The organism is Azospirillum agricola (assembly GCF_017876095.1).
In the GTDB taxonomy this organism is placed as follows: Bacteria; Pseudomonadota; Alphaproteobacteria; order Azospirillales; family Azospirillaceae; genus Azospirillum; species Azospirillum agricola.
The window spans coordinates 55,148-111,495 of record NZ_JAGINM010000001.1 but is presented as its reverse complement, the minus strand read 5'-3'; the positions used below and the strand labels follow the sequence as shown (position 1 = coordinate 111,495).

Genomic DNA, 56,348 nt, shown 5'->3' with positions numbered 1-56,348 from the left:
TGCGCCAGAAGATCGACAAGGATTTCCCGACGCCGCTGATCCACACCGTGCGCGGCGCCGGCTACAGCCTGCGGGCGCCCGAGTGAGGGCGCCCGGATGAGCGCGGGAGACGCGGCAGCCGCCCCTCCCGCCGAGCCCCACCAGCAGACCCGCCTGGAAGCCTGCGTCGCCGTGGGGACGCGGCTGCTGCGGACCACGGCCTTCCGGCTCGCGGTGCTCTATCTCGGCATGTTCGTGCTGTCGGTCGGGGTCATCCTGCTGGTGGTCTACCGCACCACCGCCGGCTTCCTGGAGCAGGAGATCGGCGAGACCATCGCGCTGGAGGTGTCCAGCCTCCAGGACCACTACCGCGGCTACGGCCTGTCGGGGCTGATCGAGGTGGTGCGCGGCCGCAGCGCCGTGGCTGGCAACAACTCCATCTATCTGCTGACGACGCCGCAGGGGGTCATCCTGGCCGGCAACCTCTCGGGCTGGCCGGGGGCCGTGCCGAGCGCCAGCGGCTGGACCCATTTCAAGGTCGCCGACTACGGCGGCGTCACCGACCGCCCCTCCACCGCGCAGGCCGTCACCTTCACGCTGCCGGGGCAGTTCCGCCTGCTGGTCGGCCGCGACATGAGCGAGATCGACCAGCTCCGCGACCGCATGGTGCATTCGCTCGGCTGGATCCTCGGCGTCACCGCCATGCTGGGGCTGGGCGGCGGGCTGCTGCTCAGCCGGGGGGCCATGCGGCGGATCGAGGCGATCAACCGCACCACCCGCCAGATCATGGCCGGCGACCTCAGCGACCGCGTGCCGCGCTTCGGCGGCGGCGACGAGATGGACCGGCTGGCCGGCAACCTCAACGCCATGCTCGACCGCATCGAGCGGCTGATGACCGGCATGCGGCAGGTCACCGACAGCGTCGCCCACGACCTGCGCACGCCGCTGACCCGCCTGCGCTCGCGCATCGAGCTGGCCCTGATCCACGACACCGAGGATCCCGAGGTCTACCGCGGCGTGTTGCAGGACACCATCGCCGAGGCCGACCGGCTGCTCGCCACCTTCACCGCGCTGCTCTCCATCGCCGAGGCCGAATCCGGAGCCAAGCGGCGCGACTTCGTGCCGGTCGATCTGGCCGAGGTGGTGCAGCTCGCCGCCGACCTCTACGAGCCGGTGGCCGAGGAGCGCGGCCAGAGCCTGACCATGGAGATCCACAAGCCGGCGACGGTGCGCGGCAACGGGCAACTGCTGGCGCAGGCGGTGTCGAACCTGCTCGACAACGCGATCAAATACACCCCGGAGGGCGGCCGCATCACGCTGACCCTCGACGGCGCCGGGCCGGGGCAGGCGGGGCGCATCGTCGTGGCCGACGACGGCCCCGGCATTCCGGCCGGGGAGCGCGAGAAGGTGCTGCAACGCTTCGTCCGGCTCGACGCGTCGCGGGCCTCGCCGGGCAACGGGCTGGGGCTCAGTCTGGTGGACGCGGTGGCGACGCTGCACGGCGCCCGGCTGGAGCTGTCCGACAACGGGCCGGGCCTGCGGGTGGCGCTGGTGTTCCCGGCGGAACCCGGCCGGTAAGGGCGGGGTTCCTCTCCGGCGCGAAGACCGGCGCAAAGAAAAACCCTCCGCCCCGAGGGGGCGGAGGGTTTCCGATCGGGCGCGGCCGGACGGCCCCGCTCAGGACTTCGCCATCAGCTGTTCCAGCCAGTGGATGTCGTAGTTGCCGTCGATGAAGGCCTGCTCGGCGATGATGCGCTCGTGCAGCGGCAGCGTCGTCTGGATGCCGCCGATGACATACTCCTCGATGGAGCGGCGCAGACGCATCAGGCACTCGTTGCGGGTGGTGCCGTGGACGACCAGCTTGGCGATCAGGCTGTCGTAGTGCGGCGGCACCCGGTAGCCGTCGTAGAGCGCCGAGTCCACCCGCACGCCGAGGCCGCCCGGCGCGTGGTAGCCGTCGATCTTGCCCGGCGACGGGATGAAGGTCTCCGGATGCTCGGCGTTCACCCGGCATTCGATGGCATGGCCCTCGAAGCGGATGGCGTCCTGCCCGTAGCCCAGCGGCGCGCCGGCGGCGACGCGGATCTGCTCGCGCACCAGATCAATGCCGGTGATCATCTCGCTGATCGTGTGCTCGACCTGGAGGCGGGTGTTCATCTCGATGAAGTAGAACTGCCCGTCCTCGTAGAGGAACTCCATCGTGCCGACGCCGCGGTAGCCGATGGCCGCCGTGGTCTTGGCCGCCAGCTCGCCGATGAAGCGGCGCTGCTCGGCGTTGAGCGCCGGGCTCGGCGCCTCCTCGATGACCTTCTGGTGGCGGCGCTGGACCGAGCAGTCGCGCTCGCCGAAATGCACGCAGTGGCCGTGGGTGTCGGCGAGCAGCTGGATCTCGATGTGGCGGGGCCGCCCGAGATACTTCTCCAGATAGACCTCGTCGTTGCCGAAGGCGGCGCGCGCCTCGGCGCGGGCGAACTGGTAGGCCTCCTTGAGCTGGTCGGGGTTGCGGGCGACCTTCATGCCCTTGCCGCCGCCGCCCGCCGCCGCCTTGATCAGCACCGGATAGCCGACCTCGTGGGCGACCTGCTCGGCCTCCTCCAGCGTCGTCACCGGGCCGTCGGAGCCGGGCACCACCGGCAGCCCCTGCTCCATCACCGTCTTCTTGGCCGTCACCTTGTCGCCCATGATCCGGATGTGCTCCGGGGTGGGGCCGATGAAGGTGAAGCCGTGCTCCTCCACCATCTCCGCGAAGGTGGCGTTCTCGGACAGGAAGCCGATGCCGGGATGGATGGCGTCGGCGTTGGTGATCGACGCCGCCGAGAGGATCGCCGGAATGTTGAGGTAGCTGTCGCGCGCCGACGCGGGTCCGATGCACACGCTCTCGTCCGCGAGGCGGACATGCATGGCGTCGGCGTCGGCGGTGGAGTGCACCGCAACGGTCTGGATCCCCATTTCGCGGCAGGCGCGGTGGATGCGCAGCGCGATCTCACCACGGTTCGCGATCAGGACCTTTTCGAACATCGCCAAGGTTGCCCCGTTACTCGATGATGAGAAGGACTTCGCCGAACTCGACCGGCTGGGCGTCGGAAACCAGCACCTCGGTCACGGTGCCGCCGCGCGGCGCCTTGATCGGGTTCATGACCTTCATCGCCTCGATGATCAGCACGGTCTGGCCGGCCTTGACCACGTCGCCGGGACGCGCGAAGGGAGCGGCGCCCGGTTCCGGCGCGGTGTAGGCGGTGCCGACCATCGGCGAGGTCACCGCGCCCGGATGGTTGCCGGGGCGCGCCGCCGGAGCGGCGGCGGCGGCGGCCGGCGCCGGGACCGCCGCGACGGCCGGAGCGGCGTGGACCGCGACCGCCTGCGGGGCCGTGGGGCGGGTGACGCGGATGCGCTTCTCGCCCTCGGCGAATTCGATCTCGCTCAAGCCCGTCTCACGCAGGAGTTCCGCCAGCTTGCGGACCAGATCGCCGTCGATGTCGAAGCTCGCCATGATGTCAGTCGTTCCCGTTTCCTTAGTCGCGGTCGATGATGTTCGCGATGGCGTCGAGCGCCAGAAGATAGCCTTGCGGCCCGAACCCGCAGATCATGCCACTCGCCACCGGCGAGATGTGGGAATGATGACGGACCGGCTCGCGCTTGAAGATGTTGGACAGGTGAACCTCGACCACCGGCAGCTCCGACAGGATCAGGGCGTCCATGATGGCGACCGAGGTGTGGGTGTAGGCGCCGGCGTTGATGATGATGCCGTCATTCTCCGTCCGCGCCTGCTGGATCCAGGACACCAGCTCGCCCTCGTGGTTCGACTGCCGGAAATCGACGGTCAGGCCGATCTGCTCCGCCCGCTCGTGGCAGGCGGCCTCCAGCTCGTCGATCGTCGTCGAGCCGTAGATTTGCGGCTCGCGCACGCCCAGCATGTTCAGGTTCGGCCCGTTGAGGACCAGAATCGACGCGTCGATGGCCAAGCCCCGCGCCCCTTTCCAAGATCGAAACCGCGCGTTTATAGCACGACGCCACGCGCTGTCCATGGCGACGGGGGGCGCCGGCCACGGAAAACCGCCTGTTGCGGCGCAACGGCCGCATTGGAGGCCGGCGCCTCGACGGAAACGCCGCCGTGGGGCGGGATGTTCAGCCCGGCGTTGAGCGCGGCGCGCCCGCTGCCGGACCAGTCCCTGTTCCGCCCCACGAAGCGTCGTCCTACGACACCGGATCGGCCGGGGCACCCGTCCTCGCGCGGCGCCCGGCGGGGTCGGTGTAGAGGTCGTTGATGCGCTGCACATGCTCGGCCAACGCCTCGCGGATGCCGAAGATCCTTTTCTTCGCCCGTGAGCTCCAGCCGGCGGGACGCTTGGCGAAGATGCTGCGGAAGAAGCGGGTGTTCTTCAGGAAGGCGTGGCGCAGGTTCAGCTCGACGTCGCCGAAGCGCTCGGGCAGCCCGGCCGCGACCCGGCGGGCCAGCAGCGCGCGCAGCCAGAAATGCCCGGCCAGGAACAGCCCGCCGAACAGCACCGCCGCCCCCGCCAGCCGCGCCGGCTGCTCGCCGAACCACAGCGGCCGCGAGGCGGTCAGCCAGTCGGCGAAGCCGCCCACCCCGTCGAACAGCGACACGCCCGCCCCGACGAACAGCACGGCCAGCAATGCCGCCCACAGCCCGTCGCCGATCAGCACGCGGCGGCGCCAGCGGGCCATCGCGGCGCGCAGCGTCGGCACCACCTCGCCCTCCAGCTCCTTCACGAGGCTGTCGATCGAGCCGACGATGCGGTAGGCGCGGGCGACCTCCACCTCGGCGATGCGGGCGTGGATCTCGGCGAGGTCGTGGTCGCGCCGCGCCTCGTAGCGGGCGCGGCGGGCGTCGTCCTCGATGGCGACGGCCGATTTGGAATCGTAGATCGCGTAGAAGCGGCCCGACACCAGCCCGGCCTGGGCGATGGCCCGCTGCCAGGCGCCGAACACCGCCTCCAGATTGTCCTCCTTGGCGGTGGTGTCGACCTGGTTCAGGATGTAGCAGACCTTGCGGGCGTCGGCCCGGTTCACCGTCTTGGCGACCAGATGACGCAGCGTGTCCTGCATCGCCCCCGGCTCCGGGTGGCGGCCATCGAAGAAGACCAGCACCAGATCGGACAGCTCGACGATGTGGTCGACCAGCCGCAGCACCGAGCGCCGCTGGTCGTCGGCGTCGAAGCCGGGCGAATCGATGAAGATCTTGCCCTTGGCGCGCGGCCCGCTCAGCGTCTTGAGCTGGAGGTAGTTGTCGATGCGCTTGCCCTCGCCGGCCGCCACCTTCTCGATCTCGTCGGAGATGCGGTAGAAGGGGAAGCGCGGATCGGCGTTGAGCGCGGTGCCCGGCAGCGCCTCGCGGCGGGACTGCGGGCCGTGGCAGATCACCGTGAACTTGTCGTCGACCGCCTGGTTGCCGGTGTTCTGGAGCGGCTCGCCGAGATAGCCGTTGAGGAAGGTCGACTTGCCGGCCGAGAAGGTGCCGAGCACCGCGACCATCGGCCACCAGGGAATGCGGGTGGTCAGCGAATCGTAGCGGCCGATCAGGCCGAGCCCGGCCAGCAGCCGGTCGAAGGCGCGGAAGGTCGGAAGGACCGGCAGCAGGTTCGGGTTTTCCGCGCGCAGATGCGCGTCCAAAGCCGCGAGGCGCTGCTGAAGGGCTTGCCTGGGGGTCATGGCCGGCGGTCGTCCCACATGGTTCGGGAAAAGGTTCGGCTGAAGGTCGCGCCCTCTCTAGCACGAGCCGCCCGTCCTTCGGGCAGGAATTCGCCAGGCCGGATTCCGCGGAGCCGCCACGGGGCCGGGGAGCAAAGCGCAAGGAGGAGCGTTTCCGCGCCATGACCCGCAAGCCGCCCCCCGCCCCCGACATCGACGATCCCGCGATCGGGAAGGAGCCCGACGACGCGTCGCGGCTGACCGCCGACGAACTGGCCTTCCTGCTGCGCGATCCGGCCGAGCGGGCGCGGCAGGCCGAGCGCGCCGAGCGCGCCAACCTCGCCCGGACCGAACGGCGCCGCAGCGACCCCGCCTACGCCGAGCGGCTGCGGCTGGCCGACCGGGAACGCCAGCGGCGGCGGCGGGCCCGCGCCGCCATCGGCCGCGCCGAGCCGCCCGACGCCCCCGCCGCCGCCCTGCCCGACCTGACCGTCGATGAGGCGGCGCAGCGGCTGGCCGACCACCTCGTCCGGACGGCTTCGCCCCAGGCCGTCCAGCTGCGGCGGCGGCCCGAGCGCATCCGCGCCTACGCCGAAGCCTTCGCGGTCTACCGGACGCTGGCGGAGGATGGCGCGCGGCCGACGCGGGGCGCCATGGCGGCGATGCTGCGGTCGCGTTTCGGCCGGACGCTGACCCCGCCGCAGGTTCAGAAGCTGCGCGACCATGTCGAGGGGTTCGCGGCCCTCGGCGGTCCCTGGCACGATCGGTCCCCCGGCTGACCGCCGGGGAACGCGGCGGGTCATGAAAGGCCGATACAGACCGTCACGCAACCCCGCCGAATCCCGCCGCGACGCCCAGACAACCCCGCCGCGAGGGGGCGGGAGTCATGGTTAATGATTGATTAATGGTGATCGGACGAACGAATCCATCCGTCGATGGCGGGGTGGCCGACGCGTGACACCATATATCGCCCTCTCCCGCTAATGAAAATTACTTACGGGCGGATCGAATATTTGTTTCTCACGAAATGAATTTTAGCGACCCGCAGACACCCGGCGACCGAATCGAACAACGCCCGCATATCTTTTCACAAAGACCAAACTTCAAAGCGGTAACGAATGACGTCACAAGTTGTCGCAAAAAAACTTTCCCTACAAAGGATACGGCCGACATTCCGGACTTGGCAGCCGGCCGGGTGCGGGCAGAATAATTCAATTCTGTAACAGACGAGCGACCACCGAATGTTGCCGTCCTGCCGACACCCTATCGGAATATGACCTTTCGTCGCCAATATTTAAAAGTTTCCTCTTGAAAGGCAACAAAGGACGTGCAAACAATCATTTGACTCTCGTAAAGAGAAGGCGTTTGGTTTCAAAGCATTGGAGACCCCGGAAAATGAGTGGCCCGACGGCGCGCAAGAGAGGGCGACGCGGATCGCCGGAATCCTGGTCTGTGGACGCCCATGTGGGCCAGCGCGTGCGCATGCGGCGCACCCTGCTGGGCATGAGCCAGGAGAAGCTGGGTGAAGCGATCGGCCTGACCTTTCAGCAGGTCCAGAAATACGAACGGGGCTCCAACCGGATTTCCGCCGGCACGCTGTACCGGCTTGGGCAGGTTCTCGACGTTCCGGTCAGCTTCTTCTTCGATTGCTACGGGGATCCGAACGCACCAGCCCAAGGCGCGCGCGCCGACGACGCATCGGCGACGGCCGGCAGCCAGATCAGCCGGCGCGAAGCCCGCCTGCTGCGCCTGTGGCGCGCCGCGCCGCCCCATGTTTCGGATGAACTGCTGTCCCTGCTGTCGTCGCTGTCCCCCGCCCTGCACGAAACGCTCGACGGATCGGCGGACGGATCGGACGAGCAGCCCGACGATGAAATGGATGGGCACTGGAACGGAGAGGAACCGGCATCGGAAAGCAACGGCCAAGCCGTCGGCGGCCAAGCCATCGGCGAAAGCGCGCCCCGCGTCGTTCCCCGTCAAAGCCGCGGCGAGACAATGCCGCGCGTCAAGCCGCTGAAGGATGGCGGTGGCGGCTCCAAGCCCCGGCGTCGGCATGGCGCGGTCTGGGATCCGACCGACATCGCGCGCGCCACGAAGACTCCGTCGCGCGAGGGGTGAATTCAACGGGACCGTCCGCGCCGGCCCGGCCGGCGCGGGCCAACCGCCGCCGGCGCAGGCCAACCGCCAACGGGTGCGCGATCACCCGTTCCGCGTCACCAGCTCCGCACCGGTCCGACGTCGAGATGGACGAAGCCGCTGCGCGGGTAGTAGCCGACCCCGCCGACATGCATCGCCTTGGCCGTCTCCGCGATGCCGCGCAGTTGGGCGTCGGGCAGCCGGATGTCGATGGCCATGCCGCGGGTGTGATAGCTCTCCTTGGCCACGCCGCGCGAGCGGCGGCGCGCCATCGCGTTGGTGCGGCGGGAACGGAAACCGCAGATCACCTCGAACGGATCGTCGGAGCCGACGCTCTGGTGGACCCTCGCCAGCAGATCGAACAGGCGCGGGTCGTAACGGCAGACCTGCTTGGCGCGATGATCACGCAACAGGACGTCCAGCTTGCGCAGCGCGTCGGCCTTGTAGTTGCCGTCCGCCCAATAGACGCCGTCGAACCGCTCGTTGGTGTTGATGTTGTGGAGCGCGATCCGGCGAATCGGACCGGCGAGAGGCGCCGCTTCCGCCGCTGACGACCCCAGCAGGACCGGAGCCGCCGTCACCGCCCCCGTAACCACGGGCACCGCCGCCGAAAGAGCCGCCGCGGCAAAACCCAGGAACCCGCGCCGCCCCATCGCCGGAGCGGCACGCTCATCATCCCCCAAAAGCATCCCCGAACCTCTTGTTCTGCGTTTTGGCGAGCTGTATGGCGTTCGTGCCGGCCGTGGAGGCCAACCGCCAAACGTTGGTCCGGAGCGTTCCTATTTTGCGAATCTTCGCCGGACGGATAACCGTATAGGGAAGGGTTAGGCCCCAGGCAATCGAAAAATTTTCCGACTGTGTTCGAATTGCATAGGCACTCATAGGCGGACTGGCAGGAAGGTCACACAAGACGAATGTTTGCGGCCCTTTCGCGTTGCGCGTCTCGCCATCGCGAGGTTCGATGCATAAATTGTGTGAACGGAAAAGTTATCCGGGTTTTCGCAACCGGAAGCCCTGACGATGAGGACCATCCGCATGACCGCCAGTGCCCCCGCCAACCGCTTCCGCCTCGCCGCCCTTCTGCTCGCGGCAGCCGCCTTTGCGGGAACGGCCCACGCCCTGGCCGGCCCGGCGGAGGCTGCCCCCTACCGCGACACCCTGACCCAATGGGCCGAGCGGCTCGACGCAGCGGCGGCGCAACTGGACACGATCGCTCCTCCCCTGTCGCCGCGGATCGGCGAGGGGGCGCTGCTGAAACGGGGCGGTTCGGGCGAACGCGTCGGGCGGCTGGCCCAGCGGCTGATCGAGTTGGGCCTGCTGGCGCCGGAGCAGGCGACCGACCAGTTCACCGAGGCGGTGGACACCGCCGTGCGCGCCTTCCAGATCAGCCAGCGGATGAAGCCGGACGGGCTGGTCGGCGGCGGCACCCGCGCGGCGCTCGACCGCACCCCGGCGGAAGCCGCGGCGCAGATGCGCCACAGCGCCGCCGCGATGCGCGGATTCCGCGACACCGCCCCCGACACCGTGCTGCTGGTCAATCTGCCGAACCAGACCACCACCCTGGTGCGCTCGGGCGAGGAGGCGCTGACCATGCGCGCCATCGTCGGCCGTCCGTCGCGCGAGACGCCGCTCCTCCAGGACCAGATCACCCATGTGATCGTCAATCCGACCTGGACCGTGCCGCCGACCATCCTGAAGGAGGACAAGCTCCCGCTGCTGCGGACCAAGGGCACGCCCGGCATCCAGAATGCGGTGGTCTATCTCGACGGGGCGGAGGTGGCGCCGGAAACCGTCGACTGGAACGGCGTGACGCCCGGCCGGGTGCGCATCGTCCAGCAGCCTGGCGACCACAACGCGCTGGGGCGCTTCCGTTTCAACCTGACCAACCCCTACAACATCTATCTGCACGGCACCAACGAGCCGCGCCTGTTCGACCGCGAGGTGCGGACGATCAGCTCCGGCTGCGTGCGGTTGCAGGATGCCCGCCAGATGGCGGAGGTGCTGCTGGCGGATGCCCACGTCACGCCGGAACGCATCACCCGCATGCTCGACAGGCCGGAACCGCAATGGGTCAAGCTGGCGCGGCCGGTGCCGGTCCAGTTCGTCTACTGGACGGCGACGGTCGAGGAGGACGGCGCCGTCCGCCTGCACCCGGACGTGTATGACCGCGGCGACGAAACCGTCGCCGCGACCAGCGGGTCGCGCGCCTGAGGCCCGGCCAGTTCGTCGGGCGCCCGGCCGCTCCTGGGTGATCCGCCCTCGGGGGCGGACAGGCTCACCGGCAGGCGGATCCGATTGACAGGCGGACTCAACGCCGGGCACGCCGGGCGCGGGCCGGCGGCGGGGTCGCGGCGGCGGTCGCCTCGGCCGGCTCCGGCCAGGGATCCTGGTCGGCGGCGCCGGGGATGCGGAAATCATCGCCCTGATCGGTCAGGCCCGGCTGCTCCCCCTGATTCGCCACGCTGAGCGCCGGCTCGACCGGCTCCGTCCGGTCGGCCGTGTCGTCGGGACCGCGCGACGGGTTGGGCTTCAGCGTGTCGCGGTAATTGTCCTCGATCGCGATCTCCTCGCTGGCCAGTTCCCAGTGGGCCGCCTCGCGGCCCTCGGGACGGCCTTCCCGCTCCCAGATCGCGTGGGCGCGCGCGCGGATGCGGCTTTCCAAATCATCGGCCATCCGGTTCGTCTCCTCGGTTGCGGCGGCGGGCAGTGCCCGTCCGGCCTCGTCCGCTCAACCGGCGGCGTGGCGCTTGGTTCCCCCGATCACAATGCGCCGGCAGCGTTTCACAAAGGCAACGCCCGTCCGGGAAATCGCCGCCCGCGCCCTCTTTTGCCCCTTGTCATTTGAATTAGTACCAATGGGGTGATATTGCAGCGAAACCTTATGAGCGGCCCTGCGGCTAGTGGCTGGGCGAGCAAACGGGACACGATATGTTGAGTATTTCCCTCCTGCCCGCCCCGATTCCCGGGTTTCCCTCCGGCCGGGCCGCGCTGTGGCGTACGGTCGCGGCCACGGTGCTGGGAAGCCTGCTCGTCCTGCCCACCCTGCCCGCCGCCGCGCAGACGCGCGAAACCGACAGGAAGCAGGCCCAGGTCCAGCCGCCCGCGAAGCCGGCGGCCACCAAGACCGCCGACCGGAAGGCGGCCGACACGAAGACGGCCGCCGCCAAGCCCCCTGCCGGCGACGTGAAGGGACCGGCCCTTCAGCTCGGCCTGTTCCCGCGCGAGAGCGACGCGCGCTGGGCCTGGGAAACCCTGCAACGCCGCCAGCCGGAGCTGACCAAGGGCCTGAACGCCACCGTGTCCTTCCTGGACGGCAAGACCGAGGCCGGCGGCGCCGTGCTGCGCGCCACCGTCACCGACGGAAGCGACGCGCAGCGCCTGTGCCGGCGCATCGTCGGCGCCGGTTTCGGCTGCCTGCTCATCGATCAGCCGCCCGCCACGGCCAGCGCTCCGGCCGCCACCGCTGCGGCCACCGCCTCCATCGCCGCCTCCATCGCCCAGGACGGCGTTCAAGCCAAGCCGCCGGTCGTCACGGCCGCCCCGGCCACGCCCGCCGCGGCGCCCCTGACCACGGTCACCGTTCCCGTCGCCCCGCCGCCGGCTCCGGCCGTCGCCGCCGTTCCCGCTGCGGATCCGGCGCCCTCCTCCGTCCTGACCCCCATCGCGTCGGCGGCGGCCGCGCCGCTGGTGCCGCCCGCGTCGGTCGCCAGGGCGGTGGCGCCGACCGAGGGCACGGTGATCTACACCGAGGAGGACGCCCGCACGATGGCCGACATCGAGCAGCACAGCCGCCGCAAGGGCCGCCTGCGCTCGGTGATGCCCGATTCGCGGCTGGACGTGATGCCGGCGACGCTGAAGCTGGAGGCCTGGAACCTCTGCGCCCTGACCTTCGACGACGGCCCGCACCGCACCGTCACCCGGCAGGTGCTGGAGGTGCTGAACCGCGAGGGCGTGCGCGCCACCTATTTCCCGGTCGGCAAGATCGCCCAGAACCAGGGCGACCTGATCCGCGACTTCATCGCCGGCGGGCATGAGATCGGCAACCACAGCCTGACCCATTCCGACCTGCGCGCCATGGATGCCGAAGGCCAGCGCTACGAGATCGCCGAGACCAACCGAATCCTGCGCGAGTTCGGCGCCAACCCGGTGCTGTTCCGCCCGCCCTACGGCCGCTACTCCGACGATCTGCTAGCGATCGCCCGCGACGAGCGGATGGGATCGGTCCTGTGGACGGTCGACACACGCGACTGGAAGGTGCGCAACGCCGACAAGATCGTCCAGCACATCAAGACGGCGGGCGGCACCGGCAACGTCTTCCTGATGCACTCGACCTACCCGACCACCGCGCAGGCGCTGCCCCGCGTGATCGCCGAGTTGCGCGCCAAGGGCTGCGAGTTCGTCACCCTGTCGGAATGGCTGGAGCGCATGCGCACCCTGGCTCTGCCGAAGATCGTCAACGCCGGCATGCCGACGCCGGCTCCCGCGCAGGCCGCGCCGCCGCCCGCCACGCCGGTCGCCGTCACGCGGAACTGAACCGCAAGCCGGGGCGGGGCGGCCTTATTTTCCCCCGGCCTGCTTGCCGCGGATCTGGGCGTATTTCCGAATCACCTCATCGACCTCGGTCGGCAGCATGGTCCAGGTGCCGACCAGCTTTGAGCCGGCCGTGTCGGCCACGGTGATCGTCGCGGAAAAGGTGAACTTGCCGGCGGCGTCGTCCACCCGCACGGTGACCCGGGCGTTCTGGCCCGGGATCAGGGAGCCGTCGAAGCTCTTGGTGACGAAGCCCTTGGTCGTCAGCGCGGCGAGCGGAAAGCTGCGGCCGTCGAATTCGACGATGCTGACGGAAAGGCGTGAGGGGGCCTTGGCCGGCTTCTTGGCCGGCACCGTGATCTTCAGGAAATCGAAAAGGCCCATTCGTCCGCTCCAGCGCTGCGCCATCGCCGTCGGCAAGGCGCCGGCCGGCCCGCGGATTAAACCCGCAAGCCACCGTGGGGAGCAACCGTTTCGATCCGCCGCCCCGCCCGTTTCGCCCGGAGGATTTCGCCTATGGAATCCGGGCGGGCGCCCGTGGCGGCGGCGCAGCATGCCAGACGGCGGACCACGCCCGCTGCGCGCGGCAGGCCCACAGCAGGGTGAAGGGCATCAGCGTGACCAGGACCGCCGCCATGCCGGCCAGAAGCGACAGCACCCCGAGCGGATCGGCGTCCGGAAGGCGGAAGACCAGTTCGGCCAGCAGATGAAGCGTCAGGGCGGCCGCCACGACCGCCGCCAGGGCCGGTCCGGCGAACGCCACGGCCCCCACCGCGTGGCGGCCACCGGTCGCGCCGGCGCGCGGCCGGCGGTCGCGGCCCGGCGCGCATCCCATGCCTGCGACGTTCTGCATCGGCACCTCCATGCGGGCACCTCCGTTGCGGCGACCTCGGGAGAGGGCGGGACGGAACGCCCTGCGGCGTCCACCCTGCGGCCACCCCCGTCGACCCTGGCGAATTATAGGATGCTTTTCCGCGTTGATCCAAAATCCAAACCGTTTACCCCGATGGGCACAACCCTAGGCCCAAGGGCCTGCCACCATCGGCATGACGCGTCGCGGCGGAACACTCTCCACAGAGTCTGTGGATAAGTGTGTTGAAAAGACCCGGCCATGTCCGATTCGACACAGGCGATTCAACGGTCGCGGAAGGTTTGCCTGTTTTATAGGCAAATATTGCAAACCACTGATATTGCTTGAGAAAGGCGTTTTTCGCCTGCCCCGGCCCATCCGGACGTGTCAATTGGAATCTGTGACACGGGACGGTTCGTGACGATTCGGCGACAGGCTGTGCCCTGTTGACAACTGTGGGCGAACGGCATGCCACCAACGGCGCGGATTCGCGGGGTCCGCCGAGCCCAGCTATGCCGTTCGGCCATAGGCCGCCGGATCAGCCGGGCTCGGTCGCCACCCAGCCGCGCAGAACCTCCGCCACGCTCCAGGCCTGGGAGATGCAGCCGCGCGGCTGGAACGGCGCTTCGGCGTCGAAGATCTCGCTGATGGTGCCGATGCCGGCCTCGTCGAGATGGGGCAGGAAGCCTTCCAGGAAGCGCCGTGCCCCCGCCTTGTCCTCCGGGTGCAGCTTCAGCCAGGAATCGACGAAGGGACCGATCAGCCAGGCCCACACCGTCCCCTGGTGATAGGCGGCGTCGCGCGCCCTGAGATCGCCGAAATACTTCGCCTTGTAGTCCCGGCAGCCGGGCGCCAGCGACCGCAGGCCGAGCGGCGTCAGCAGGCGCGTGCGCACCGTCTCGACCACCGGTTCCCAGCGTTCACGCATCAGCACCGGGTTGTCGAGCGACACCGCGAAGATCTGGTTGGGCCGGCAGGCGATGTCGTTGCCGTGCTCGCCGTCGATCACGTCGAAGAGATGACCGGCGGACGCGCACCAGAAGCGGGCGTTGAAGGAGGCCTCCGCCTGATCGGCCATCTGGTCGAGCGGGCGGGCGGCGGGCTCGCCGTCCTCCACCCGCAGCCAGCCGGCCATCAGCCGCAGGGCGTTGTACCAGAGGGCGTTGATCTCCACCGCCTTGCCCCGGCGCGGGGTGACCACCCAGTCGTCCACCTTGGCGTCCATCCAGGTGAGCTGGTAGCCCTCCTGCCCCTGGCGCAGCAGCCCGTCCTTCGGATCGACGCCGATGCCGAAGCGGGTGCCGCGCCGGTGGTGCTCGACCACCTCCATCAGCCGGGGCAGCAGCAGCCGCAGGGTGTCGCGGTCGTTGGTGACGCGCAGATAGCGGTTCAGCGCGTGGAAGAACCACAGCGTCGCGTCGGCGGTGTGGTAGAGTCCCTTGTCCTTGCCGTCGGGGAACATGTTGGGGATCAGACCGTCGCGGATGTAATGGGCGAAGGTCCGCAGGATCCAGCCGGCCTCGTCGTGGCGGCCGGTCGACAGCGTCAGCCCCTCCAGCGCGATCATCGTGTCGCGCCCCCAGTCGGTGAACCAATGGTAGCCGGCGATGACGGTGCGCACCTCGTCGCCTTCCGCCCGCGCGCGCATCTGGTCGGCGACGCGGCCGGCGGGCACGAACAGGAAGCTGTCGGCGGACAGCACCAGTTCGGCCATCGGCCCATGGCGCAGCGCGGGGTGGGCGTTGCGGGCGATGCGGCGGCGGCGCTCCGTCTCGAAGCCCAGCACGTCGGCGGGCGGCAGCGCCTCCAGCCGCCACCACTCCTCGGTCGCGGCGGCGAAGGTGATGCTCTGGCCGGCGGCCAGCTCGCCGCTGAAATAGCCGGGGGTCCACAGCGACCCGTGCGAGGCGTAGCCGCGCTCGGCCTCGACGCTGTAATACACCTCGCGCCGGATGCCGCCATCCAGCGTCATCGGGAAATCCGCCCCCTCGATGATCATGCGCAGCACCGGCAGGTCGGGACCGGCGGACACCTCGTAGCGCTGGCCGGCGGCGCTGACGCGGTAGTCGCGGGCGAGCGGATGGTCGACCGCCGCCTCCAGCGCGCGGAAGGCCAGCACCGGGCGCAGCCGCAACTGGACCGGCCTGGCCGCCTCGATCACCCGGTAGGTGACGTGGACGATGTTCTGGCCGTGCGGCAGCACGACCTGCTTCTCGATCACCGCCCCGTCGGCGCGGAACCGCCAGACCGGCAGGCCCGATTCCATGCGGAACTCCAGCAGCGCCGCCGGCTTCTCCTGGGCGCGCGGGTCGGGGCCGGAATCCTGCCCGCTGAGCCAGTATTCGCTGCCGTCGGCCTCGACCACGATCTCGCTCAGCTGGCTGAGCATCAGCACGCGGCCGAGCGGGGCCGGCAGCGCCGCGACGAGCAGCCCGTGGTAGCGCCGCGTCACCGCCCCCGACACGGCGCCGGAGGCGTAACCGCCCAGGCCGTTGGCGACCAGCCATTCGCGGCTCTGCGCCGCGTCGGCATCGGATGTCAGGACGGTGCGCGTCAGGGTGCGAACGAAATCAGCCATGATGGTCCTGCGGATTGGTGGACGGCGTGGCGGCGGGGTCATCGGGAGCGGCGGCGGGCGCCAGCACCAGGGCGGCGTGGCCGGGCAGGCGCCAGCCCCCCTCTCCCGATCCGATCCCCGGTCCCGCCCCCGGCAGTCCCGCCCCCGGCCCGGCCGCATCCTCCAGCGGGGCGACGCCGCACCCGCCATAGCGTGGGTCCTCGCTGGACCACAGCGGGGACCAGCGCCGTCCAAGCGGCGGCGCAAGCAGCGGTTCGGGCAGCACCCGCAAGGTCAGATCGCGACCGAGATTGACCAGCAACAGCCGATCGTCCCCTTCATTCCCGAAAAAGCGCAGGACGAACGCCTCCTCGCCCAGCACGGCCCCATCGACCCCGCCCTCTCCCTGCGTGGCGAAGACCGCGTCCTCGCGCCGCAGGCGCAGGAGATCCCGGTGCAGCGCCCAGACCTCGGCGTGGGCGTCGCGCTCGCCATGGTCGAGCGTGCAGCGGCGAAAGCTGTCCCCGGCGTGCGGCGCGGCCAGCTCCGCCCGCATCGCCGGATCGGCGAGGCTGGGAAACTGGGACAGGAACTCCGCCCGCCCCTTCGCGACCAGGACCGCCAGCTCCGCCTTGTGGTCGGCGAAGTAGAGGAAGGGAGCGCTCGCCGCGAACTCCTGGCCCTGGAACAGCATCGGCGTGCCCGGGCCGAGCAGCAGCAGCGCCGTCATCGCCCGCAGCCGCCCCGGCGCGGTCAGCGCGTGCAGGCGCAGCCCCCGCCCCGAATTGGCGATCTGGTCATGGTTCTGGAGGAAGGTGACGAAGACCGGCCGGGGCAGCCCGAAGGCCGGCATGCCGCGCCGCTGCCTCTGCCAGGAATACCACTGCCCCTGGTAGAGGAAGCCATGCTTCACGGCCGACACGATCTCCTGCGGCGTGCCCCGGTAATCCGAATAGTAGGCCTCGCTCCGCCCGGTCAGGGCGACCATCGCGGAATGATGGAAATCGTCGTTCCACAGGGCGTCGAGGCCATGGCCGCCCCGCTCCGCCGGTCGGACCATGGTGGCGTGCTGCGGTTCGTTCTCCGCGACCAGGATGGTCGCGCGGCCGCCGGCCGCCTCCCGGACGGCGCGGGCGATCCCGGTCAGGATGTGCGGGGTGCCGCTGTCGAAGATCTGCTGCGTCGCGTCCAGCCGCAGCCCGTCGAGGTGATACTCGTCGATCCAGAAGGCGGCGTTGGCGAGGAAGAATTCGCGCACCGGGCCGGAGTCGGGGCCGTCGAAGTTGATCGCCTCGCCCCACTCGTTCTCGTAGCGGTCGGAGAAGTAGGCGTCGGCGAAGCAGGTCAGATAATTGCCGTCCGGTCCGAGATGGTTGTAGACGACGTCCAGGATGACGGCCAACCCAAGCCCGTGCGCCGTGTCGACGAAGCGGCGCATCGCGTCGGGATCGCCGTAGAGCCGCGTCGGCGCGAACAGGTTGACCCCGTCGTACCCCCAGCCGAATCGGCCGGGGAAGTCGGCCACCGGCATCAGCTCCAGCACCGTCACGCCCAGCTCGGCCAGCGCCGGCAGCTCGCGCCGGGCGGCGTCCCACGTCCCCTCCGGCGTGAAGGTGCCGATGTGCATTTCGTAGACAACCTGCCCGGCGATGGAGCGGCCCGGCCAGCCGCCGTCGCTCCAGGCGAAGGCTTCCGGATCGACCAGCCGCGAGGGACCGTGCGGCCCGTCCGGCTGGAAGCGCGAGGCCGGATCGGGATGCAGCCGGTCCGCGTCCTGCTCCCCGCCGTCGAGGCGGAAACGGTACAGCCCGCCCACCGCCAAGCCGGCGACCGGACCGGAAAAATAGCCGTCCCCCTCGCCCGTCAGCGCGACGGCGTGCCCGTCCGGCTCGACCACCAGATCGACGCGGCCGGCCTTCGGCGCCCAGACCCGCGCATGAACGGTTCCACAAGGAAGGATTTCGACGCCGACGGGCCGGCGACGGGCCGCCGGCCGGGCCATGCCGGAAAGGGAGGGGGATGCGGGGGAAAGCGCCACGGGATGGGACCTTGCGTTCGGGGGAACCGGCTGCGGCCGAACCGCTCGGCCCCGGCCCCCCGACAACAGGCGCCATCCGCGCCGGTCCCCCCTCCCTCCCGAATTTCCCTGCAACATCCGTCCGATAGCGGATATCGGCGGAGCCGCCCAACCGCCCGGTCAGGCGGCGCGGATGCGGGCGACGAAGCCGTCCAGTTCGGCGCTCAGCCGCTCGGCGTCGCGGCTCAGGCTGTCGGCGGCGGTCAGCACGTCCGAGGAGGCGGAGCCGGCGTCCTCCGCCGCGCGGCTGACCCCGGTGATGTTGTTGGCCACCTCCTGGGTGCCCTGCGCCGCCTGCTGGACGCTGCGGCCGATCTCCCGCGTCGCGCCGGCCTGCTGCTCGACCGCCGTGGCGATCGAGTTGGCGATGCCGTTGACGCGGACGATGGTCTGGCCGATGCCGCGGATCGCCCCGACCGCCCCGCCGGTGGCCGCCTGGATGCCCGACACCTGGCTGGCGATCTCCTCGGTGGCCTTGGCGGTCTGGCCGGCCAGCGCCTTGACCTCGTTGGCGACCACCGCGAAGCCCTTGCCGGCGTCCCCGGCGCGGGCCGCCTCGATGGTGGCGTTGAGCGCCAGCAGATTGGTCTGCGCGGCTATGTTCTGGATCAGGCTGACCACGTCGCCGATGCGCTGGGCGGCGGCGGCCAGCCCCTCCACCGTGCTGTTGGTCTGCTCGACCTCCTGCACCGCCCCTTGCGAGATGCGCGAGGATTCGGAGACCTGACGGCTGATCTCGGTGATCGAGCAGCTCATCTGCTCCGACGCGGCGGCGACGGTCTGCACGCTGGCCGAGGCCTGCTCGGTCGCGCTGGCGACGGCGGAGGACTGGCGGGCGGTTTCCTCGGCGGTCGCCGACAGCGATTCCGCGTTGGCCTGGAGCTGGGTCGCCGCCGCCGAGACGGTGCCGGCGATGCTCTTGATGCTCGCCTCGAACTCGTCGGCCAGCGTCGTCATCAGGTGGCGCCGGTCGGCCTCGTTGCGGCGGGCGGTCTCGGCGGCCTCGGCCTCGAGCTGGCGGTTGCGCTCCAGATTCTCCTTGAAGATGAGCATGGCGCCGGCGATGGCGCCGACCTCGTCCCGGCGCCCGGCCCCGTAGACCGCCACCGAGCCGTCCCCCGACACCAGCCGGCGCAGGCAGTCGACCGAGGCGGCCATCGGCTTGGCGATGGCGAAGCGGGCGATCAGCCAGCCCATCACGGCGCCGCCCAGCACGCCCAGCGCGGCGACCATCACCATCAGGCGGAAGGTGCTCCGGGCGGTGGTCTGGGCGGCGGCGGCGGCGGCGTCGCTGGCCTTGTCGGCCATGTCGGTGTAGGCCCGCATCGCCTTCACCAGCTCGTTGGCGAGCAGCCGGCTGCGCATCGCCGCCTCGCGGATCGTCTTCTGCGCCTCGTTGCTCACCACCTGCCCGCCGAGCTGGCGGCTGACCCGCAACGTCTCCTCCAGCGCCGGCATGTAGGCGCCGTACGCGGTCTCCAGCGCGGCGATCTGCGCGAGCTTCGCCGAGTCGGCGGTCGCCTTCAGCTCAGCGATGCGGTCGGTCGCCTGCTTGCGCTGGTCGTCGATCACCTTCTGCACCTCGACGACCTGCTCGGGCGTCGGGTCGAGGGCGAGGCGGAACTCGTTGCGGCTGAGGGAAAGGATGTTCTGGCTGATCCGGGCGCCCAGGAACGCCTCGCCCCCGGCCGAGTTGATCTCCTCGGTTGCGTCGCCGAGCCGTTCCACGCCATTCAGCCCGACCGCGCTGACCAAAGCGATCACCGCCGTGAAAACACCAACAAGAAGATACAATTTCTGCGCAATGGACCAGTTGGTGATCGTCATGACGTCCTCCGCTGAATGCCAGCGTATGCAGGCGCGTCCTGCCGAATTTCTTCGGGTGTACGGCGGGGCGCGTCAGGAATGAGTAGTGACGACGCAATCATTCCCACCAATTCTTTCGAAAAAGTTACCCCCTTTCGTTGCATGATCGGAAAATTTCCCGACACGCTGCAAAAAATTGCCGCGAGACAGGAAGCGAACTCGCGCAATCCATATATTTTTCAAGGGTATTCAAAGGGCAGGAACAACCGGAATTTCCGCGACTCCGGCTCCCTGGGAGAAACCCCTACAACTTTCGGACGATGCGCTTTTCCCCCCACCGCGCCGCTCCCGCGCGGACGCCCCCATGCGCTACACCCGCTCGCCGAAGCTGCGGGCGGCGGCGTCGATCACCAGCGGGTGCGCCCGCAGCGCGTCGAGCGCCGCCTCGGCGCGGTCGTCGCGCACCTCCAGCGTGACGAACACGTCGGTGCGACCGCCGCGCTCGGCGTCGCGCTTCTCCCGGCCGGTCTGGGCGACGGCGCCGAAACGGTCGCGCAGGCCGCCGACGATCTCGGCCTCGACGCCCCGGCCCTTCTCGGCCGGGTAGGCGTAGATCAGATCCATGGCTTTGCCCTCCCTCACGAATGCGGCGCGAAGACCACGCGCAGGCAGTCGTCGGCCTTCTCCTTGAACATGCGGTAGCCCCGCGGCCCGTCGTCGAGCGACCAGCGGTGCGTCATCAGGTAGGACGGGTCGAGTTCGCCCCTGGCGATGTGCCCGAACAGGCGCTCGGCGTAGCGCTGGCCGTTCTGCTGGCCCATGCGGAAGGTCAGCCCCTTGTTCATCGCCGCGCCCATCGGGAATTTGTCGATGACGCCGCCATAGACCCCGACGATCGACAGGGTGCCGCCCTTGCGGCAGCTCTCGATCATCTGGCGCAGCACGGCGGGCCGGTCGGTCTGCAAGCCGACCGCCTGCTTGGCGCGGTCGTACAGATCCTCCAGCGCGTTGGAGGGGCTGTCGGCCTCCATGCCCACCGCGTCGATGCAGACGTCGGGGCCGCGCCCGCCGGTCATCGCCTGGAGCGCGTCGAAGACGTCGGTCCGCGTGTAGTCCAGCGTCTCCGCCCCGGCCTTCATCTGGGCGGCGCGCAGCCGGTCGGGAACGCGGTCGATGCCGATCACCCGCTCGGCGCCCAGCAGATAGGCGCTGCGCATCGCCATCTGGCCAACGCCGCCGCAGCCCCACACCGCCACCACGTCGCCCGGCCTGATGCCGGCCATGTCGGCGGCCATGTAGCCGGTCGGCACCGCGTCGGACACGAAGACCGCCTGCTCGTCGCTCACCCCCTCCGGCACGCGGAAGCCGTTGAAGTCGGCGTAGGGGACGCGGATGTATTCGGCGTGGCTGCCGGCATAGCCGCCGAAGGCGTGGCTGTAGCCGAAGATGCCGGCGCCGCAATGGCCGTAGGCGGCGCGGGCGTAATCCGGCTTCGGGTTGGAGTTGTCGCACAGCGAGGAGTCGCCGTGCCGGCAATGGCCGCACTGGCCGCAGCCGATGATCGACACGGTGACGATGCGGTCGCCCCGGTTGAGGTGGCGGACCTCCGGCCCCTTCTCGACGATCTCGCCGAGGAACTCATGGCCGATGATGTCGCCGGGCTGCATGGTCGGCACATAGCCGCCCAGCAGATGCAGGTCGGAGCCGCAGACCGAGGACAGCGACACCTTGACGATCACGTCGTGCGGGTTGACCAGCACGGGATCGGGCACGCGCTCCACCCGCAGGTCGTTCACCCCGTTCCAGCACAGCGCCCTCATCGCGTGCCCTCCTCCCGGCCGGCGGGGCCGAGCCCGCGTTCGCCGTGCGGCTGGCGCTCCAGGGTGGACAGCTCGCCGGTCTCGATGCGCTGCTTCAGGCGGCGCAACGCCTCCTCGCCCTGGCGGTCGGGGGCGAGACCCAGCAGCTGGGCGACGTCGCTCGGCGGGTGGCGGTGGACCAGGGTCAGCCGCACCTCGGTCCCACGGTCGCCCGGCGCCGGCTTCAGCATCAGCGAGGCGCGGTGCGGCAGCGGAGTCTCGCCCGCCGTGTGCCAGGTCAGCAGCGCGTTCTCGTCGTCGCGGTCGAGCACGGCGCGCCAGCGCAGCGGCTCGCCGTCGACGCCCCTGGCGATCCAGTGGCTTTCCGTCGCCGACAGCACGTCGACACGGTCGAGCCACGGCATCAGCTTCGGCAGGTTCGCGAAGTTGCGCCAGAAGCGGTACACGGTCTCCGCCGGGGCGGCGATGGTGACGACGGCCTGGGTGCGCTCCGGCGTGCGGTGCGGGCGCCGGCGGGCCGGGGCGCCGCCCCGCCGCATCGCCGCGAGCCCCGCCTCCAGCGGTCGGCCGGCGGCGACGGCCCCAACGGCACCGGCCCCAACGGCACCGGCCAGGAACAGCCCGGCACCGACCGCGCCGAGCGCCATGCCGCCCCAGCCGCCGCGCCGCGCGCCCAGCAGCCCCAGCGCCGTTCCGCCCATCATCGCGGCCCAGCGCCCCGCCATCCCGGCCTGGCCAGTTCCGGGCGGCACCAGCCGGCCGGCCGATCGGTTCCACGCCTCCAGACTGTTCGACGCCATTCCCCTCTCCCTCGTCAAGGACACCCCCAAGGGGCATCCGCGCTTGCGCATCCGGACATGAGAACAGCCGGGCTGCGGCTTCGTTTCCCGGTTCCGGCCGGCTTCGGTGGAACGCCCGAGCCGGCCCGCCGCGAGCCGCATGGCTGACCGGGGCGACGAGCGGTGCAACGCGCCGTGCTGCGGTGCAATAGTCCCACCTTCACGCACAGCCCGACCGAAAGCCCTTTCCGGAGCCCGCCCATGCTTGGAACCCTCACCATCCTGCTGCTCTGCCAGTTGGCGGGGGAGCTGATCGCCCGCCTCCTGCATCTGCCGGTTCCGGGTCCGGTCCTCGGCATGCTGCTCCTCTTCGCCGGGCTGCTGCTGCGCGGCGGCGTTCCGCGCGCGGTGCAGGACACGGCCGGCGGCATCCTGCGCCACCTGTCGCTGCTGTTCATCCCGGCCGGGGTCGGCGTCATGACCCACATGGAGCGGCTGGGTTCCGAGGCGCTGCCCATCGCCGTCGCCCTGTTCGGCAGCACGCTGTTCGGCGTCGCCGTCACCGCCAAGTTGATGGCCGCCCTGCTGCGCCGCGGCACCGACGGGGAGACGCGGCCGTGAACGCCGGGCTGAACGCCGACCTGCGCGAAATCTGGGTCTACCTGTCGGCCAGCCCGCTCGCCGGGCTGACGCTGACGCTGGTCGCCTATCAGGCGGGGCTGTGGGTGTTCGAGCGCTTCGGCCGGCGGCCGGTGCTGAATCCGGTGCTGATCGCCGTGCTGCTGATCACCGGGGCGCTGACCCTGTCGGGGATCGATTACCGCACCTATTTCGACGGCGCGCAGTTCGTGCATTTCCTGTTGGGGCCGGCGACGGTGGCGCTGGCGGTGCCGCTCCACAACCAGTTCAACCAGGTCCGCCGCTCCGCCCTGGCGATGCTGGTGGCGCTGCTGGTCGGGTCCACCGCCTCGGCGCTGAGCGCCGTGGCGCTGGCCTGGGCCTTCGGCGGCTCGATGGCGACGATGCTGTCGATGGCGCCGAAGTCGGTGACCTCCCCCATCGCCATGGGCGTGTCGGAGCAGATCGGCGGCCTGCCCTCGCTGACCGCCGTCTTCGTCATCATCACAGGCATCATCGCCGCCACCTTCGGCACCTGGGTGCTGAACCTCGTGCGGGTGAAGGACTGGCGCGCGCGCGGCTTCGGCATGGGGGTGGCGGCCCACGGCATCGGCACCGCCCGCGCGCTCCAGGTCAACGAGGTGGCCGGCGCCTTCGCCGGGCTGGGCATGGGGCTGAACGGGCTGGCGACGGCGCTGCTGCTGCCGGCGCTGTATCATCTTTTCCGGTGATGGTTGGCGGCGTCCGCAATCCGGCGCTTGACAGCGATGCCGTGCCTACGCACAGTGCGCGCCATGACCTGCATCGACCGCACGACCGCTCTCCTTCTTACGTACCCGGCGCTCTGAAGCGTCCGGGTAAGCGCGTTCGTCCTCCTGCCGTCACTGGTCGAAGTTCCACCACATCATGAGCGATCATCGCACCCGCTCCGCCCGGCCGAGGCCGGGGCTGCGACTTAGCAACGGTCGTTGAGCCACACCCGGCGGCTCGACGGCCGTACCATCGCCGGCCCCCACCTTTTCCGCGAAGACGCCCCGTCGATCCGAACCGCAAGACAGCGATCCGGGGCACCACAGGAGCCAGACGCCATCATGACCGCCACCACCGCCTTCGTTGCCGCGCCCTCCATTCAGGCCAAGTCCGCCGACAAGTACACTCCCTTCCCGCCCGTGCAGCTGACCGACCGCCAATGGCCGTCGCGCGTGCTGGACAAGGCGCCGATGTGGTGCTCGGTCGACCTGCGCGACGGCAACCAGGCGCTGATCGAGCCGATGGGCCCGGACCGCAAGCGCGCCATGTTCGACACGCTGCTGCGCATGGGCTTCAAGGAGATCGAGGTCGGCTTCCCGGCCGCCTCGCAGACCGATTTCGACTTCTGCCGCGAGATCATCGACGGCAACAAGATCCCCGACGGCGTGACCATCCAGGTGCTGACCCAGGCCCGCGAGGAGCTGATCCGCCGCACCTTCGAGGGCATCAAGGGCGCCAAGCGCGCCATCGTCCACCTGTACAACTCGACCTCCGAGCTGCAACGCCGCGTCGTCTTCGGCATGGACCGCCAGGGCATCGTCGACATCGCCGTCCAGGGCGCCAGGCTGATCAAGACGCTGGCCGACGAGACGCCGGAGACCGAGATCGTCCTGCAATACTCGCCGGAAAGCTTCACCGGCACCGAGCTGGACTTCGCGGTCGAGATCTGCGAGGCGGTGATGGAGGTCTGGCAGCCGACGCCCGAGCGCAAGATCATCCTGAATCTGCCCTCGACCGTCGAGATGTCGATGCCGAACGTCCACGCCGACCAGATCGAATGGTTCTGCAAGACGATGAAGAACCGCGAGTGCGCGATCATCTCGCTGCACCCGCACAACGACCGCGGCACCGGCGTCGCGGCGGCCGAGCTGGGCCTGCTGGCCGGCGCCGACCGCGTCGAGGGCACGCTGTTCGGCAACGGCGAGCGCACCGGCAACGTCGACGTGGTGACGCTGGCGCTGAACATGTTCACCCAGGGCGTCGATCCGGGTCTGGCGATCGACGACATCAACGAGATCGTCCGCGTCTCGGAATACTGCACGCAGCTGCCGGTCCACCCGCGCCACCCCTACGCCGGCGAGCTGGTCTTCACCGCCTTCTCCGGCTCGCACCAGGACGCGATCAACAAGGGGCTGAAGGCGCTGTCCAAGTCCAACACCGGCAAGTGGGAAGTCCCCTACCTGCCGATCGACCCGCAGGATCTGGGCCGCAGCTACGAGGCGGTGATCCGCATCAACAGCCAGTCGGGCAAGGGCGGCATCGCCTATGTGCTGGAGAAGGACTACGGGCTGCAAATCCCGCGCCGCCTCCAGATCGAGTTCTCCAAGGTCGTCCAGCGCGTCGCCGACGAGACCGGCAAGGAGCTGTCGCCGACCAACATCCACGCCGCCTTCAAGGCCGAGTATCTGGACGCCGACAAGCCGCTGGCCCTGATCGAGCATTCGACCGAGCCGCGCGGCCCCAACTCCGGCCCGCGCGTGCTGAACGCGGTGGTGGAGCGCGACGGCAAGGTCTCGACCATCAAGGGCTCGGGCAAGGGTCCGATCGACGCCTTCGTCGACGCGCTGCGCCAGGGCTGCGGGCTGGACCTGCATGTGCTGGACTACCGCGAGCACGCCATCGGCGAGGGCGAGGACGCCCAGGCCTGTGCCTATGTCGAGGTCAAGACCGGCGACGACCGCACCCTGTTCGGCGTCGGCATCGACGCCGACATCGTGACGGCCTCGCTGCGGGCGCTGGTCAGCGCGGCCAACCGGTCGGTCCGGTAATCAAGCACACGAGCCCCCATCCCGACCTTCCCCCGCTGGGCGGGGGAAGGGGACAGGAGCCTTGTCGGCGTTCGGCGGCAGTCCCCTCCCCCGCCCAGCGGGGGAGGTAAGGGTGGGGGCACGCGGAGCGACCACTTCCCCACAACCTTGCCCCCACGCCACGCCCCGCCTATAAGTCCGGCAGCGTCAAGCAACAGCGGACAGCGGCATGATCGTGGTCACCGGCGGGGCCGGCTTCATCGGCTCCAACCTCGTCGCGGCGCTGGCGGCGCGCGGCATCGTCGACGTCGCGGTGGTCGACCGCTTCCGCGACGGCGAGAAATGGCAGAACCTCGCCAAGCGCGAGGTCGCCACCCTGGTCGCCCCCGAGAACACGCTGGCCTTCCTCGACCAGCACGCCGCCGAGATCGACACGATCTTCCACCTCGGCGCCATCTCCGCCACCACCGAGCGCGACGTCGACAAGATCGTCGCCAACAACGTCGCGCTGACGCTGGATCTCTGGCGCTGGTGCGCGTGGCGCGGCTGCCGGCTGATCTACGCCTCCTCCGCCGCGACCTACGGCGACGGTTCGGCCGGCTTCGACGACGACGGCTCCAGCGAGGCGCTGGCGAGGCTGCGCCCGCTCAACGCCTATGGCTGGTCCAAGCACCTGATCGACCGGCACGTCGCCCGCGCCGTCGCCAGCGCCGACCTGACGCCGCCGCAATGGGCCGGGCTGAAGTTCTTCAACGTCTACGGCCCGAACGAGGCCCACAAGGGCGACATGATGAGCGTCGTCGCCAAGCTGCATCCCCAGCTTGCCGCCGGCCAGCCCGCGCGCCTGTTCAAGTCGCACAAGGACGGTTTCGAGGACGGCGGCCAACTGCGCGACTTCATCTTCGTCGACGATTGCGTGGCGGTCATGCTGTGGCTGCACGACCACCCGGAGGTCAGCGGCCTGTTCAACGTCGGCACCGGAAAGGCCCGCAGCTTCAAGGATCTGGCGCTGGCGACCTTCGAAGCACTCGGGCAGGCTCCCCGAGTGGAGTACTTCGACATGCCCGAGCATCTGCGCGGCAAATACCAATATTTCACGCAAGCGAAGACGGAGCGTCTGCGCGCCGCCGGGTTCGACCAGCCCTTCACCGAGCTGGAAGAGGGGGTCCGGCGCTACGTGCAGGATTTCCTGTCCCGCCCCGACCCGTACCGCTGAGCGGAGATTTCATGCTGGCCATCCCGTTTCCCGCCATCGACCCGGTCGCCCTCGCCGTCGGGCCGGTCGTCATCCGCTGGTACGCGCTGGCCTATCTGGCCGGCTTCGTGCTGGGCTGGCGCTACTGCCTGCGGCTGGCCCGGCTCGACGCCGACAGCCGGCCGACGCCGGAGGATTTCGACGATTTCCTGACCTGGGCGGTGATCGGCACCATCCTGGGCGGCCGGCTGGGCTACGTGCTGTTCTACAATCTGCCCTACTACGCGGCGAACCCGCTGGACGCGCTCCAGGTCTGGCACGGCGGCATGTCGTTCCACGGCGGCATGATCGGCGTGCTGCTGGCCATCGCGCTGTTCTGCTGGCGGCGGACGATCTCCGCCTTCGTCTTCGGCGACATCGTCGCCGCCTGCGCGCCGATCGGCCTGTTCTTCGGCCGCATCGCCAACTTCATCAACGGCGAGCTGTACGGCCGCCCGGCGCCGGACTTCGCCTGGGCGATGGTGTTCCCGCGCGACCCGCTCCAGGTGCCGCGCCACCCCAGCCAGCTCTACGAGGCGGCGCTGGAAGGGCTGGTCCTCTTCATCATCCTCGCCATCGCCATGCACACGCCGGCCGTCCGCCGCCGTCCCGGCACGGTGGGCGGGCTGTTCTTCATCGGCTACGGCCTGTCGCGCATCATCGTCGAATTCTTCCGCGAGCCCGACCCGCAGTTGGGCTTCCTGTTCGCCGGGGCCACCATGGGCCAGCTGCTGTCGCTGCCGATGGTCGCCATCGGGCTGTGGCTGGTGCTGCGCGGCGGGCGGCGGACGGCGCTGCCGGCATGACCGGGGGCGAAATCGAAGAAAGGGGCGGCGACACGCTCGCCCGGCTGCTGGCCCGCCGCATCGTCGTGGACGGTCCGCTCAGCGTCGGCGCCTTCATGGCCGAGGCGCTGGGCCACCCCCGCTTCGGCTACTACACGCGCCAGGACCCGTTCGGCGCCGGCGGCGATTTCACCACCGCGCCGGAAATCAGCCAGATGTTCGGCGAGCTGGTCGGGCTGTGGTGCGTGGACACATGGGCGCGGCTCGGCGGCCCCACCCCCTTCCATCTGGTCGAGCTGGGTCCCGGACGCGGCACCCTGATGCGCGACGCGCTGCGCGCCGCCGCCGTGGTGCCGGCCTTCGTGGAAGGCGCCATCGTCCATCTGGTCGAGACCAGCCCGACGCTGCGCGCCCGCCAGCGCGAGACGCTGGGCGACTCCGTCGCCGTCCACTGGCACGACCGGCTGGAGGAGGTTCCCGAGGGCCCCACCCTGCTGATCGCCAACGAGTTCTTCGACGCGCTGCCGATCCGTCAGGTGCAGAAGACCAGCCACGGCTGGTTCGAACGCCTGATCGACCTCGATCCGGCGGAAGGCCCGGCCGCGACGCAGGAGGCGCCGCGCTTCCGCTTCGTGCTGGAGGCGTTCGGCAGCTCCGGCAGCCGGCTGGTGCCCGGGCCCCTGCGCGACACCGCCCCGGAGGGCAGCGTCGTCGAGGTCTCCCCCGCCTCGCTCTCCGTCGCCGGGGCCATCGGGGCACGGCTGGCCGCCCACCCCGGCGCGGCGCTGATCGTCGATTACGGCTACGCCCACGGGCCTGCGGTGGGCGACACGCTCCAGGCGCTGCGCCGCCACGCCTACGCCCCGGCGCTCGACGATCCCGGCGAGGCCGACCTGACCGCGCATGTCGATTTCGCCGCGCTCGCCGCCGCCGCCAGGGCCGCCGGGGCCGACGCCTTCGGCACGGTGGACCAGGGGGAATGGCTGGAGCGGCTCGGCATCCGCCAGCGCGCCGCCATGCTCTCCGCCAAGGCCACCCCCGCGCAGGCCGCCGACATCCGCTCCGCGCTCGGCCGCTTGATCGGACCGGAGCAAATGGGCACGCTGTTCAAGGCGCTTGCGCTCACCACGCCCGGAGTCTTCAGCGGGGGCACCGCCCCCGCCGGCTTCGAGCCCGCGCAGGCACAAACCGAGTAAGGGTCCGAACCAATCGGATCCGGGACAGAGACAGGGAAGGACGGCGTTCGTGATCACACTCGGCGCGCTGAACGACATCACCCACATCCGCCACGCCTTTTTCACCCGCAGCGGCGGCGTCTCCACCGGCCTCTACGCCTCGCTGAACTGCGGGCTCGGCTCCTCCGACGCACCGGCCGCCGTGCATGAGAACCGCGCCCGCGCCGCCGCGCGGATGGAGGTGCCGTCCAGCCACCTCGTCACCTGCCACCAGATCCACAGCCCGACCTGCGTCGTGGTCGAGGAGCCGTGGACTCCGGAGACCGCGCCGAAGGCCGACGCCATGGCGACCCGCCAGACGGGGATCGCGCTCGGCATCCTGACCGCCGACTGCGCCCCGGTGCTGCTGGCCGACACCAAGGCCCGCGTCATCGGCGCGGCGCACGCCGGCTGGAAGGGCGCCAAGGGCGGTGTGCTGGAGGCGACCGTCGCCCGCATGATCGAGCTGGGGGCCAAGCCCAACCGCATCGTCGCCTGCATCGGTCCCTGCATCGCCCAGCGTTCCTACGAGGTCGGGCCGGAATTCCCCGCCCCCTTCCTGGAGGAGGACGAGCGCAACCGCGACTATTTCGCCCCGGCCCGCCGCGACGGCCATTTCCTGTTCGACCTGCCGGCCTACGTCACCCGCCGGCTGGGCGACGCCGGGGTCGCGGTGATCCAGCGCTGCCCCAACGACACGGTGGCCGAGGAGGACCGTTTCTTCAGCTACCGCCGCTCCTGCCTGAAGGGCGAGTCGGATTACGGGCGCGGCCTGTCCTCCATCGTCCTCCAGGGCTGAACCCTCCCCCAGGGGTTGATCTTGTCGCCGCCGGCCGCCCGCCGACCGGTGGGTGCTTCGGGCCGCCGATCGTTTATGACGAAAGTCTTCGGCCTTTGACGCGATTGCGGCCGGACGACGTTCGCGCGATGATTCGGTGGCGAAAGGGCGAAAACCGGGAGGCCGTGGCATGCTGGAATGGCGCGACACGATGAGCATCGACCGGGGCGCGCTCGACGACGACCACCACCGGCTGAACGAACTGATCCGCCATTTCGTCGCCCTGCCCGGCGAAGAGGAGCAGCGCCCCCGCGCCATCGCCCTGCTGGAACGGCTGCGCGCCCTCGCCTTCCGCCATTTCGAGCAGGAGGAACGGGTGCAGGCGGCAATCCGCTACCCGCTGCTCGCCGACCACCGGTCGCAGCACCGCCGGCTGGTCCTGCTGCTCGACGACATCATCGCCCAGGTCGACGAACGGGAATCGGCCTTCGCCTTCGGCTACGCCAAGGAAAAGGCCGACCACCTGCTGCCCTTCTGGTTCCTCGACCATTTCACCCGCGGCGACCTGCCGCTGAAGACCCATCTCGCGAAGATTCCAGGACTCGTCTGCGCGCCCGTCCGATGATCCGCCGCGGCAACCGGCGGGCTCCGACGGCCATGCCACCGGCGCAGGTCGGGTTTCCCCATCCGGGTCGGCCCCGGCGTCATGGAACGTTTACATAGGCACGCCCCTTTGTTATGGTCCGCCCCGTTTTCAAGGGGCGACGGCGCGGCAGCGGCGGGCGCACTTGAGCCGTTTCCCTGCAAAGAGAGCCGACTCCGATGAAGGTGCTTGCCGGCAACAGCAACCGTCCGCTGGCCGAGGCGATCTCCACCTGTCTGGGCGTCCCGCTGACCAAGGCCAGCGTGCGTCGCTTCTCCGACATGGAGGTGTTCGTCGAGATCCTGGAGAACGTGCGCGGCGAGGACGTGTTCGTCGTCCAGTCGACCTCGTTCCCGGCCAACGACAACCTGATGGAACTGCTGGTGACGATCGACGCCCTGCGTCGCGGGTCGGCCCGGCGCATCACGGCGGTCATCCCCTACTACGGCTACGCCCGCCAGGATCGCAAGACCGGCCCGCGCACGCCGATCTCCGCCAAGCTGGTCGCCAACCTGATCACCCAGGCCGGCGCCAACCGCGTGCTGACGATGGACCTGCACGCCGGCCAGATCCAGGGCTTCTTCGACATTCCGACCGACAACCTGATGGCCGCGCCGGTGTTCGAGAAGGACATCCGCCAGTCCTTCGCCGAGCATGTCGGCGAGGTCACCATCGTGTCGCCGGACGTCGGCGGCGTGGTGCGCGCCCGCGCGCTGGCCAAGCGGCTCGACGCCGACCTCGCCATCATCGACAAGCGGCGCGAGCGCGCCGGCGTGTCGGAGGTGATGAACATCATCGGCGACGCCCAGGGGCGCCACTGCATCCTGATCGACGACATCGTCGATTCGGGCGGCACGCTGTGCAACGCCGCCGTGGCGCTGATGGAGGCCGGGGCCAAGTCGGTGCACGCCTACTGCACCCACGGCGTGCTGTCCGGCGGGGCCGTCGCCCGCGTCGCGGTGTCGCCGCTGGAGAAGCTGGTCACCACCGACAGCATCCAGGCGACCGAGGCGGTGCGCGTGTCGCGCAACACCCGCCAGCTCACCATCGCCCCGCTGATCGCCGAGGCCATCGCCCGCATCAGCGAGGAGCGCTCGGTGTCGAGCCTGTTCTCGTAAGACAGCACCTAAGGCTCGCAAGAGTTCGACCCTTTCCGTCGCCGGACGGAAAGGGTCGTTTTGTTTCATCCCGTGAAATCCGTCGCAAAACTGCGATTGTGTGGATGACAATCGGCTCCGGGGCTGTTCATCGGTTGAACAGTACAGCGGGAGGGGTCGTCATGCGCTTCAGGTTTCTTGCCGTCACGGCGCTCGCCGGCTCGATCGCGCTGTCGGGTTGCGCCGGCAACAACGGATCGGACGACACGGGGACAGCGCTGCTGATCGGCGCCGCCGTGGTCGGGCTTGGCGTGCTGGCCGCCACCGCGTCGGACGACAACGACAACGATTACGACCGCCGCCGCTACGCGTCGTCGGGCCGCCACCACCACGACTCCCATGGTGGCCGCAACTCCTACCAGGACCGGCGCTACGCCAACAACGGGCGCTGCGACGACCCGGGTTACCGCACCTCCAACGGCGGACGGGCGGAGCGCGGCACCGACGAACGCGACTGCCGCCGCTACGGCGACGGGCGGAAATAGGCTTCATGCCCGCCGGACCACTCCCTGCTTGACGCCACGGCCCCTTGCGGCTATGACCCGCCCCACAGCGTCGGCACCCCTGGAGGCCGGCGCCCTTTTCGTTTTGGAGCATCGTCATGACCAAGATCATTCCGCTCGGCGCCGAAGGGCGCGAACGGGCCGGCAAGGGGACCGCCCGCCAAACCCGTCGTGACGGCCGCATTCCGGCCGTCATCTACGGTGGCAAGCAGGCTCCCGTCACCATCTCGCTCGAGAAGTTCGAGTTCACCCGCGTCCTGCACCAGCCGGGCTTCTTCACGCACCTGTTCGACGTGACCGTCGACGGCGCCGCCCACCGCGTGCTGCCGCGCGACGTGCAGTTCCACCCGGTGACCGACGTGCCCCTGCATGTCGACTTCCTGCGCGTCACCAGCGACACCCGCATCGTCGTGCATGTCCCGGTCGAGTTCGTCGCCCAGGACAAGTCGCCCGGCCTGAAGCGCGGCGGCGTGCTGAACATCGTCCGCCACGAGCTGGACCTGGAATGCCCGGCCGACAACATCCCGGAGAGCATCCAGGTGTCGTGCGAGGGCTTCGACGTCGGCGCCTCGATCCACATCTCGGCGGTGACCCTGCCGGAGGGTGTCGTCTCGGCGATCACCGACCGCGATTTCACCATCGCGACGATCGTCGCCCCGTCGGGCCTGAAGTCCGAGGAGGCCGAGGCCACCGCCTGAGCGGTCGCGCTTCGATGACGTGTTCGGCGGGGGGCTTCGGCCCCCCGCTTCGTTTGTGCAAAGGGATTTTGTGGTCGAGAGGGTGACGCGATGCTGCTGCTGGTCGGCTTGGGCAACCCGGGGTCCGAATACGCGCGCAACCGCCACAACATCGGCTTCATGGCGGCCGAGGCGATCGCCCGCCGCTACAACTTCTCCCCCTGGAGGAAGCGCTTCCAGGGTGTGACCGCCGAGGGCACCGTCGCCGGCGACAAGGTACTGGCGCTGGAACCGGGCACCTTCATGAACCTGTCCGGCCAGTCGGTGGTGGCCGCGCTGCAATTCTTCAAGCTGAAGCCCGAGAACGTCGTCGTCATCCACGACGAGCTGGATTTGCCGCCCGGCAAGATGCGGGTGAAGAAGGGCGGCGGCCATGGCGGGCACAACGGCCTGCGCTCCATCGACAGCCACATCGGCAAGGACTACTGGCGCATCCGGCTCGGCATCGGCCATCCCGGCAACAAGGATCTGGTCAGCGGCTATGTGCTGCACGACTTCGCCAAGGCCGACCAGAGCTGGGTCGAGCCGCTGATCGACGCCGTCGCCGACCATCTGCCGCTGATCGTCGAGGGCCAGCCCGAGCTGTTCATGAACAAGGTGACGGTGGCGACCCAGGGCCGGTAAGCCAGGACGGTGAGGCCCGCCGGGGCGCCCTCCCCCACTTCGCGTTTGCGCTTTGGCGGCTCCCGTAGGATAAAGCGGCTCGATTCCAGAATTTTCCGACGGCGAGCACCCAACCCATGGGCTTCAATTGCGGCATCGTCGGCCTGCCGAACGTCGGCAAGTCGACCCTGTTCAACGCGCTGACCGCCACCCAGGCGGCCGAGGCGGCGAATTTTCCCTTCTGCACCAAGGAGCCGAACGTCGGCCGCGTCGGCGTGCCCGACCCGCGGCTCGACAGGCTGGCCGTCATCGCCAAGTCGCAGAAGACCGTGCCGACCCAGTTGGAGTTCGTCGACATCGCCGGCCTGATCCGCGGCGCCTCGAAGGGTGAGGGGCTGGGCAACCAGTTCCTCGCCAACATCCGCGAGGTCGACGCCATCATCCATGTGCTGCGCTGCTTCGAGGACGACGACATCACCCACGTCGAGGGCGACGTCAACCCGCTGCGCGACGCCGAGGTGGTCGAGACCGAGCTGATGCTCGCCGACATGGAAAGCCTGGAGCGCCAGCTCAACAGCCTCCAGAAGAAGGCCAAGGGCGGCGACAAGGACAGCAAGGTCAAGGCCGACCTGATGGAGCGCGCGCTGAAGGTCCTCCAGGACGGCAAGCCGGCCCGCGTGGTCGAGCTGGCCGAGGACGAGAAGTTCGTCTTCAAGCAGTTCATGCTGCTGACCGACAAGCCGGTGCTCTACGTCTGCAACGTCGAGGAGGCGTCGGCCGCCACCGGCAACGCCTTCACCGCCAAGGTCGCCGAGAAGGCCAAGGCCGAGAACGCCGAGTTCGTCGTCATCTCCGCCGCCATCGAGTCCGAGGTCGCCCAGCTTTCCGACCCGGCCGAGAAGGCCGAGTTCCTGGAATCGATGGGGCTGGAGGAAACCGGCCTGAACCGGCTGATCCGCGCCGGCTTCAAGCTGCTCGACCTCATCACCTTCTTCACCGTCGGCCCGAAGGAGGCGCGCGCCTGGACCGTGCGCCGCCACGCCAAGGCCCCCGAGGCCGCCGGCGTCATCCACACCGACTTCGAGCGCGGCTTCATCCGCGCCGAGACCATCGACTACGACAGCTACGTCACGCTGGGCGGCGAGCAGGGCGCCAAGGACGCCGGCAAGATGCGCCAGGAAGGCAAGGAGTACGTCGTGCAGGACGGCGACATCTTCCACTTCCGCTTCAACGTCTGACCCGATCGAACGGGTAATGATCGGCAAAAGGCCGGCGCCTCCAGAGGGGGCGTCGGCCTTTTTCTTGTCACCGTCTTCGGCATCGTTAATCCTTTCGCAACTAAATCAAATCCGCCAAGCTCTTTCGCGACATGGTTAACGATCCCGCTTTTCTGGTGTTATGGCGGAGACCGGCAACGTTCGCCGGCCTGTTCAAGAGGGGCACATGGCGGCAAGCAACAAGGCGGCCCAAGGCGGCGAGCAACAAGGCGGAACGGCGGCCCTCCCCGACGACGGCTTCGCCGACCGCATCCGCGACGCCATCGCCCATGGCGAGCTGTCGCTGGCCTATCAGCCGCAGGCCGACGTCGAGACCGGGCGGCTGACCGGCTTCGAAGCGCTGGCGCGCTGGCGTCTGGCCGACGGCACGATGATCCCGCCCGACGTCTTCGTTCCGATGGCCGAGGCGGGCGACGCCATCCATGTGCTGGGCGAATGGGCGTTGCGCAGCGCCTGCGAAACGGCGGCCGGCTGGATGGACGCCGGCCTCGCCGACGTGCCGGTGGCGGTGAACCTGTCGGCCCGCCAGCTCGACGACCCCTCCTTCGCCCGCCACGCGCTGCGCGTCCTGGCCGAGACCGGATTGCCCGCCGCCAACCTGAAGCTGGAGCTGACCGAGACCGCCCTGTTCGACCAGAGCGTCCAGGCGCGCGAGACGCTGATGCAGGTGCGCGGCGCCGGCATCCGGCTGGTGCTCGACGATTTCGGGACCGGCTATTCCTCGCTGGCGTTGCTGCGCCGGGTGCCGGTGGAGACGTTGAAGATCGACAAGCAGTTCATCCAGCCGATGGTCGAGGACCGCGACGCCGCCGCCATCGTCCAGGCGGTGATCGCCATGGCCCACGCCCTGGGGATGACCGTCGTCGCCGAGGGGGTCGAGACGCCCGAGCAGCGGCTGTTCCTCCAGGCCTACCGCTGCGACCGCATGCAGGGCTACTGGCTGTCGCGCCCGCTGGCGGTGGACGACGTGCCGGACTTCATCCGGCGGAACGCCGGGCCGCCGCCAGCAGGATGACCCGGCGGGTCTCGTCCCACTCGGTCAGCGCCCCGGCCTCGTCGGGGGTCGCCCAGCGGGCCTCCAGCGCGTCGTCGGCGCAGACCGGCTCGCCCTCGGCGCTTTCCGCCGACACTTCGACCAGGGTGTAGTGGTAGTGGACCCGGCCCTCGGCGTCGGGGGTGATGGCGTCCACCACGGTGATGACTTCCGTCGGAATGACCACCAGCCCGGTTTCCTCCAGCACCTCGCGGGCGGCGGTCTCGAACACGGTCTCGCCGAGCGACTGGGCGCCGCCCGGCAAAGCCCACTGGCCGAGCCGGGGCGCCCTGCCGCGCCGGATCAGCAGCACCCGGTCGCCCCGCCACACCACGACCCCCACCCCCACCCACGGACGGTCGGGGTACTCGCGGCTGGAGCGCTCGGCGGGGGAATTGGTCATGCTGCGACTCCTTCGTGTTGCTTGACCGGCAGGCTACCGCAGTCCGACACTTGGACACCAGCCGCCAACCCCGGTCCGATCGCCCGCCATGAAGCTCAACGAGATCCGCACCTTCGTCACGGTGGCCGAGGCCCAGTCGGTGCAGGAGGCCGGCAACCGGCTCGGCCTCACCCAGTCGGCGGTGTCGCGGCTGATCCAGCGGCTGGAGGCCGAGCTGGGCGTCACCCTGTTCGACCGGCAGACCAAGCCGCTGGCCCTGACCCGCGACGGCGAGGTGGCGTTGGCCCACGCCCGGCGCATCCTGGGAGCCGCCACCGACTTCTCCGACGCCTTCGCCGGCTCGGTCGAGCCGCGCGGGCTGCTGCGGCTCGGCGTGTCGCATGTGCTGGTGCCGCTGGCCGCCGGACGGCCGCTCGACGAGCTGCGCGCCGCCTTTCCCGGCCTGACCGTGCGCATCCATTCCGACTGGAGCGCCCCGCTGACCGAGCAGGTGCGGACCGGCGTTCTGGACGGCGCGGTGATGCTGCTGGGCGACGGGCAGGCGCCGCCCGAGGATCTGCCGGCCCGCCGCCTGAGCCGCGAGGAGGTCAGCGTCATCGCCTCCGCCGAGCAGGCCGCCGCCGGCCCCTGGAGCCTGTCGGACATGAACGCCGCCGGCTGGGTGCTGCAACCGGACGGCTGCAAGTACCGCAACGCCCTGGGGCTGGCGCTGGCGCCGCTGGGCGCCCGGCCGAACGTGATGGTCGAGGCCTTCGACCAGACGCTGCTGGTGTCGCTGGTGGCGCGCGGGGTCGGCTTCGGGTTGGCGCCGCTGCGGCTGATCGCTCCGGTCGACGCCGCCGCCGCGCTGCGGATCCGGCCGGTCACGGTGCCCGACTTCCGCTTCGGCGTCGCGGTGTGGCTGGTTCGGGCGCGCGTCACCGGCCGCATCGGCCCGGTGTTCGACCGGCTGGAGGACAGCCTGACGCGGCAGCTCACGGCATCGCCGGCCGGGGTGCATTCCGCCGCGGAATGACCCGCTTGCCGATTATGAATTTGTCGGATTGTTGCCACTCACCTATCGTCCATCCCTGACCAGCGGGGCGGCCCCATCCCGCCGCTCCCCAAGGAGGGACCCTTGACCACCACCACCCCGACGCAGCCGGCGCCATCCTGGCGCACGCCGGCCCTCATCGTCGTCTGCGGCTGCCTGATCTCGATGCTGGCCTTCGGTCCGCGGTCGAGCGTCGGCCTGTTCATCGGTCCGCTGTCGGAGACGCGCGGCTGGGGCCGCGATGTCTTCGCCCTGGCGATCGCCATCCAAAATCTCCTGTGGGGGGCCGGCGGGCCCTTCGCCGGGGCGCTGACCGACCGCTACGGCCCCGCCCCGGTGCTGGCCAGCGGCGCGGTGCTCTACGCCGCCGGGCTGGCGCTGATGCCCTACGCCACCACACACATCGAGCTTTACCTGACGGCCGGCGTGCTGATCGGGCTCGGGCTGTCGGGAGCGTCCTTCGGCATCATCATCGCCGGCTTCACCCGGCTGCTGCCGCCCGAGAAGCGGAGCTGGTCGGTCGGCCTCGCCACCGCCGCCGGATCGCTCGGGCAGTTCCTGTTCGCGCCGCTGAGCCAGGCCTTCATCGCCGGATTCGGCTGGCAGACCGCGCTGCTGCTGCTCGCCGCCTCGATGCTGCTGGCGGTCGGGCTGGCCAGCGTCTTCCCCGGACCGCGCGCCTCCACCGCCAGCGCGCCCGCGGTGACCGGGGCCGACATCGGCTTCGTCGCGGCGGTGCGGCAGGCGTTCCAGCACCGCAGCTACGTGCTGCTGGTCTCCGGCTTCTTCGTCTGCGGCTTCCAGCTCGCCTTCATCACCACCCACCTGCCGCCCTACCTGACCGCCGCCGGCATCAGTCCGACGCTGGCCGCCTGGGCGCTGGCGCTGATCGGCCTGTTCAACGTCATCGGCTCCTACAGCTCCGGCGTGCTCGCCGGCAAGGTCAGCAAGCGCTATCTGCTGTGCGCGAACTACTTCTCGCGCGGCATCGCCACGGCGGTCTTCGTGCTGCTGCCGGTCACCCCGGTGACGGTCGTCGCCTACTCCGCCGTGATGGGGCTGCTGTGGCTGTCCACCGTGCCGCCGACCTCCGGGCTGGTCGCGCTGATGTTCGGCACCCGCTACATGGGCACGCTGTACGGCTTCGCCTTCTTCAGCCATCAGGTCGGCGGCTTCCTCGGCGTCTGGCTGGGCGGCGTGCTGTACGAGCGGACCGGCTCCTACGACGTGGTCTGGTGGCTGGGCGTGGCGCTGGCGATGTTCGCCACCATCGTCCATTGGCCGATCACGGAAAAGCCCGCCCCGTCGCTGGCGGCCAGCGAGGCGAAGGCGTAAGCTTCCTTCCATGACCGGCACCCCTCCCCCCCCTTCCCCGCCCGGCTTCGGCCCCCCGGGCTTCGGCCACGGGCTGGCCGCCGCCTTCTTCGCGGTGGTGCTGGCGGTGTGGGCGGCGGCGATGGGGCTGTCGCTGCGACAGGCGGCGCTGCCGGAGGAGACCGACGGGCTGATGCTGGCGGTCTTCCATCCCGGCACCAGCGAGGCGGACGCTTTTTCCGCCATGGTGCGCGCGGGCGGACAGCCGGTGCGCACCACATGGCTCGGCTTCGCCTATGTGGCGCGCGGGCTGGAACCGGGTTATGTCGGCCGGCTGAAGGCCGAGGGCGCGTTGGCCGCCTTCGGGGAACTGCCGGTCGGCCCGACGCTGGGCGGCTGCGTGGCGATGCCGGTGGACGTGGCGAAGATCGCCGCGACGAAGCTGCAATAGCGGCCACTCGGCCGACCCGGCACATTTCCCGATACGTCCTGACCGTGCTTGTCCCGGTCATCCACGTGGAAATCTGAGACTTGCCCGTGGATGCCCGTGCCAAGCACGGGCATGACGTGGTTGGCTGGGAATCACCCCTTACGAAACACCGCCACAGCCGGCGCAGCGCCCGCCCGTCGCCATGGCGAGGACGCGGATGAGCAGGCACCCCTCTCCCTCTTGCATTCGCAGAGGTGGCGCGCGAAGAACCGCATCGTCGCCGGGTTTAGGTCAGACCGCCAATCCATGCCGTGATCCGCTTGTCGGATTTGGAGGATTGGCTGTCCTGGTCGAGGGCGAGGCCGACGAAACGCCCGTCGCGTTCCGCCGCCGAGGCCGAATAGTCATAGCCGTCCGTGTCGGTGAAGCCGACGACGACGGCGCCCTGCGCGACGACGTGGTCGTAAAGGATGCCCATGGCGTCGACGAAGGACTCCGGATAGTTCACCTGGTCGCCGGTGCCGAACAGCGCGACCTTCCTGTTGGTCAGGTCGGCCGACTTCAGCGTGTCGAGGTTCGCCTCCCAGTCGGATTGCAGGTCGCCGTTGCCGTAGGTCGGGGCGCCGAGGATCAGCAGGTCGCAGCCTTCGAAATCGGCGGTCGTCGCCTCCTTGATGTCCAGCGCCTTGCCCTGGATCTTCTTGGCGATGCGGGAGGCGACCTGCTTGGTGGCGCCGGAATCGGATCCGTAGATGACGGTGATGCTCATGCCTTGCTCTCGATGGACAGGGGTTGTCGGCGGATGCGCCGCACCGGCGGGACGGCCGGGCTTCGGAGCGGCGCCAGCACAAAGACCATACTGAAAATAAGAGTTATTCGCAATATAGTCCTTACGAAAAATAAGGATACCCCCCGTCGCTCCGCACGCGCCTCCCCCGCCGACGCAAAGAAAAAGCCCCTCCCCCGCCGACGCGGGAGAGGGGCCGCCAGATCGCGTGCCGCAGCGGTCCTTGCGGAACCGCCGGACGGGATCAGTACATGTGCTGGCCGCCGTTGACCGACAGGGTCGAGCCGGTCATGAAGCCATTGTCGTCGTCGACCAGATACAACACCGCCTTGGCGATCTCCGAGGCGCGGCCGAGGCGGCCGACCGGGATGCGGGCGACGATCTTCTCCAGCACGTTGGCCGGAACCGCCCGCACCATGTCGGTGTCGATGTAGCCGGGAGCGATGGCGTTCACCGTGATGCCCTTGGCGGCGCTTTCCTGCGCCAGGGCCTTGGTGAAGCCGTGGATGCCCGACTTGGCGGCGGCGTAGTTGACCTGACCGTACTGGCCGGCCTGCCCGTTGACCGAACCGATGTTGACGATGCGGCCGAAGCCGCGCTCGCGCATCCCGTCGATGACGTTGCGGCACATGTTGAAGCAGGAGGACAGGTTGGTGTGGATCACCGCCTCCCACTGCTCGTAGGTCATGCGGTGCATCACGCCGTCGCGGGTGATGCCGGCGTTGTTGATCAGCACGTCGACCGGACCGAGGTCGGCCGAGATCCTGGCGATGCCCTCCTTGCAGGCGTCGAAGTTCGAAACGTCGAACTTGTAGGCCGGAATGCCGGTGCGCGCGGTGAATTCCTTCGCCGCGTCATCGTTGCCGGCGTAATTGGCGGCCACCGAGTAACCGGCGTTCTTCAGAGCGACGGCGACGGCTTCACCGATGCCGCGGGTGCCACCCGTGACGACTGCAACACGAGCCATTGTTGTTCTCCCCAGTTGAAATTGTGCTTTGGTTGGTTGTCTTTTTTGTTCTTGGTCCTGTCCGCGCCGGTGGGCCGTCACGGACGGTCCATGGCAGGCGATCCATCACGCCCCAAAGCCGGCGCGGGGTGGACCGCCGCCCCGAAGGCTCCGGAGAACCCGGCGGGGCGGCGGTCCGTGCTCGTCCTCAGTCGCGCTGGACGCAGAGGGCGACGCCCATGCCGCCGCCGATGCACAGCGTGGCGAGGCCCTTCTTGGCGTCGCGCTTCTCCATCTCATAGAGCAGGGTGGTCAGCACGCGGGCGCCCGAGGCGCCGACCGGGTGGCCGAGGGCGATGGCGCCGCCGTTGACGTTCACCTTGCTGACGTCCCAGCCGAGGTCCTTGTTGACCGACAGGGCCTGCGCGGCGAAGGCCTCGTTCGCCTCGATCAGGTCGAGGTCGGCGACGGTCCAGCCGGCCTTCTCCAGCGCCTTGCGCGAGGCCGGGATCGGGCCGGTGCCCATGATCGACGGATCGACGCCGGCGGTCGCCCAGGAGACGATGCGGGCGAGCGGCTTGACGCCGCGCTTGGCGGCGTTCTCGGCGCTCATCAGCACCAGGGCGGCGGCGCCGTCGTTGATGCCCGAGGCGTTGCCGGCGGTGACGGTGCCCTCCTTCGAGAAGGCCGGGCGCAGCTTGCCCAGCGATTCCGCCGTCGTGCCGTGCTTCGGATACTCGTCGTCAGCGACGACGACGTCGCCCTTGCGGCCCTTGATGGTGACCGGAACGATCTCGTCCTTGAAGCGGCCGGACTTCTGGGCGGCCTCGGCCTTCTGCTGCGACGACGCGGCGAAGGCGTCCTGCTCCTCGCGGGTCAGCTGCCACTTCTGGGCGATGTTCTCGGCCGTGGTGCCCATGTGGTAGCCCTTGAAGGCGTCGGTCAGACCGTCCTTCAGCATGCTGTCCAGCATCTCCGCCGGGCCCATCTTGGTGCCGTTGCGCAGGTGCATGACGTGCGGGGCCTGGCTCATGCTCTCCTGGCCGCCGACGACCATGACCTCGGCGTCGCCGTTCTTGATCGCTTGGTAGCCGAGCGCCACGGCGCGCAGGCCGGAGCCGCAGAGCTGGTTGATGCCGAAGGCGGTCGCCTCCACCGGGATGCCGGCGTTGACGGCGGCCTGGCGGGCCGGGTTCTGGCCTTGGCCGGCCGTCAGGATCTGACCCAGGATGACCTCATCCACCTCCGCCGCGTCGGTCTTGGCGCGGGCGAGCGCCTCACGGATGGCGACCTCGCCCAGGACATGGGCGGGAACGGCGCTCAGCGCGCCGTTGAAGCTGCCGATGGGCGTGCGCGCGGCACCGGCAATGACAACCTCGGTCATGATAACGCTCCTCGATATGAGACGGTTTTATTATGGCGTTGGAGGGACGCTTGGAGTGAAGACAGCTTAGGACGTACAACCCGTCCAATGCAAGGCGCCCGAAGGAGAGCGGCTATCCTGTCGCAGCGAGCCATTCGGCCAGCGGTTTCCATACTCCCGTCTGCGCTCCGGCGCTGACCACCATGCCGATATGTCCGAGGGGCGGAACAATCATTTGCGCGTTGGGTATGACTTTTGGCAGAGCCATCGCCGACGCCGGCGGCACGATGCGGTCCTTCTCCGGAATCAGCGCCAGGGTCGGCACCCGGATGCGGGCCGGGTCGACCGGCAGCCCGCCGACCAGCCAGTTGCCCGCCGCGGTGTCGTTGCGCCCGTACCAGCCGGCCAGCGCGTCGCGCGCCACGGCGGCGACCAGCGGCACGCCGTCGTTCAGCCAGTCCTCCAGCGCGACGAAGGCCTCGGCGGCGCGGCTGTCCGGGGCCATGCGGGCGAACTGGGTGAACTTCTTCAGGGCCAGCAGCGGGTCGAGCTGGGCGAACAGCGCCTGGAGCGCGTCGGTCGGCAGTTCCCCCCAGCGCTCCAGCAGCGGGCCGTAGGGCTGGAAGAAGGCGGCGGCGCGGCGCGCGGTCGCGGCGTCCTCGGCGTGGAAGTCCCAGGGGGTGGCGAGCAGCACCAGCCCGGCGACCGATTTCGGCCGGCGCAGGGCCAGCGCGGTGGTCAGCAGCCCGCCCATGCAGTAGCCGACGACGGGGACCGCCCGCCCGCTCTCCTCGACCACGGCGTCGAGCGCGCGCTCCAGCCGCCCGGCGATGTAGTCGGTCAGGCTGTAGCGGCGCTCCAGCGGCCCCGGCGTTCCCCAATCGACCAGCAGCGGCCGGAAGCCCTGCCCGGCTATCCAGCGCATCAGGCTCTTGCCCGGCGACAGGTCGAGGATGTAGTGGCGGTTGACCAGCGAGGGCACGAACAGCACCGGACGCCCGGCCCCGTGGCCGTAGTCGAGCAGCCGCGTGGCGCCCTCCGTCCACAGGACCGGCGGGTCGGCGAGGTCGCGGCGGTAGGGATGGTGGCGGTAGCGCTCGACACCGGTCAGGAAGGCGTCGATCCGCCGCCGCGTCTCGCGGTCGACCGCCCGCCGCAGCCCCTCAGCGCTGTTGGGTGCGCCGTCGGCCCGGCGCTCGGCCAGGGCGATCTGCCGGCGCAGATCCTCCGCCCGCGGGCCCAGCGGCGGCTTCCATGGCAGCAAGCCGCTCCTCAAGAGCGGCAATCCGGCGGAGGAGCTGAGCAGCGTCGCCATCACCAGGTTCAGGTGCAGCCCGAGCGGCCGCGGGCCGCGCCGCGGCGGTGTCCCGTCCCCCCGGAGCGCCGTCATCGGCGGGTTCCCTGGAGGAGGCGGTTCCCTCGGGAGCGGTCTGGCCCGACGGGGCGGGGCGGGAGGCGGTCTGCGGCCATGCGTGGTACGGCGCTGGGTTGACGGGCGGATTCGGATCCCAACCGGTTCCGGGCATCCCGGACGCGGTGAAACCCGCCGGCCCGAAGGCGAAAGGCGCCAGCGCCGCCGCCCCCTGCCCCATCATCTGGAACAGCCGCGCCATCATGTCCGCCGTCTCGGGATCGGCGACGGTCGCCGACCATTGATCCTGCCAGAGGTCGAGATAGCGGCGCGCCAGCGTGTCCAGGGACGGAGGGTCGGAGTCGAGCGGGTCGGCCATGACCATCAGTATAGGCAATGGGGCATCCGCTTGACCAGCGCCGCATCGGGCCGCCACGCAATCGTCATACGAAAGGGCCGACCGACTCCCGGACCGGTCCTGGATCCGGGTCCGTGGCGGCCGCCATGCGGCGGCGCGGCACTGGACAAATTGCTACGCCTTCGAGTAGTCCTAAGCACGGAACGATTTCCGCCGAACGTCCCTTCTTGAAAGATTCCGCGATGGCCGACAAGGAAGACCAGAAGTCCGCTCCGATCACGATCAAGAAGTACGCCAACCGGCGGCTTTACAACACGGCGACCAGCAGCTACGTGACGCTCGACCATCTCTGCCAGATGGTGAAGGACGGGCTGGATTTCGTGGTCTATGACGCCAAGACGGGCGAGGACATCACCCGCTCGGTGCTCACCCAGATCATCGTCGAGGAAGAGAGCAAGGGCCAGAACCTGCTGCCGATCAGCTTCCTGCGCCAGTTGATCGGATTCTACGGCGACAACATGCAGTCGGTGGTGCCGCGCTACCTGGAATATTCGATGCAGGCCTTTTCGCGCAACCAGGAGCAGATGCGCGATTATTTCCAGAACACGCTGGGCGGCATGTTCCCCTTCGGCCGGCTGGACGAGGTGAACAAGCAGAACATGGCGATGTTCGAGCGGGCCATGCGCATGTTCACGCCCTTCGGCGTCGCCGGGTCGGAGGAACCTCCGGCCGCCCCCGGCACCCCGCCCCGCCCCGCCCCGGCGCCGGCCGCCGGCGGCCTCGACGAATTGCAGAAACAGATCGACGCCTTGCAGAAGCAGATCGCCAGCATCGCCCAACCGGGGAAATCCGACCCGAAGTGAGCGGACATCGGGGACGGGCGCGGGCCGGAAGGCGGGGGCATACCCCGCCTTTTTTGTTGCGCCGGCGGAGGCATCGGCGCACCGTCACGCGGGTGAGGGGCAGCGTTTTCTTCCACGCGCTGTTGTCGGTTCGACAGACCGGCACAGCCGCCGGCACAAGGAGGAACCGACCATGAGCGCCGAACTGACCGTCTCCATCACCCTGAATTCCGACGACCCGCACAGCGTCACCCGCTTCGAGGACAGCCTGCGCAACTGGCTGGAGCAGCAGCCGGGCGTGACCGGCATGGCCATCGCCGACCAGGGCAACGACATCGCCAACGAGCATGTCTGGCGCGCCGCCCGCAAGGCCACCTTCGGCCCCAGCCTGCGCAATCCCTTCGCCCCGTAAGGCGGCCCCCGGCGGCCCCTTCCTTCGCGGGAAAGGGCCGCGCCCCTCACCCCCGGAACAGGTGCGGCACCATTGCCGACTCCGGCCCGACCCACGGGGCCGCCGCCTCCCGCACCGCCATGCCCAGGCACTTGTCGCCGACGACCCAGGCGTGGAGCACCGCGCGGGTGTCGTCCTCGCGGAAGCCGTGCGGAGTCTCCAGCCACACCGTCCCGTGCGACGTCACGCCCTCGCCGTCGTCGGCGACCATCACGCCCTGCTCGACGATCCGCTGGGGGGCGGCGTCCAGCCCGAACAGCGAGCGCGCGGTCACCGCGTCGCACGGCCCGAGCGCCGCCCCGTCCAACGCCGCGCGGCACAGGTTGGGGTGGCGCGGGTAAAGGTGCGACAGCACCGCCAGCAGCCCATGGTTCGACCACAGCCAGCACCAGAGCGGCGACAGCACGCTCATGCCGCCGCTGCGCAGCCGCTGGAGGAAGACGTCCTCGCTCAGCCCGTCCCACGGATAGAGCTTGGCGAGCCAGGAGATCGCCTGCCCCTCGTCGTCGAGGAAGCGGCGCCCGTCCCAGCCGACCGTCTGCAAGGGCAGCAGCCGCGTTCCGATCCCCGCCTCGGCCGCCGTCGCGGCCAGATAGACCAGTTCGCCCTCGCGCACCGGGTCGGGGGTGGCGCAGGTCAGGTGGACATGCCCCCGGCCCGGCTGGCCGGCCGCCAGTTCCTCCCAGCGCTCGACCAGGGCCTCGTGCAGACCGTTGAACTGGTTGGCGTCGGCGGCCATCGCCTCGCGCCAGTTGCGCTGGATCAGCGAGGCGGCGAACAGCCCCTCCGTCGTGTCGTAGTTGCAGCCCAGCAGCTTGACCGTGTCGCGCCCGTCGTAGGACAGGGTCAGCCGTCCGGCCAGCCCGCCGGCCCGCTCGTTGCGCCGGCCCGCCGACCAATAGTCGGACCAGGACGCCTCCAGCATCCGCACGGCCTCGCCACGGATGCCGAGCGCCCCGAACAGCTTGTTGTCGACGACATGGCGGACGGCGCCGCCGATCATGGTGTGGAGTTCGTCGGCGACGCTCTCGATCAGGTCGATCTGCGAGGCGGTGAACTCGTAGCAGACATCCTCGCGCCAGCCGGCGCCGGCCGACATCGCGCGGACGCCATAGGGGTATTTGCGGAGCCCCGGGCGCCAGTCGGCCCGCGGCTTCATCGTCGTTCTGCGCATGGAAGGCCCGGCCCGTCCGTATCAGCGGGAAAGCGGCGACGGCGCCAGGGCGCCAGCGGTTCGGACGGAGGCGGGACGGAAGGCCGCTCCAAGGGCCGCTCCAAAGGCTGGAGACAGCGGCGGGAAGGCGACGGGCTGCGGGCTGGTCAACGGTCCTCTCCGAACGGCTTCGGCACCCGGGCGGGGGCCCGGTCGCGCAACGCTCCGGCTTCGCTCGCCGGTCGCGGGCGCATCGTCATGCCCGTATGTACCCTGCGCGCGCCCCCCGCGCCATACCGCATCCGCAATAGCGCCACGGATCCGGCCCGCCCGGCGCCGACGTCCGGATCACGCCCCGCCCACACCCGGTCCACACCCGGTTCAGACCAGGGCGGCCGTTCCGTAACGGGCCAGCGACCGCATGGCCCGCGCCGCCAAGCGCCCGCGCCTCAGCCGCAGCGGGGAAGCGGGAACCTCCGGCAGAACCGGATCGGAGGACAGCGCGTCGGGCGGCAGCAGGATGGAGCGGCGGGTGCGGCGGGCCGACAGCAGGAGGCGCATCACCTCCTCCTCCGACACCGTGCGGTGGGCGGGGCCGGAGGCGAGGCTGGCGGTTTCGCGCAGGGCGGCCATCTGGCCCAGGGCGCCGGTCAGCCCCTTGCTCGTCGCCGTCAGGGCGGCTTCGTCATAAAGGGCGAGAACAAGCGTCCTCAACCCGGCCTCCATCCGTGTGGACATGGGCGCGGCTCCGGAAAATACAGGGGGTGAAGTTGCGCCCCGATTATCCGTGCGCGCCCCTCTTCCGGCCATGGTTGCCAAGGGGGTAACACCTTGGGCGCCGCCACCTGATGCCGCAATGCCACAGAATGGCCCCAGGAAGTAATCTTTTCACTTTGGGGAAGTCCCGCCCTGGTCGGCGGGAAGAAATGGTGGAGCCGAGGGGGATCGAACCCCTGACCTTCGCAATGCCATTGCGACGCTCTCCCAGCTGAGCTACGGCCCCAATTTGGTGCGCTTGGAGGGAGTCGAACCCCCACGGCCTTTCAGCCACTAGGACCTGAACCTAGCGCGTCTACCAGTTCCGCCACAAGCGCATCCGCGTTACCTGGGGGTAACGCTTCGGTATCAACACCCTGACACGGCAAAGCCGCGCAGAAGCAAAAGCAAACACTTCCCTAACCAAACACCACCTCAACCCGCCAAGCGGGAAGAAATGGTGGAGCCGAGGAGGATCGAACTCCTGACCTTCGCAATGCCATTGCGACGCTCTCCCAGCTGAGCTACGGCCCCTTTTGGTGCGCTTGGAGGGAGTCGAACCCCCACGGCCTTTCAGCCACTAGGACCTGAACCTAGCGCGTCTACCAGTTCCGCCACAAGCGCGTCCCGCGTTACTTGGGGTCACGCGGGGCGCTCTATGTACCCAGCGGAGACGCCGGGCACAAGGGAAAAACGCATCCCCCGAAAGATTTTTCCCGAAGGGGGCGGAGGCGGCCCCGGACGGTGGAAAAAGTCACTCCGCCGGCTTGATCGCGTAGAAGCGGAAGACGCGCATCCCGGCCTCGATGGCGGCGACGCGGCGCACCCACATCTCGACCTCCTCCATCACCGCCAGCTTGGTGGCGACGTCCATGTGATGCTTCTCCAGATGCTCGACGAGCCCCTGGATGGCGACCAGGATGAGGTTGCGGTGGGTGTCGGAGATATCCTCGGCGATGCGCAGGTCGAGGTTCCGCTGGGCGAAGGCGTTGGCCATCCGGTCCTTGTCCCACAGGTGCGGCTGCATCGGCTCCTTGTCGCACCAGAGCTGGATCGCCTTGGCGCCGATCTTGTCGGGCTCGGCGATGTAGTCGGTCATCAGGATATGGCCGCGCGGCTTGAGCACGACCTCGATCCCGTCGAACATCTGCTCCTTGTCGCGGACGGCGAACAGGCCCTCCTTGTAGACGATGGCGTCGACCCGCTTGGGATAGCCGAAATGCTCGGGATTGAAGGTCTCGATCGGCGCCTTCTTCTCCAGCCCCGCCTTGAAGGAGCGGACCATGCCCTCCTTGGCCAGCAGCTCCGACGCCTCCAGCCCGGTGACCCAGCAGCCGAACTTGCCGGCCATGGTGCGGCTGGTGCCGCCCAGCCCGGCCGCCAGATCGAGCACGCTCATCGCCGGGTTCAGGCCGAGCGGCTTCACCAGATAGGGGATGTGCTCCGCCCCGCCCGGCGTGTTGAAGCCCTCGCCCCACAGCTTCTCCGCCACCTCGATGCGGGTCGCCGTCCACAGGGGCTTGCCCCAGCGGTTGATGCCCGGCCCGTGCCCCGTGGGAGCGTCCGGAGGCGGAGGCGGGGGCGCCTCCGCCTTGCCGCCCTTGCGGCCGGGAAGGTCGTACCCCTCCCACCAGGCGTGCAGCCGTGTCTTGAGGGTCGGCCCCTGGCCGGAGGAAGTCCCGTTCTTGTCCGTCATCGCCACCGCCCGCCCCGTTGGCCTCCCCGCCGGCCCCGCTCCGCCAGCCGCCCCGCCGGCCGATCACACGCCGCCCGGCCGTGGGCGGCGCTCCCCCATCGTGGTTGATCCGTCCCGTTCGGACACACCAGCCGCAAGAAAGTTTTGCATCAACAGGTTAACTGGGTGTTATTGCCGCGCAAGCGGAAAGTCACCGCGGCACCGGCGTCACCGTGTCGCCCCGCGGGCTGGACGGGAACGGGCTGGCGGGCAGCGAGGCCACGCGCGTGCCGGCGGCGCGCAGCACCGGCTCGCAGGCCGCCGGCACGTTGGCGGTGCGCGGGGGCGGGCGGACTCCCGGCGGCCGCTCGATGGCCGGCGACGCGCGGTCGAGCCAGGAGGCCAGCTCCTCGCCGCAGCCGTCGCCCTCGGGCTGGACCGCCTGTTCCTCGCAGCGCGGGCTGCCGGGCGGGCAGCTCAGGCGAACGTGCATGTGGCCGTCATGACCGTGCCAGGGGCGCAGCTTGTTCAGAAAGCCGCGATCGGGCCAGGAGCGCTCGCACATGGCCTGCTTGATCGCCGGGTTGACGAAGATGCGGGCGACGCGCGGGTCGCTGGCGGCGATCTGCACCATCCGCGCCTGCTTGTCCGACCAGCCGGCCGTCACCCGCATGCGGTCGTAATCGACATACTTGATCTCCTCCAGCCGCTCGCGCGCCGCGCGTCCCATCGGCGGCAGGTCGAGCCGCAGCCAGATGTCGGCGTCGAGCCCGATCTGGTGGCTGGCGTGGCCCATCGGCATCGGCCCGCCGCGCGCCTGCCCCATGTCGCCGATCAGCGCGGTGCCGAGCCCGGCGGCGGCGACCTTGCGGCCGATGTCCCTCAGCGTGTCGAGCAGGACCGGATGGCCGTAGTTGCGCTGGCGCGACAGGCGGATCACCTGATAGCCGGCGCCCTCCCCGGCCAGCGCCCGAGCCCCGGCGATGCAGCCGGCGGCGTAGCCGCCGATGGACTGCGGCAGGCCGAGCGAGGGGCTGGAGACGGCCGCCCAGGCGACGCTGGTGGCGTAGGCGGGGACCTTGCGGACCGGCTTCTTGCGGGTCTTGGCGTCGGCGCCGCCGGCCAGGGCCGCCACCGCGACGACGCACGCGAGCACCCCAACGGCCAAACGCTTCATGGTTTCCCCCAACCGCAGCCGGCCCCTGGCGCACCGGGCTGTGGTTTATACCGGGCGGACGGTTAAGGAATGGTGGAGGCCACGCCGCCCCTTCAACCGGGCGTCCGGCGATACCGCTTTCAGGGCGAAGATCGGTCGGGGCTCATCCGGATGGATTTCCTAACCATGTTTGCCGTAAGCCGCCGGGCAGCCCACCGCTTGCGCCTCCAAATGAACAATGGTTAACGCCCCGAGAAAGTGAAGAAATAAAAATCCGCATTCCGCTTATTAAATTTTTCTTCTTTGTTCATTGACACGAACTGATTTCTTGATGAGAAAATTGAGGTACCCCGTTTTCCTTATCACCGGAGATACACCGTGAAGGCTTTCGTCGCCAAGAGCACCGCTTTCGCCGCCGCTCTGTTCCTGATGCACGGCGCCGCTCTGGCCGGGCAGCAGGATTTCACCATCGTCAACAAGACGGGCTATGCCCTGAAGCACATCTACGTCTCCGAATCGAACAACAACAACTGGGACGAGGACATCCTCGGCCGCGATCTTCTGGAAGACGGCGAGTCCTTCGACGTTTCCTTCGCCAAGGCCGAGAAGACCTGCAAGTGGGACATGAAGGTGGCCTACGACGACGGCGAGACCGCGACGTGGCAGGCCCTGGACCTCTGCCAGATCTCCAAGCTGACCCTGAAGTGGAACAAGAACACCGGCGTCACCTCCGCCCTGAAGGAGTGAGGCCGGCGGGGCGCCGCGGTCCGGCGCCCCCCGCTTTTCCGGGACGCCTCGAGGAACGGCGCCCGTGCCGTGGCGCACACGGTGGATGAAGACCATCTCCGGGAGCCGGCCGCGGCGGCTCCACCCGCAGCCCGCCCCTCTCCCTTCGGGGATTCGCCCCCGCCTCCGCCGCTCGGGCTTGCGGTCCATCCGTTCAAGATCCGCTCCCATCCGGACACGGGATCCGGCGCCGATGGTCCCGGTGGACGGCGACCGGCGCCGGCGCGCCGAGCGGCACCGCGCCGCCCGCGCCGTCCGAGGCATTCCGCGACACCGCACCCAATCAATGGCGCCGTCACGGTCAGGCGGGCGACGGCGAGGCTCCGCTCCGCGAGGACGCCCATGGCGGCGGCGACGATCTCCTGATGGCCGTTCCCCTTGCGGCGGCGCCAGCGCGGGTCGGGATCAAAGGCGCGACATTCCGTCATCGGCCTTGCGGCCAGGAGCGAAAGCCCACGAAAGTCATTGTGCGGCGCAGCAGATCCTATGCGAAAAGGCTTGCCTTTCCGCGAGCACTCACAGAAACTTTCCACCGGCCGTTCGCACACAAGGCTGTGCGGTCGGCCGGGCCAATCGGGAAAAGGGCAGCCGGATCAACGGTTGCCGCTCCGCCGGGAGGAAAGGTTCAAGGCGCTGTCGCCAGGGCCTGTGACGCGGTGTCCACAACCCGACACCCGCCGACAAGGCCCTCAGCCAAGCGAGGGGATCGACCCATGCCGAGTGCCGCGCGTTCATCCCAGTCCGCGTCCTCCTCCAGCCTGGAGCTGCTGACGATCTACGAGGTCAGCAAGATCCTCGGCTCGTCGCTCGACCTCGAACAGACGCTGCGCGAGGTGCTGCGGGCGCTGTCCTACCAGCTCCAGATGCAGCGCGGCCGCGTCTATCTCCAGGGCGAGGACAACAGGCTGCGGCTGGTCGCCGCGCACGGCCTCTCGAAGGAGGCGCTGGCGCAGGAGATCGATTTCGAGGCCGGCGAGGGCGTCACCGGCCGCATCCTGAAGACCGCCATGCCGGTGGTCATCCCCAATCTCGCCGAGGAGCCGCTGTTCCTCAACCGCTCCGGCGGGCGCGACGACCTCGACGAGCAGGTCGCCTCGCTGGTCGGCGTGCCGATCAAGGCGGCCGGAACGGTGGTCGGCGTGCTGACCATCGACCGCATCTCCGACGAGGGGACGGGCGGCCATTTCGGCGCCGATGTGCGGTTCCTGACCATGGTCGCCAACCTGATCGGCCAGACCGTGCGGCTGCACCGCACCGTCGCCGAGGAACGCCGCTTCATGATGCGCGAGACCTTCCGCGTCCAGAAGGAGCTGCGGCCGGTGGTGGCGCCGGTCAACGACGTGGTCTGCACCAGCCCCAACATGGTCGACGTGCTGGCCCAGGTGCACCGGGTGGCGCCCTTCAAGTCGACCGTGCTGATCCGCGGCGAGAGCGGCACCGGCAAGGAGCTGATCGCGCGGGCCATCCACAACATGTCGCCGCGCAAGGACGCGCCCTTCATCCGGGTGAATTGCGCGGCGCTGCCGGAATCCCTGCTGGAATCGGAGCTGTTCGGCCACGAGAAGGGCTCCTTCACCGGCGCCCAGAAGGACCACAAGGGCCGCTTCGAGATGGCGTCCGGCGGCACCCTGTTCCTCGACGAGATCGGCGACATCTCCTCCAACTTCCAGGCCAAGCTGCTGCGCGTGTTGCAGGAGCAGGAGTTCGAGCGGGTCGGCGGGTCGAAGACGATCAAGACCGACGTGCGGCTGATCTGCGCCACCAACCTGAACCTCGAGGAGGCGGTCGGCCACGGCAAGTTCCGCGCCGACCTCTATTTCCGCATCAACGTGGTGACCATCCATCTGCCGGCGCTGCGCGAGCGGCGCGGCGACATCGCGCTGCTGGCCCGCCATTTCGTCGCCAAGTTCGGCAAGGACAACGGCCTGAACCTCGACATCGACGGCGAGGCGCTGGAGGTGCTGAACCGCTGCACCTGGCCCGGCAACGTGCGCGAGCTGGAAAACTGCATCGAGCGCGCCGCCACCCAGTGCCGCAACGGCACCATCCGCCTGCCGGACCTGTCCTGCAGCATGAATCTCTGCAACTCGTCGGTGCTCTTCCAGTACCGCACGATGGGCGCGGCGGTCGGCGGGCTGGCGCCTTCGACCAGCAGCGTGGCGACCAGCCCCGCCAACGCCCGCCTGCCGCAGCCGCCGGCCGGCATGCCCAGCGCGGTTCCGGCACCGGCCGGCACCAACGCTTCGGGCAACGGCGCCTCCTGGCCGGCCTGCGCCACCGGCTGTTCGGCCGGCCCGGCGCCGGTCTGCGCCGCCGGCGTTCCCGCCAAGCCGATGCCCGCCAGCGCGATCCTGCCGCTGCCGGCGCCGGAACCGGCGGGCGGACCGGCCACGCCTGCGATGGCCCGTCCGGTCCCGCCGCCCCAGCCCACCGCCGCGTCCGTTCCCGACCTGCCGGCCGACGAGCCGGAATCGGGTCCGCTGCGCGACCGCCTGCTGTGGGCGATGGAACGCACCGGCTGGGTCCAGGCCAAGGCCGCCCGCCTGCTCGGCATGACCACCCGGCAGGTGAGCTACGCCCTGCGCAAGTACAACATCGAGATCAAGAAGTTCTGACGGCGCGGGGACAGGCCGGGGAAGGCGCGCGTCTGGCGGGGTTTGTGCTATAGGGGTCGGCGACCGCCGCCCCGCCCGCCTGAACGGATCCGGCCTTGTCCACCCTGGAAAAGCCCCTCGCCCTGCTCTTCGTCGACATCGTCGACAGCGTGATGCTGTACGAGCGGGTCGGCGACGCCACCGCCGCCAGCCTGACCCAGAGGATCCTGGCCCGTCTGCGCCGGCTGGTCGACGGCAACGGCGGCGGCGTGATCAAGAGTTCCGGCGACGGGCTGCTCGGCGCCTTTCCGGCGGCGGATGACGGCGTGCGGGCCGCGCTGGCGATGATGGCGGTCCAGGATGAATATGGGCTGCGGCTGCGCGCCGGCCTGCATTTCGGCCCGGTGATCGCGGGGACCGGCGACCTCTACGGCGACGCCTGCAACGTCGCCGCGCGGGTCCAGCAGATCGCCCGCCCCGGCGAGATCCTGGCGACCGAAGCGCTGGCCGCCCTGCTCTCCCCCGCCCTGCTGGCGCGAACCCGGCTTCTCGGCAACGTCGCGATCAAGGGCAAGGCGGCGCCGGTCCGCGTCCACCGCATCCGCCCCGCCGGGGAACCGGAGGAGGCGCCGGACAACACGACGCTGGGCTTTTCCATGGTTCCCGGCACCGCCATGCCGACGCTGCATTTGTCCTACCACGGCCAAATCATCCTGATGAGCCCGACGCTGCCCCGCGTCGCCATCGGCCGCGAGGCGGGCAGCGGTCTGCGCATCGCCTCGCGCCAGGCGTCGCGCCAGCACGCGGTGATCGACTTCAGCCGCGAAAGCTTCCTGCTGACCGACCATTCGAGCAACGGCACCTTCATCCGCAGCGGCGGCTCGCCACCGCTGGTGCTGCGCCGCGATTCGACCAGGCTGGTCGGTCACGGCCTGATCGGCTTCGGCGCCGAGGCGCTCGACGCGCGCCAGGACCATGTCGTCGCCTTCCGCGGCGAGCTGGCCTGACCCCTGCGCCTTCCACGGCCGGCGGCGTGGCCGCGCGCCCCAGGCACCGCGTGTCGCTTCCCCGACAGCGCCCCGCCTTTGTCGCAATGCCGACAGGGCCGGGAAACCCGACAACACCCGCCAACCCTTTGAAAACCCTCTAGTTCCCTCGTTGGCCCCGAACTTGCTTTTAGCCAAGCGACCAACGGTGTCGTCCGGCGAAGCAGGCCAAACGCCATCCCGCGCCGCGGGAACCGGCGCGGCAGGGAAGGAGTGGATGATGGGCAACGTGATTTCGCTCGACAGCATTCTCGGGCTGGGAGAGCTGAAGGCTCCCGCCGAATCGACGCCGGTGGCGGCGTCCGGCTGCTCGTCGTCGTCCTGCGGCTCGTCCGACGGGCCGGCCGACATGGATCCGGCGGTGTGGGAGAAGGTGAAGAACCACCCATGCTATTCGGAAGAGGCGCACCATTACTTCGCCCGCATGCACGTCGCCGTGGCGCCGGCCTGCAACATCCAGTGCAACTACTGCAACCGCAAATATGATTGCTCGAACGAGAGCCGGCCGGGCGTGGTCTCCGAGAAGCTGACCCCCGACCAGGCGATCAGGAAGATCCTCGCGGTGGCGCAGGAGATCCCGCAGCTCTCGGTCATCGGCATCGCCGGCCCCGGCGACAGCCTCGCGGCCGGGGCGAGGAACACCTTCGCGACCTTCGAGCATCTCCAGAAGAAGGCGCCCGACCTCAAGCTCTGCCTGTCCACCAACGGGCTGGCGCTGCCGGAGAACGTCGAGCGCATCGCCCAGTACAACATCGACCATGTGACGATCACCATCAACATGGTCGATCCCGAGATCGGCCGGCACATCTACCCGTGGATCTTCTACAAGCACAAGCGCTGGACCGGGCTCGACGCCGCGAAGATCCTGCACGAGCAGCAGATGCTCGGGCTGGAGATGCTGACGGCGCGCGGCATCCTGGTGAAGATCAACTCGGTGATGATCCCCGGCGTCAACGACACGCACCTGCTCGACGTGAACAAGGCGGTGAAGGCGCGCGGCGCCTTCCTGCACAACATCATGCCGCTGATCTCCGACCCGGCCCACGGCACCCATTTCGGCCTGACCGGCCAGCGCGGCCCCACCGCGCAGGAGCTGAAGGTGGTGCAGGACGCCTGCGAGGGCGGCGCCAAGCTGATGCGCCACTGCCGCCAGTGCCGCGCCGACGCGGTCGGGCTGCTCGGCGAGGACCGCGGCGAGGAGTTCACCACCGACAAGATCGAGGCGATGGGCGAGATCGGCTACGACGAGGAGGCCCGCCGCACCTACCGCGATCATGTCGAGGCCGAGCGCGCCGGCCGCCACGCCTCGAAGGAGGCGGCGAAGGCCGAGGTGCAGGAGACCGTCGGCGCCGAGGCCGCCCCCATCCTGATCGCCGTCGCCACCAAGGGCGGCGAACGCATCAACGAGCATTTCGGCCACGCCAAGGAATTCCAGATCTACGAGGTCGGCCCGAGCGGCGCCAAGTTCGTCGGCCACCGCCGCGTCGACCAGTATTGCGAGGGCGGCTCGGGCGACGCCGACACGCTGGACGGCGTGCTGGCCGCCATCAACGACTGCGCCGCCGTGCTGGTCGCCAAGATCGGCGGCTGCCCGTCCAAGTCGCTGGAGGCCGCCGGCATCGAGCCGGTCGACCGCTTCGCCTTCGAGTACATCGAGGAATCGGCGCTCGCCTACTTCAAGGACCACGCCGAACGTCTCGGCCGGGGCGCGGTGCAAAGCCGCGCCGGCCAGGACGCGGTGATCCGCACCGGGGCGCTGACCGCCCGGCGCGCCTGACCCCTTTCCCGTTTCCCCTTCCCCACAGCCATCCCCGTTTCAGCAAGGAGAGAGCCATGGCCTACAAGATCAAATCCGCCGAATGCACCGTCTGCGGCGCCTGCGAGGCCGAGTGCCCGAACATCGCCATCAGCTTCAAGAAGGGCACCTACATCATCGACCCGACCAAGTGCAGCGAGTGCGAGGGCCAGTTCGACAGCCCGCAATGCGCCTCGGTCTGCCCGGCCGACTGCTGCGTCCCGGCCTGACCAGAAGACGCCCACCTCCCCCGCCCGGCGGGGGAGGATCGGGGTGGGGCAAGCGAGACCTTCCGGAGCGCCGCCATGCTGGACGAGGTGGATGAAGACTGGCTCGCCCGCCGCTATTACGGCGGGGATCTGCCGCCCGAGGCGGAGCGGTGCCTGCATCTGGCCGCCGCCAGCTACGCCGACTCCGCGACGGCGCTCCACCACCTCGCCCGCGCCGCCGAGGCGGCCCCCGGCCACCGGCTGGTCGATCTCGGCCACTACAAGTTCCATTTCTACAAGGCCAACCTCGACGAGGCGCTGGCCTATGGCGAGCGGATGATCGGCCACGCGATGGCCG

54 protein-coding genes and 4 tRNA genes (2 of these 58 running past the window's edge) are annotated in these 56,348 nt (G+C 69.7%); 31 read left to right on the top strand and 27 right to left on the bottom strand.

Annotated features, from left to right (window positions below; translation table 11 throughout):
- Positions 1-86: the 3' portion of a winged helix-turn-helix domain-containing protein gene (locus tag J2847_RS00585; protein ID WP_085557314.1), read on the top strand. It extends 592 nt beyond the left edge of the window; the window shows 86 of its 678 coding nt (coding positions 593-678); its start codon lies beyond the left edge, outside the window; the stop codon is at positions 84-86.
- A gap of 10 nt (positions 87-96) precedes the next feature.
- Positions 97-1,557: a HAMP domain-containing sensor histidine kinase gene (locus tag J2847_RS00580; protein ID WP_209776255.1), complete on the top strand. Its 1,461-nt coding sequence runs from the start codon at positions 97-99 to the stop codon at positions 1,555-1,557.
- Between the two features lie 99 nt (positions 1,558-1,656).
- Here J2847_RS00580 and accC read toward each other — a convergent pair whose 3' ends face one another.
- The 4 genes from accC to J2847_RS00560 form a co-directional block, all read right to left on the bottom strand.
- Complete coding sequence (gene accC, locus J2847_RS00575; RefSeq protein ID WP_209776254.1) at positions 1,657-2,997, bottom strand: acetyl-CoA carboxylase biotin carboxylase subunit; 1,341 nt, start codon at positions 2,995-2,997, stop codon at positions 1,657-1,659.
- A 16-nt stretch (positions 2,998-3,013) separates the two neighbouring features.
- Positions 3,014-3,469 carry an acetyl-CoA carboxylase biotin carboxyl carrier protein gene (accB, locus tag J2847_RS00570; RefSeq protein WP_209776252.1) on the bottom strand — a complete coding sequence of 152 codons (456 nt, stop codon included), beginning with the start codon at positions 3,467-3,469 and terminating at the stop codon, positions 3,014-3,016.
- Positions 3,470-3,491: 22 nt separating this feature from the next.
- The gene (gene aroQ / locus J2847_RS00565) at positions 3,492-3,941 is read right to left on the bottom strand and encodes a type II 3-dehydroquinate dehydratase (RefSeq protein ID WP_209776251.1); all 450 of its coding nucleotides are present in this window, start codon (positions 3,939-3,941) and stop codon (positions 3,492-3,494) included.
- Positions 3,942-4,173: 232 nt separating this feature from the next.
- The gene (locus tag J2847_RS00560) at positions 4,174-5,649 is read right to left on the bottom strand and encodes a dynamin family protein (protein ID WP_209776249.1); all 1,476 of its coding nucleotides are present in this window, start codon (positions 5,647-5,649) and stop codon (positions 4,174-4,176) included.
- Between the two features lie 161 nt (positions 5,650-5,810).
- Here J2847_RS00560 and J2847_RS00555 point away from each other — a divergent pair, with 161 nt between their 5' ends.
- Positions 5,811-6,407, top strand: a complete 597-nt coding sequence (locus tag J2847_RS00555) for a hypothetical protein (protein ID WP_209776248.1) — start codon at positions 5,811-5,813, stop codon at positions 6,405-6,407.
- A 673-nt stretch (positions 6,408-7,080) separates the two neighbouring features.
- A complete protein-coding gene (locus J2847_RS34890) occupies positions 7,081-7,746 on the top strand; it encodes a helix-turn-helix domain-containing protein (protein WP_411800553.1) in 666 nt (221 codons plus the stop codon).
- Positions 7,747-7,841: 95 nt separating this feature from the next.
- On the opposite strand, the gene J2847_RS00545 is transcribed toward J2847_RS34890, so the two are convergent.
- Positions 7,842-8,453 (bottom strand): DUF882 domain-containing protein, encoded by a 612-nt coding sequence (locus J2847_RS00545; protein WP_209776246.1) that lies wholly within the window; start codon positions 8,451-8,453, stop codon positions 7,842-7,844.
- A 346-nt stretch (positions 8,454-8,799) separates the two neighbouring features.
- Here J2847_RS00545 and J2847_RS00540 point away from each other — a divergent pair, with 346 nt between their 5' ends.
- Positions 8,800-9,975, top strand: a complete 1,176-nt coding sequence (locus J2847_RS00540) for a L,D-transpeptidase family protein (RefSeq protein ID WP_209776244.1) — start codon at positions 8,800-8,802, stop codon at positions 9,973-9,975.
- A gap of 97 nt (positions 9,976-10,072) precedes the next feature.
- Here J2847_RS00540 and J2847_RS00535 read toward each other — a convergent pair whose 3' ends face one another.
- Positions 10,073-10,438: a DUF2934 domain-containing protein gene (locus J2847_RS00535; protein ID WP_209776243.1), complete on the bottom strand. Its 366-nt coding sequence runs from the start codon at positions 10,436-10,438 to the stop codon at positions 10,073-10,075.
- 254 nt (positions 10,439-10,692) lie between these two features.
- Here J2847_RS00535 and J2847_RS00530 point away from each other — a divergent pair, with 254 nt between their 5' ends.
- Positions 10,693-12,297, top strand: a complete 1,605-nt coding sequence (locus tag J2847_RS00530; RefSeq protein WP_209776241.1) for a polysaccharide deacetylase family protein — start codon at positions 10,693-10,695, stop codon at positions 12,295-12,297.
- Positions 12,298-12,321: 24 nt separating this feature from the next.
- Here J2847_RS00530 and J2847_RS00525 read toward each other — a convergent pair whose 3' ends face one another.
- The 8 genes from J2847_RS00525 to J2847_RS00490 form a co-directional block, all read right to left on the bottom strand.
- Complete coding sequence (locus J2847_RS00525) at positions 12,322-12,714, bottom strand: hypothetical protein (RefSeq protein ID WP_233474202.1); 393 nt, start codon at positions 12,712-12,714, stop codon at positions 12,322-12,324.
- Positions 12,715-12,808: 94 nt separating this feature from the next.
- Positions 12,809-13,147 (bottom strand): hypothetical protein, encoded by a 339-nt coding sequence (locus tag J2847_RS00520; RefSeq protein ID WP_209776240.1) that lies wholly within the window; start codon positions 13,145-13,147, stop codon positions 12,809-12,811.
- A 535-nt stretch (positions 13,148-13,682) separates the two neighbouring features.
- Positions 13,683-15,722 (bottom strand): amylo-alpha-1,6-glucosidase, encoded by a 2,040-nt coding sequence (locus J2847_RS00515; RefSeq protein WP_209776238.1) that lies wholly within the window; start codon positions 15,720-15,722, stop codon positions 13,683-13,685.
- Positions 15,715-17,739 (bottom strand): malto-oligosyltrehalose trehalohydrolase, encoded by a 2,025-nt coding sequence (treZ, locus tag J2847_RS00510; RefSeq protein WP_325169287.1) that lies wholly within the window; start codon positions 17,737-17,739, stop codon positions 15,715-15,717. The genes J2847_RS00515 and treZ overlap by 8 nt, the downstream gene beginning before the upstream one ends.
- A 159-nt stretch (positions 17,740-17,898) precedes the next feature.
- Positions 17,899-19,605 carry a methyl-accepting chemotaxis protein gene (locus J2847_RS00505; protein WP_209776236.1) on the bottom strand — a complete coding sequence of 569 codons (1,707 nt, stop codon included), beginning with the start codon at positions 19,603-19,605 and terminating at the stop codon, positions 17,899-17,901.
- Between the two features lie 348 nt (positions 19,606-19,953).
- The gene (locus J2847_RS00500; protein WP_209776234.1) at positions 19,954-20,208 is read right to left on the bottom strand and encodes a hypothetical protein; all 255 of its coding nucleotides are present in this window, start codon (positions 20,206-20,208) and stop codon (positions 19,954-19,956) included.
- A gap of 14 nt (positions 20,209-20,222) precedes the next feature.
- On the bottom strand, positions 20,223-21,404 hold the full coding sequence (locus tag J2847_RS00495) for a zinc-dependent alcohol dehydrogenase (RefSeq protein ID WP_209776232.1): 1,182 nt from the start codon (positions 21,402-21,404) through the stop codon (positions 20,223-20,225).
- Positions 21,401-22,204, bottom strand: a complete 804-nt coding sequence (locus tag J2847_RS00490; protein WP_209776231.1) for an SRPBCC family protein — start codon at positions 22,202-22,204, stop codon at positions 21,401-21,403. Before J2847_RS00490 ends, J2847_RS00495 begins: the two co-directional genes overlap by 4 nt.
- Positions 22,205-22,444: 240 nt before the next feature.
- Here J2847_RS00490 and J2847_RS00485 point away from each other — a divergent pair, with 240 nt between their 5' ends.
- The 14 genes from J2847_RS00485 to J2847_RS00420 all read left to right on the top strand — a co-directional run bounded on the left by J2847_RS00485 (position 22,445) and on the right by J2847_RS00420 (position 35,524).
- Positions 22,445-22,804 carry a CidA/LrgA family protein gene (locus J2847_RS00485; protein ID WP_209776229.1) on the top strand — a complete coding sequence of 120 codons (360 nt, stop codon included), beginning with the start codon at positions 22,445-22,447 and terminating at the stop codon, positions 22,802-22,804.
- 8 nt (positions 22,805-22,812) lie between these two features.
- Positions 22,813-23,532 carry an LrgB family protein gene (locus J2847_RS00480; protein WP_209776698.1) on the top strand — a complete coding sequence of 240 codons (720 nt, stop codon included), beginning with the start codon at positions 22,813-22,815 and terminating at the stop codon, positions 23,530-23,532.
- A gap of 396 nt (positions 23,533-23,928) precedes the next feature.
- On the top strand, positions 23,929-25,599 hold the full coding sequence (leuA, locus tag J2847_RS00475; protein ID WP_411800555.1) for a 2-isopropylmalate synthase: 1,671 nt from the start codon (positions 23,929-23,931) through the stop codon (positions 25,597-25,599).
- A gap of 208 nt (positions 25,600-25,807) precedes the next feature.
- Entirely contained in the window at positions 25,808-26,794 is a 987-nt protein-coding gene (gene rfaD / locus J2847_RS00470) for an ADP-glyceromanno-heptose 6-epimerase (protein ID WP_209776226.1), read from the top strand.
- An 11-nt stretch (positions 26,795-26,805) separates the two neighbouring features.
- Positions 26,806-27,618 carry a prolipoprotein diacylglyceryl transferase gene (gene lgt, locus J2847_RS00465; RefSeq protein ID WP_209776224.1) on the top strand — a complete coding sequence of 271 codons (813 nt, stop codon included), beginning with the start codon at positions 26,806-26,808 and terminating at the stop codon, positions 27,616-27,618.
- A complete protein-coding gene (locus tag J2847_RS00460; protein ID WP_209776223.1) occupies positions 27,615-28,793 on the top strand; it encodes a class I SAM-dependent methyltransferase in 1,179 nt (392 codons plus the stop codon). The genes lgt and J2847_RS00460 overlap by 4 nt, the downstream gene beginning before the upstream one ends.
- A gap of 49 nt (positions 28,794-28,842) precedes the next feature.
- Positions 28,843-29,610: a peptidoglycan editing factor PgeF gene (gene pgeF, locus J2847_RS00455; protein ID WP_209776221.1), complete on the top strand. Its 768-nt coding sequence runs from the start codon at positions 28,843-28,845 to the stop codon at positions 29,608-29,610.
- Positions 29,611-29,779: 169 nt separating this feature from the next.
- Positions 29,780-30,214, top strand: a complete 435-nt coding sequence (locus tag J2847_RS00450; protein WP_085556146.1) for a bacteriohemerythrin — start codon at positions 29,780-29,782, stop codon at positions 30,212-30,214.
- A gap of 197 nt (positions 30,215-30,411) precedes the next feature.
- Positions 30,412-31,350, top strand: a complete 939-nt coding sequence (locus tag J2847_RS00445) for a ribose-phosphate pyrophosphokinase (protein ID WP_085556145.1) — start codon at positions 30,412-30,414, stop codon at positions 31,348-31,350.
- Positions 31,351-31,511: 161 nt separating this feature from the next.
- On the top strand, positions 31,512-31,874 hold the full coding sequence (locus tag J2847_RS00440; protein ID WP_209776219.1) for a hypothetical protein: 363 nt from the start codon (positions 31,512-31,514) through the stop codon (positions 31,872-31,874).
- Positions 31,875-31,990: 116 nt separating this feature from the next.
- Positions 31,991-32,590 (top strand): 50S ribosomal protein L25/general stress protein Ctc, encoded by a 600-nt coding sequence (locus J2847_RS00435; RefSeq protein WP_085556143.1) that lies wholly within the window; start codon positions 31,991-31,993, stop codon positions 32,588-32,590.
- A 90-nt stretch (positions 32,591-32,680) separates the two neighbouring features.
- Positions 32,681-33,253: an aminoacyl-tRNA hydrolase gene (gene pth, locus J2847_RS00430; protein WP_209776218.1), complete on the top strand. Its 573-nt coding sequence runs from the start codon at positions 32,681-32,683 to the stop codon at positions 33,251-33,253.
- 116 nt (positions 33,254-33,369) lie between these two features.
- Entirely contained in the window at positions 33,370-34,470 is a 1,101-nt protein-coding gene (gene ychF / locus J2847_RS00425; protein ID WP_209776216.1) for a redox-regulated ATPase YchF, read from the top strand.
- A gap of 205 nt (positions 34,471-34,675) precedes the next feature.
- Positions 34,676-35,524 (top strand): putative bifunctional diguanylate cyclase/phosphodiesterase, encoded by an 849-nt coding sequence (locus J2847_RS00420; protein ID WP_209776215.1) that lies wholly within the window; start codon positions 34,676-34,678, stop codon positions 35,522-35,524.
- Here J2847_RS00420 and J2847_RS00415 read toward each other — a convergent pair.
- Positions 35,487-35,945: an NUDIX hydrolase gene (locus J2847_RS00415; protein WP_209776213.1), complete on the bottom strand. Its 459-nt coding sequence runs from the start codon at positions 35,943-35,945 to the stop codon at positions 35,487-35,489. The genes J2847_RS00420 and J2847_RS00415 overlap by 38 nt on opposite strands.
- Before the next feature lie 88 nt (positions 35,946-36,033).
- Here J2847_RS00415 and J2847_RS00410 point away from each other — a divergent pair, with 88 nt between their 5' ends.
- From J2847_RS00410 to J2847_RS00400, 3 genes are all read left to right on the top strand, one after another.
- Entirely contained in the window at positions 36,034-36,960 is a 927-nt protein-coding gene (locus tag J2847_RS00410) for a LysR family transcriptional regulator (protein WP_209776212.1), read from the top strand.
- A 102-nt stretch (positions 36,961-37,062) separates the two neighbouring features.
- Positions 37,063-38,313: an MFS transporter gene (locus tag J2847_RS00405; protein ID WP_209776210.1), complete on the top strand. Its 1,251-nt coding sequence runs from the start codon at positions 37,063-37,065 to the stop codon at positions 38,311-38,313.
- A gap of 10 nt (positions 38,314-38,323) precedes the next feature.
- Positions 38,324-38,743, top strand: coding sequence for a hypothetical protein (locus tag J2847_RS00400; protein WP_209776208.1), 420 nt, complete (start codon positions 38,324-38,326; stop codon positions 38,741-38,743).
- Positions 38,744-39,008: 265 nt separating this feature from the next.
- Here J2847_RS00400 and fldA read toward each other — a convergent pair whose 3' ends face one another.
- The 4 genes from fldA to J2847_RS00380 all read right to left on the bottom strand — a co-directional run bounded on the left by fldA (position 39,009) and on the right by J2847_RS00380 (position 43,208).
- Positions 39,009-39,491, bottom strand: a complete 483-nt coding sequence (gene fldA / locus J2847_RS00395) for a flavodoxin FldA (RefSeq protein ID WP_209776207.1) — start codon at positions 39,489-39,491, stop codon at positions 39,009-39,011.
- A gap of 262 nt (positions 39,492-39,753) precedes the next feature.
- Entirely contained in the window at positions 39,754-40,476 is a 723-nt protein-coding gene (phbB, locus tag J2847_RS00390; RefSeq protein WP_209776204.1) for an acetoacetyl-CoA reductase, read from the bottom strand.
- Between the two features lie 187 nt (positions 40,477-40,663).
- Positions 40,664-41,839, bottom strand: coding sequence for an acetyl-CoA C-acetyltransferase (locus J2847_RS00385; protein ID WP_209776202.1), 1,176 nt, complete (start codon positions 41,837-41,839; stop codon positions 40,664-40,666).
- A gap of 112 nt (positions 41,840-41,951) precedes the next feature.
- Entirely contained in the window at positions 41,952-43,208 is a 1,257-nt protein-coding gene (locus J2847_RS00380) for an alpha/beta fold hydrolase (protein ID WP_209776199.1), read from the bottom strand.
- A 561-nt stretch (positions 43,209-43,769) separates the two neighbouring features.
- Between J2847_RS00380 and phaR the strand changes: the two genes are divergently transcribed.
- Together phaR and J2847_RS00370 are read left to right on the top strand one after the other, a co-directional pair.
- Positions 43,770-44,390, top strand: a complete 621-nt coding sequence (gene phaR, locus J2847_RS00375; protein ID WP_085556131.1) for a polyhydroxyalkanoate synthesis repressor PhaR — start codon at positions 43,770-43,772, stop codon at positions 44,388-44,390.
- Positions 44,391-44,562: 172 nt separating this feature from the next.
- Positions 44,563-44,781, top strand: coding sequence for a hypothetical protein (locus J2847_RS00370; RefSeq protein ID WP_209776197.1), 219 nt, complete (start codon positions 44,563-44,565; stop codon positions 44,779-44,781).
- Positions 44,782-44,827: 46 nt separating this feature from the next.
- On the opposite strand, the gene J2847_RS00365 is transcribed toward J2847_RS00370, so the two are convergent.
- From J2847_RS00365 to mepA, 8 genes are all read right to left on the bottom strand, one after another.
- Complete coding sequence (locus J2847_RS00365; protein ID WP_209776194.1) at positions 44,828-45,994, bottom strand: glutathionylspermidine synthase family protein; 1,167 nt, start codon at positions 45,992-45,994, stop codon at positions 44,828-44,830.
- 360 nt (positions 45,995-46,354) lie between these two features.
- The gene (locus J2847_RS00360; protein WP_209776191.1) at positions 46,355-46,711 is read right to left on the bottom strand and encodes a hypothetical protein; all 357 of its coding nucleotides are present in this window, start codon (positions 46,709-46,711) and stop codon (positions 46,355-46,357) included.
- Positions 46,712-46,900: 189 nt separating this feature from the next.
- Positions 46,901-46,976: transfer RNA gene (locus J2847_RS00355), tRNA-Ala, on the bottom strand.
- Positions 46,977-46,980: 4 nt separating this feature from the next.
- Positions 46,981-47,067, bottom strand: a tRNA-Leu gene (locus tag J2847_RS00350).
- A gap of 120 nt (positions 47,068-47,187) precedes the next feature.
- Positions 47,188-47,263: transfer RNA gene (locus tag J2847_RS00345), tRNA-Ala, on the bottom strand.
- 3 nt (positions 47,264-47,266) lie between these two features.
- Positions 47,267-47,353 (bottom strand) — tRNA-Leu (locus J2847_RS00340).
- Between the two features lie 130 nt (positions 47,354-47,483).
- Entirely contained in the window at positions 47,484-48,425 is a 942-nt protein-coding gene (locus J2847_RS00335) for an SAM-dependent methyltransferase (RefSeq protein WP_209776189.1), read from the bottom strand.
- 190 nt (positions 48,426-48,615) lie between these two features.
- Entirely contained in the window at positions 48,616-49,581 is a 966-nt protein-coding gene (mepA, locus tag J2847_RS00330) for a penicillin-insensitive murein endopeptidase (protein WP_209776187.1), read from the bottom strand.
- 357 nt (positions 49,582-49,938) lie between these two features.
- On the opposite strand from mepA, the gene J2847_RS00325 reads away from it, so the two are divergent.
- The 6 genes from J2847_RS00325 to J2847_RS00300 form a co-directional block, all read left to right on the top strand.
- On the top strand, positions 49,939-50,307 hold the full coding sequence (locus J2847_RS00325) for a hypothetical protein (protein WP_085556125.1): 369 nt from the start codon (positions 49,939-49,941) through the stop codon (positions 50,305-50,307).
- 752 nt (positions 50,308-51,059) lie between these two features.
- Positions 51,060-52,961, top strand: coding sequence for a nif-specific transcriptional activator NifA (gene nifA / locus J2847_RS00320; protein WP_209776185.1), 1,902 nt, complete (start codon positions 51,060-51,062; stop codon positions 52,959-52,961).
- A gap of 95 nt (positions 52,962-53,056) precedes the next feature.
- On the top strand, positions 53,057-53,947 hold the full coding sequence (locus tag J2847_RS00315; protein ID WP_233474201.1) for an adenylate/guanylate cyclase domain-containing protein: 891 nt from the start codon (positions 53,057-53,059) through the stop codon (positions 53,945-53,947).
- Between the two features lie 256 nt (positions 53,948-54,203).
- Positions 54,204-55,763, top strand: a complete 1,560-nt coding sequence (gene nifB / locus J2847_RS00310) for a nitrogenase cofactor biosynthesis protein NifB (protein WP_411800552.1) — start codon at positions 54,204-54,206, stop codon at positions 55,761-55,763.
- A gap of 56 nt (positions 55,764-55,819) precedes the next feature.
- On the top strand, positions 55,820-56,011 hold the full coding sequence (locus tag J2847_RS00305; RefSeq protein WP_085556122.1) for a 4Fe-4S dicluster domain-containing protein: 192 nt from the start codon (positions 55,820-55,822) through the stop codon (positions 56,009-56,011).
- 75 nt (positions 56,012-56,086) lie between these two features.
- On the top strand, positions 56,087-56,348 hold the start of the coding sequence (locus tag J2847_RS00300; RefSeq protein ID WP_233474200.1) for a hypothetical protein. 302 nt of this gene lie beyond the right edge of the window; the window shows 262 of its 564 coding nt (coding positions 1-262); its start codon is at positions 56,087-56,089; its stop codon lies off the right edge, out of view.

Coding starts and splice junctions, on each gene's coding strand:
- J2847_RS00580 (WP_209776255.1), top strand. CDS start 97: ATGAGCGCGGGAGACGCGGCAGCCGCCCCTCCCGCCGAGCCCCACCAG.
- accC (WP_209776254.1), bottom strand. CDS start 2,997: ATGTTCGAAAAGGTCCTGATCGCGAACCGTGGTGAGATCGCGCTGCGC.
- accB (WP_209776252.1), bottom strand. CDS start 3,469: ATGGCGAGCTTCGACATCGACGGCGATCTGGTCCGCAAGCTGGCGGAA.
- J2847_RS00560 (WP_209776249.1), bottom strand. CDS start 5,649: ATGACCCCCAGGCAAGCCCTTCAGCAGCGCCTCGCGGCTTTGGACGCG.
- J2847_RS00555 (WP_209776248.1), top strand. CDS start 5,811: ATGACCCGCAAGCCGCCCCCCGCCCCCGACATCGACGATCCCGCGATC.
- J2847_RS00545 (WP_209776246.1), bottom strand. CDS start 8,453: ATGCTTTTGGGGGATGATGAGCGTGCCGCTCCGGCGATGGGGCGGCGC.
- J2847_RS00540 (WP_209776244.1), top strand. CDS start 8,800: ATGACCGCCAGTGCCCCCGCCAACCGCTTCCGCCTCGCCGCCCTTCTG.
- J2847_RS00535 (WP_209776243.1), bottom strand. CDS start 10,438: ATGGCCGATGATTTGGAAAGCCGCATCCGCGCGCGCGCCCACGCGATC.
- J2847_RS00530 (WP_209776241.1), top strand. CDS start 10,693: ATGTTGAGTATTTCCCTCCTGCCCGCCCCGATTCCCGGGTTTCCCTCC.
- J2847_RS00520 (WP_209776240.1), bottom strand. CDS start 13,147: ATGCAGAACGTCGCAGGCATGGGATGCGCGCCGGGCCGCGACCGCCGG.
- J2847_RS00515 (WP_209776238.1), bottom strand. CDS start 15,722: ATGGCTGATTTCGTTCGCACCCTGACGCGCACCGTCCTGACATCCGAT.
- J2847_RS00505 (WP_209776236.1), bottom strand. CDS start 19,605: ATGACGATCACCAACTGGTCCATTGCGCAGAAATTGTATCTTCTTGTT.
- J2847_RS00500 (WP_209776234.1), bottom strand. CDS start 20,208: ATGGATCTGATCTACGCCTACCCGGCCGAGAAGGGCCGGGGCGTCGAG.
- J2847_RS00495 (WP_209776232.1), bottom strand. CDS start 21,404: ATGAGGGCGCTGTGCTGGAACGGGGTGAACGACCTGCGGGTGGAGCGC.
- J2847_RS00490 (WP_209776231.1), bottom strand. CDS start 22,204: ATGGCGTCGAACAGTCTGGAGGCGTGGAACCGATCGGCCGGCCGGCTG.
- J2847_RS00485 (WP_209776229.1), top strand. CDS start 22,445: ATGCTTGGAACCCTCACCATCCTGCTGCTCTGCCAGTTGGCGGGGGAG.
- rfaD (WP_209776226.1), top strand. CDS start 25,808: ATGATCGTGGTCACCGGCGGGGCCGGCTTCATCGGCTCCAACCTCGTC.
- lgt (WP_209776224.1), top strand. CDS start 26,806: ATGCTGGCCATCCCGTTTCCCGCCATCGACCCGGTCGCCCTCGCCGTC.
- J2847_RS00460 (WP_209776223.1), top strand. CDS start 27,615: ATGACCGGGGGCGAAATCGAAGAAAGGGGCGGCGACACGCTCGCCCGG.
- J2847_RS00450 (WP_085556146.1), top strand. CDS start 29,780: ATGCTGGAATGGCGCGACACGATGAGCATCGACCGGGGCGCGCTCGAC.
- J2847_RS00445 (WP_085556145.1), top strand. CDS start 30,412: ATGAAGGTGCTTGCCGGCAACAGCAACCGTCCGCTGGCCGAGGCGATC.
- J2847_RS00440 (WP_209776219.1), top strand. CDS start 31,512: ATGCGCTTCAGGTTTCTTGCCGTCACGGCGCTCGCCGGCTCGATCGCG.
- J2847_RS00435 (WP_085556143.1), top strand. CDS start 31,991: ATGACCAAGATCATTCCGCTCGGCGCCGAAGGGCGCGAACGGGCCGGC.
- pth (WP_209776218.1), top strand. CDS start 32,681: ATGCTGCTGCTGGTCGGCTTGGGCAACCCGGGGTCCGAATACGCGCGC.
- ychF (WP_209776216.1), top strand. CDS start 33,370: ATGGGCTTCAATTGCGGCATCGTCGGCCTGCCGAACGTCGGCAAGTCG.
- J2847_RS00420 (WP_209776215.1), top strand. CDS start 34,676: ATGGCGGCAAGCAACAAGGCGGCCCAAGGCGGCGAGCAACAAGGCGGA.
- J2847_RS00415 (WP_209776213.1), bottom strand. CDS start 35,945: ATGACCAATTCCCCCGCCGAGCGCTCCAGCCGCGAGTACCCCGACCGT.
- J2847_RS00410 (WP_209776212.1), top strand. CDS start 36,034: ATGAAGCTCAACGAGATCCGCACCTTCGTCACGGTGGCCGAGGCCCAG.
- J2847_RS00400 (WP_209776208.1), top strand. CDS start 38,324: ATGACCGGCACCCCTCCCCCCCCTTCCCCGCCCGGCTTCGGCCCCCCG.
- fldA (WP_209776207.1), bottom strand. CDS start 39,491: ATGAGCATCACCGTCATCTACGGATCCGATTCCGGCGCCACCAAGCAG.
- phbB (WP_209776204.1), bottom strand. CDS start 40,476: ATGGCTCGTGTTGCAGTCGTCACGGGTGGCACCCGCGGCATCGGTGAA.
- J2847_RS00385 (WP_209776202.1), bottom strand. CDS start 41,839: ATGACCGAGGTTGTCATTGCCGGTGCCGCGCGCACGCCCATCGGCAGC.
- J2847_RS00380 (WP_209776199.1), bottom strand. CDS start 43,208: ATGACGGCGCTCCGGGGGGACGGGACACCGCCGCGGCGCGGCCCGCGG.
- phaR (WP_085556131.1), top strand. CDS start 43,770: ATGGCCGACAAGGAAGACCAGAAGTCCGCTCCGATCACGATCAAGAAG.
- J2847_RS00370 (WP_209776197.1), top strand. CDS start 44,563: ATGAGCGCCGAACTGACCGTCTCCATCACCCTGAATTCCGACGACCCG.
- J2847_RS00365 (WP_209776194.1), bottom strand. CDS start 45,994: ATGCGCAGAACGACGATGAAGCCGCGGGCCGACTGGCGCCCGGGGCTC.
- J2847_RS00360 (WP_209776191.1), bottom strand. CDS start 46,711: ATGTCCACACGGATGGAGGCCGGGTTGAGGACGCTTGTTCTCGCCCTT.
- J2847_RS00335 (WP_209776189.1), bottom strand. CDS start 48,425: ATGACGGACAAGAACGGGACTTCCTCCGGCCAGGGGCCGACCCTCAAG.
- mepA (WP_209776187.1), bottom strand. CDS start 49,581: ATGAAGCGTTTGGCCGTTGGGGTGCTCGCGTGCGTCGTCGCGGTGGCG.
- nifA (WP_209776185.1), top strand. CDS start 51,060: ATGCCGAGTGCCGCGCGTTCATCCCAGTCCGCGTCCTCCTCCAGCCTG.
- nifB (WP_411800552.1), top strand. CDS start 54,204: ATGATGGGCAACGTGATTTCGCTCGACAGCATTCTCGGGCTGGGAGAG.
- J2847_RS00305 (WP_085556122.1), top strand. CDS start 55,820: ATGGCCTACAAGATCAAATCCGCCGAATGCACCGTCTGCGGCGCCTGC.